General features: G+C 63.6%; 58 protein-coding genes, 6 tRNA genes, 1 other RNA gene and 2 pseudogenes (2 of these 67 running past the window's edge). 43 read left to right on the top strand and 24 right to left on the bottom strand.

The annotated features are described in order from the left end of the window. The 3 genes from MU558_RS08125 to MU558_RS08115 all read left to right on the top strand — a co-directional run. Window positions 1–1,139, top strand: partial view of an Hvo_1808 family surface protein gene (locus MU558_RS08125; RefSeq protein WP_246974041.1) — the 3' portion only. Its footprint begins 499 nt before the window's first position; only the last 1,139 of its 1,638 coding nucleotides appear in the window; its start codon lies beyond the left edge, outside the window; the stop codon is at window positions 1,137–1,139. 42 nt (window positions 1,140–1,181) lie between these two features. After that, window positions 1,182–2,621, top strand: coding sequence for an Hvo_1808 family surface protein (locus tag MU558_RS08120; protein WP_246974038.1), 1,440 nt, complete (start codon window positions 1,182–1,184; stop codon window positions 2,619–2,621). 78 nt (window positions 2,622–2,699) lie between these two features. Further along, window positions 2,700–3,869, top strand: a complete 1,170-nt coding sequence (locus MU558_RS08115) for a nicotinate phosphoribosyltransferase (RefSeq protein ID WP_246974034.1) — start codon at window positions 2,700–2,702, stop codon at window positions 3,867–3,869. A gap of 495 nt (window positions 3,870–4,364) precedes the next feature. Here MU558_RS08115 and MU558_RS08110 read toward each other — a convergent pair whose 3' ends face one another. Beyond that, entirely contained in the window at window positions 4,365–4,967 is a 603-nt protein-coding gene (locus MU558_RS08110) for a TIGR00296 family protein (RefSeq protein ID WP_246974032.1), read from the bottom strand. Window positions 4,968–5,071: 104 nt separating this feature from the next. Between MU558_RS08110 and rnpB the strand changes: the two genes are divergently transcribed. After that, an RNA gene (gene rnpB / locus MU558_RS08105) (RNase P RNA component) lies at window positions 5,072–5,516 on the top strand. Window positions 5,517–5,660: 144 nt separating this feature from the next. On the opposite strand, the gene MU558_RS08100 is transcribed toward rnpB, so the two are convergent. Beyond that, a complete protein-coding gene (locus tag MU558_RS08100; protein WP_246974029.1) occupies window positions 5,661–7,079 on the bottom strand; it encodes a hypothetical protein in 1,419 nt (472 codons plus the stop codon). A gap of 411 nt (window positions 7,080–7,490) precedes the next feature. Between MU558_RS08100 and MU558_RS08095 the strand changes: the two genes are divergently transcribed. The 6 genes from MU558_RS08095 (at window position 7,491) to MU558_RS08070 (ending at window position 12,049) form a co-directional block, all read left to right on the top strand. Beyond that, window positions 7,491–7,679: a multidrug transporter gene (locus MU558_RS08095; protein ID WP_377070557.1), complete on the top strand. Its 189-nt coding sequence runs from the start codon at window positions 7,491–7,493 to the stop codon at window positions 7,677–7,679. 106 nt (window positions 7,680–7,785) lie between these two features. Continuing rightward, window positions 7,786–8,145: an Ig-like domain-containing protein gene (locus tag MU558_RS08090; RefSeq protein WP_246974024.1), complete on the top strand. Its 360-nt coding sequence runs from the start codon at window positions 7,786–7,788 to the stop codon at window positions 8,143–8,145. 145 nt (window positions 8,146–8,290) lie between these two features. Continuing rightward, window positions 8,291–8,629 carry a FaeA/PapI family transcriptional regulator gene (locus tag MU558_RS08085; protein WP_246974022.1) on the top strand — a complete coding sequence of 113 codons (339 nt, stop codon included), beginning with the start codon at window positions 8,291–8,293 and terminating at the stop codon, window positions 8,627–8,629. 4 nt (window positions 8,630–8,633) lie between these two features. Continuing rightward, window positions 8,634–8,915 carry a metal-dependent transcriptional regulator gene (locus tag MU558_RS08080; RefSeq protein ID WP_246974018.1) on the top strand — a complete coding sequence of 94 codons (282 nt, stop codon included), beginning with the start codon at window positions 8,634–8,636 and terminating at the stop codon, window positions 8,913–8,915. 63 nt (window positions 8,916–8,978) lie between these two features. Next, the gene (gene tnpC / locus MU558_RS08075; RefSeq protein WP_246971934.1) at window positions 8,979–10,436 is read left to right on the top strand and encodes an IS66 family transposase; all 1,458 of its coding nucleotides are present in this window, start codon (window positions 8,979–8,981) and stop codon (window positions 10,434–10,436) included. A 464-nt stretch (window positions 10,437–10,900) separates the two neighbouring features. Then, the gene (locus tag MU558_RS08070) at window positions 10,901–12,049 is read left to right on the top strand and encodes a putative manganese transporter (protein ID WP_246973997.1); all 1,149 of its coding nucleotides are present in this window, start codon (window positions 10,901–10,903) and stop codon (window positions 12,047–12,049) included. A 244-nt stretch (window positions 12,050–12,293) separates the two neighbouring features. Here MU558_RS08070 and MU558_RS08065 read toward each other — a convergent pair. Continuing rightward, window positions 12,294–12,366, bottom strand: a tRNA-Arg gene (locus tag MU558_RS08065). 345 nt (window positions 12,367–12,711) lie between these two features. On the opposite strand from MU558_RS08065, the gene MU558_RS08060 reads away from it, so the two are divergent. From MU558_RS08060 to MU558_RS08045, 3 genes are all read left to right on the top strand, one after another. Then, the gene (locus MU558_RS08060) at window positions 12,712–14,148 is read left to right on the top strand and encodes a single-stranded DNA binding protein (protein WP_246973994.1); all 1,437 of its coding nucleotides are present in this window, start codon (window positions 12,712–12,714) and stop codon (window positions 14,146–14,148) included. A 63-nt stretch (window positions 14,149–14,211) separates the two neighbouring features. Then, the gene (locus MU558_RS23245; protein WP_322987042.1) at window positions 14,212–14,643 is read left to right on the top strand and encodes a histone; all 432 of its coding nucleotides are present in this window, start codon (window positions 14,212–14,214) and stop codon (window positions 14,641–14,643) included. 6 nt (window positions 14,644–14,649) lie between these two features. Continuing rightward, window positions 14,650–15,660 carry a histone deacetylase family protein gene (locus tag MU558_RS08045; RefSeq protein ID WP_246973991.1) on the top strand — a complete coding sequence of 337 codons (1,011 nt, stop codon included), beginning with the start codon at window positions 14,650–14,652 and terminating at the stop codon, window positions 15,658–15,660. 18 nt (window positions 15,661–15,678) lie between these two features. Here the strand turns inward: MU558_RS08045 and cca are convergent, their stop codons facing one another. Then, window positions 15,679–17,070 carry a CCA tRNA nucleotidyltransferase gene (gene cca, locus MU558_RS08040; protein WP_246973989.1) on the bottom strand — a complete coding sequence of 464 codons (1,392 nt, stop codon included), beginning with the start codon at window positions 17,068–17,070 and terminating at the stop codon, window positions 15,679–15,681. 95 nt (window positions 17,071–17,165) lie between these two features. Here cca and MU558_RS08035 point away from each other — a divergent pair. Further along, window positions 17,166–17,238, top strand: a tRNA-Asn gene (locus MU558_RS08035). A 174-nt stretch (window positions 17,239–17,412) separates the two neighbouring features. On the opposite strand, the gene MU558_RS08030 is transcribed toward MU558_RS08035, so the two are convergent. Then, on the bottom strand, window positions 17,413–17,835 hold the full coding sequence (locus MU558_RS08030; RefSeq protein WP_246973978.1) for a CopG family ribbon-helix-helix protein: 423 nt from the start codon (window positions 17,833–17,835) through the stop codon (window positions 17,413–17,415). 104 nt (window positions 17,836–17,939) lie between these two features. Here MU558_RS08030 and MU558_RS08025 point away from each other — a divergent pair, with 104 nt between their 5' ends. The 6 genes from MU558_RS08025 (at window position 17,940) to MU558_RS08000 (ending at window position 22,465) form a co-directional block, all read left to right on the top strand. Continuing rightward, entirely contained in the window at window positions 17,940–19,142 is a 1,203-nt protein-coding gene (locus MU558_RS08025) for a CobW family GTP-binding protein (protein ID WP_246973977.1), read from the top strand. Window positions 19,143–19,146: 4 nt separating this feature from the next. Beyond that, the gene (locus MU558_RS08020) at window positions 19,147–20,400 is read left to right on the top strand and encodes a CobW family GTP-binding protein (RefSeq protein ID WP_246973976.1); all 1,254 of its coding nucleotides are present in this window, start codon (window positions 19,147–19,149) and stop codon (window positions 20,398–20,400) included. A 61-nt stretch (window positions 20,401–20,461) separates the two neighbouring features. Further along, complete coding sequence (locus MU558_RS08015) at window positions 20,462–21,052, top strand: MogA/MoaB family molybdenum cofactor biosynthesis protein (RefSeq protein WP_246973974.1); 591 nt, start codon at window positions 20,462–20,464, stop codon at window positions 21,050–21,052. Window positions 21,053–21,220: 168 nt separating this feature from the next. Continuing rightward, window positions 21,221–21,361: a hypothetical protein gene (locus tag MU558_RS08010; RefSeq protein WP_246973966.1), complete on the top strand. Its 141-nt coding sequence runs from the start codon at window positions 21,221–21,223 to the stop codon at window positions 21,359–21,361. Between the two features lie 90 nt (window positions 21,362–21,451). After that, a tRNA-Ile gene (locus MU558_RS08005) sits at window positions 21,452–21,526 on the top strand. Between the two features lie 651 nt (window positions 21,527–22,177). Further along, the gene (locus MU558_RS08000; protein WP_246973963.1) at window positions 22,178–22,465 is read left to right on the top strand and encodes a hypothetical protein; all 288 of its coding nucleotides are present in this window, start codon (window positions 22,178–22,180) and stop codon (window positions 22,463–22,465) included. Window positions 22,466–22,485: 20 nt separating this feature from the next. On the opposite strand, the gene MU558_RS07995 is transcribed toward MU558_RS08000, so the two are convergent. Then, window positions 22,486–22,809 carry a cupin domain-containing protein gene (locus tag MU558_RS07995; RefSeq protein ID WP_246973959.1) on the bottom strand — a complete coding sequence of 108 codons (324 nt, stop codon included), beginning with the start codon at window positions 22,807–22,809 and terminating at the stop codon, window positions 22,486–22,488. Window positions 22,810–22,870: 61 nt separating this feature from the next. Then, complete coding sequence (locus tag MU558_RS07990) at window positions 22,871–23,266, bottom strand: MoaD/ThiS family protein (protein ID WP_246973957.1); 396 nt, start codon at window positions 23,264–23,266, stop codon at window positions 22,871–22,873. 397 nt (window positions 23,267–23,663) lie between these two features. Here MU558_RS07990 and MU558_RS07985 point away from each other — a divergent pair, with 397 nt between their 5' ends. The 3 genes from MU558_RS07985 (at window position 23,664) to MU558_RS07975 (ending at window position 26,471) form a co-directional block, all read left to right on the top strand. Then, on the top strand, window positions 23,664–24,386 hold the full coding sequence (locus MU558_RS07985) for a queuosine precursor transporter (protein WP_246973955.1): 723 nt from the start codon (window positions 23,664–23,666) through the stop codon (window positions 24,384–24,386). Between the two features lie 60 nt (window positions 24,387–24,446). Beyond that, a complete protein-coding gene (locus MU558_RS07980; protein ID WP_246973952.1) occupies window positions 24,447–25,544 on the top strand; it encodes an aminopeptidase in 1,098 nt (365 codons plus the stop codon). Window positions 25,545–25,856: 312 nt separating this feature from the next. Next, window positions 25,857–26,471 (top strand): DUF309 domain-containing protein, encoded by a 615-nt coding sequence (locus MU558_RS07975; RefSeq protein WP_246973950.1) that lies wholly within the window; start codon window positions 25,857–25,859, stop codon window positions 26,469–26,471. On the opposite strand, the gene azf is transcribed toward MU558_RS07975, so the two are convergent. Next, on the bottom strand, window positions 26,472–27,212 hold the full coding sequence (azf, locus tag MU558_RS07970) for an NAD-dependent glucose-6-phosphate dehydrogenase Azf (RefSeq protein WP_246973941.1): 741 nt from the start codon (window positions 27,210–27,212) through the stop codon (window positions 26,472–26,474). A gap of 100 nt (window positions 27,213–27,312) precedes the next feature. On the opposite strand from azf, the gene MU558_RS07965 reads away from it, so the two are divergent. Together MU558_RS07965 and MU558_RS07960 are read left to right on the top strand one after the other, a co-directional pair. After that, window positions 27,313–27,675: a dihydroneopterin aldolase family protein gene (locus MU558_RS07965; RefSeq protein ID WP_246973939.1), complete on the top strand. Its 363-nt coding sequence runs from the start codon at window positions 27,313–27,315 to the stop codon at window positions 27,673–27,675. A gap of 263 nt (window positions 27,676–27,938) precedes the next feature. Continuing rightward, entirely contained in the window at window positions 27,939–28,361 is a 423-nt protein-coding gene (locus MU558_RS07960) for a DUF5790 family protein (RefSeq protein ID WP_246973935.1), read from the top strand. Here MU558_RS07960 and MU558_RS07955 read toward each other — a convergent pair. Then, window positions 28,358–29,119 (bottom strand): creatininase family protein, encoded by a 762-nt coding sequence (locus MU558_RS07955; RefSeq protein WP_246973933.1) that lies wholly within the window; start codon window positions 29,117–29,119, stop codon window positions 28,358–28,360. The genes MU558_RS07960 and MU558_RS07955 overlap by 4 nt on opposite strands. 106 nt (window positions 29,120–29,225) lie before the next feature. Between MU558_RS07955 and MU558_RS07950 the strand changes: the two genes are divergently transcribed. Then, a complete protein-coding gene (locus tag MU558_RS07950) occupies window positions 29,226–29,570 on the top strand; it encodes a DUF5789 family protein (RefSeq protein WP_246973924.1) in 345 nt (114 codons plus the stop codon). Window positions 29,571–29,683: 113 nt separating this feature from the next. Here the strand turns inward: MU558_RS07950 and MU558_RS07945 are convergent, their stop codons facing one another. Beyond that, window positions 29,684–31,624: an ABC transporter ATP-binding protein gene (locus MU558_RS07945; RefSeq protein ID WP_246973922.1), complete on the bottom strand. Its 1,941-nt coding sequence runs from the start codon at window positions 31,622–31,624 to the stop codon at window positions 29,684–29,686. A 113-nt stretch (window positions 31,625–31,737) separates the two neighbouring features. Continuing rightward, a complete protein-coding gene (locus tag MU558_RS07940) occupies window positions 31,738–32,229 on the bottom strand; it encodes a DUF192 domain-containing protein (protein ID WP_246973920.1) in 492 nt (163 codons plus the stop codon). Window positions 32,230–32,292: 63 nt separating this feature from the next. On the opposite strand from MU558_RS07940, the gene MU558_RS07935 reads away from it, so the two are divergent. Next, a tRNA-Val gene (locus MU558_RS07935) sits at window positions 32,293–32,366 on the top strand. A 583-nt stretch (window positions 32,367–32,949) separates the two neighbouring features. Here the strand turns inward: MU558_RS07935 and MU558_RS07930 are convergent. After that, window positions 32,950–33,396 carry a DUF7344 domain-containing protein gene (locus MU558_RS07930; protein ID WP_246973918.1) on the bottom strand — a complete coding sequence of 149 codons (447 nt, stop codon included), beginning with the start codon at window positions 33,394–33,396 and terminating at the stop codon, window positions 32,950–32,952. 225 nt (window positions 33,397–33,621) lie between these two features. Between MU558_RS07930 and MU558_RS07925 the strand changes: the two genes are divergently transcribed. Continuing rightward, window positions 33,622–33,695, top strand: a tRNA-Phe gene (locus MU558_RS07925). A gap of 554 nt (window positions 33,696–34,249) precedes the next feature. Here the strand turns inward: MU558_RS07925 and MU558_RS07920 are convergent. Together MU558_RS07920 and MU558_RS07915 are read right to left on the bottom strand one after the other, a co-directional pair. Continuing rightward, window positions 34,250–34,702, bottom strand: a complete 453-nt coding sequence (locus tag MU558_RS07920; protein WP_246973916.1) for an RDD family protein — start codon at window positions 34,700–34,702, stop codon at window positions 34,250–34,252. 101 nt (window positions 34,703–34,803) lie between these two features. Then, a complete protein-coding gene (locus tag MU558_RS07915) occupies window positions 34,804–36,081 on the bottom strand; it encodes a DUF2238 domain-containing protein (RefSeq protein ID WP_246973914.1) in 1,278 nt (425 codons plus the stop codon). A 141-nt stretch (window positions 36,082–36,222) separates the two neighbouring features. On the opposite strand from MU558_RS07915, the gene MU558_RS07910 reads away from it, so the two are divergent. Next, window positions 36,223–36,516 carry a hypothetical protein gene (locus MU558_RS07910; protein WP_246973910.1) on the top strand — a complete coding sequence of 98 codons (294 nt, stop codon included), beginning with the start codon at window positions 36,223–36,225 and terminating at the stop codon, window positions 36,514–36,516. A 290-nt stretch (window positions 36,517–36,806) separates the two neighbouring features. On the opposite strand, the gene MU558_RS07905 is transcribed toward MU558_RS07910, so the two are convergent. After that, window positions 36,807–37,286 carry a metal-dependent hydrolase gene (locus tag MU558_RS07905; RefSeq protein ID WP_246973908.1) on the bottom strand — a complete coding sequence of 160 codons (480 nt, stop codon included), beginning with the start codon at window positions 37,284–37,286 and terminating at the stop codon, window positions 36,807–36,809. An 85-nt stretch (window positions 37,287–37,371) separates the two neighbouring features. Then, window positions 37,372–37,707: a 2Fe-2S iron-sulfur cluster-binding protein gene (locus MU558_RS07900; protein ID WP_246973906.1), complete on the bottom strand. Its 336-nt coding sequence runs from the start codon at window positions 37,705–37,707 to the stop codon at window positions 37,372–37,374. A gap of 164 nt (window positions 37,708–37,871) precedes the next feature. Between MU558_RS07900 and MU558_RS07895 the strand changes: the two genes are divergently transcribed. The 7 genes and pseudogenes from MU558_RS07895 to MU558_RS07865 all read left to right on the top strand — a co-directional run bounded on the left by MU558_RS07895 (window position 37,872) and on the right by MU558_RS07865 (window position 43,252). Beyond that, complete coding sequence (locus MU558_RS07895; protein ID WP_246973904.1) at window positions 37,872–38,858, top strand: ABC transporter ATP-binding protein; 987 nt, start codon at window positions 37,872–37,874, stop codon at window positions 38,856–38,858. Further along, window positions 38,858–39,652: an ABC transporter permease gene (locus MU558_RS07890; protein ID WP_246973902.1), complete on the top strand. Its 795-nt coding sequence runs from the start codon at window positions 38,858–38,860 to the stop codon at window positions 39,650–39,652. The genes MU558_RS07895 and MU558_RS07890 overlap by 1 nt, the downstream gene beginning before the upstream one ends. 43 nt (window positions 39,653–39,695) lie before the next feature. Further along, on the top strand, window positions 39,696–39,914 hold the full coding sequence (locus MU558_RS07885; RefSeq protein WP_246973900.1) for a hypothetical protein: 219 nt from the start codon (window positions 39,696–39,698) through the stop codon (window positions 39,912–39,914). Between the two features lie 98 nt (window positions 39,915–40,012). Beyond that, window positions 40,013–40,207 carry a cold-shock protein gene (locus tag MU558_RS07880; protein ID WP_246973898.1) on the top strand — a complete coding sequence of 65 codons (195 nt, stop codon included), beginning with the start codon at window positions 40,013–40,015 and terminating at the stop codon, window positions 40,205–40,207. A 106-nt stretch (window positions 40,208–40,313) separates the two neighbouring features. Then, window positions 40,314–40,685, top strand: coding sequence for a cupin domain-containing protein (locus MU558_RS07875; RefSeq protein WP_246973896.1), 372 nt, complete (start codon window positions 40,314–40,316; stop codon window positions 40,683–40,685). A gap of 171 nt (window positions 40,686–40,856) precedes the next feature. Continuing rightward, window positions 40,857–41,129: pseudogene (locus MU558_RS07870) on the top strand (ABC transporter ATP-binding protein); the annotation flags it as partial. A gap of 68 nt (window positions 41,130–41,197) precedes the next feature. Continuing rightward, a complete protein-coding gene (locus MU558_RS07865) occupies window positions 41,198–43,252 on the top strand; it encodes a DEAD/DEAH box helicase (protein WP_246973891.1) in 2,055 nt (684 codons plus the stop codon). 121 nt (window positions 43,253–43,373) lie between these two features. On the opposite strand, the gene MU558_RS07860 is transcribed toward MU558_RS07865, so the two are convergent. Then, on the bottom strand, window positions 43,374–43,631 hold the full coding sequence (locus MU558_RS07860) for a pro-sigmaK processing inhibitor BofA family protein (protein ID WP_246973889.1): 258 nt from the start codon (window positions 43,629–43,631) through the stop codon (window positions 43,374–43,376). Between the two features lie 83 nt (window positions 43,632–43,714). On the opposite strand from MU558_RS07860, the gene MU558_RS07855 reads away from it, so the two are divergent. After that, a tRNA-Pro gene (locus tag MU558_RS07855) sits at window positions 43,715–43,787 on the top strand. Between the two features lie 421 nt (window positions 43,788–44,208). On the opposite strand, the gene MU558_RS23155 is transcribed toward MU558_RS07855, so the two are convergent. Together MU558_RS23155 and MU558_RS07850 are read right to left on the bottom strand one after the other, a co-directional pair. Beyond that, window positions 44,209–44,337 carry a hypothetical protein gene (locus tag MU558_RS23155; RefSeq protein WP_265781578.1) on the bottom strand — a complete coding sequence of 43 codons (129 nt, stop codon included), beginning with the start codon at window positions 44,335–44,337 and terminating at the stop codon, window positions 44,209–44,211. Window positions 44,338–44,710: 373 nt separating this feature from the next. Beyond that, window positions 44,711–44,941 (bottom strand): hypothetical protein, encoded by a 231-nt coding sequence (locus MU558_RS07850; protein WP_246973886.1) that lies wholly within the window; start codon window positions 44,939–44,941, stop codon window positions 44,711–44,713. Between the two features lie 179 nt (window positions 44,942–45,120). Between MU558_RS07850 and MU558_RS23405 the strand changes: the two are divergent. The 5 genes and pseudogenes from MU558_RS23405 to MU558_RS07830 all read left to right on the top strand — a co-directional run. Further along, a pseudogene (locus MU558_RS23405) lies at window positions 45,121–45,327 on the top strand (hypothetical protein); the annotation flags it as partial. Window positions 45,328–45,360: 33 nt separating this feature from the next. Continuing rightward, window positions 45,361–48,792, top strand: coding sequence for an LAGLIDADG family homing endonuclease (locus tag MU558_RS07845; protein WP_425607627.1), 3,432 nt, complete (start codon window positions 45,361–45,363; stop codon window positions 48,790–48,792). 86 nt (window positions 48,793–48,878) lie between these two features. Continuing rightward, complete coding sequence (locus MU558_RS07840; protein WP_246973875.1) at window positions 48,879–49,316, top strand: DUF7855 family protein; 438 nt, start codon at window positions 48,879–48,881, stop codon at window positions 49,314–49,316. Window positions 49,317–49,411: 95 nt separating this feature from the next. After that, window positions 49,412–49,777, top strand: coding sequence for a DUF7857 domain-containing protein (locus tag MU558_RS07835; protein ID WP_246973872.1), 366 nt, complete (start codon window positions 49,412–49,414; stop codon window positions 49,775–49,777). After that, window positions 49,774–50,466, top strand: a complete 693-nt coding sequence (locus MU558_RS07830; RefSeq protein ID WP_246973870.1) for a P-loop NTPase — start codon at window positions 49,774–49,776, stop codon at window positions 50,464–50,466. Before MU558_RS07835 ends, MU558_RS07830 begins: the two co-directional genes overlap by 4 nt. Here MU558_RS07830 and MU558_RS07825 read toward each other — a convergent pair. The 5 genes from MU558_RS07825 to MU558_RS07805 all read right to left on the bottom strand — a co-directional run bounded on the left by MU558_RS07825 (window position 50,441) and on the right by MU558_RS07805 (window position 53,976). Beyond that, the gene (locus MU558_RS07825) at window positions 50,441–51,322 is read right to left on the bottom strand and encodes a transcription initiation factor IIB (protein WP_246973866.1); all 882 of its coding nucleotides are present in this window, start codon (window positions 51,320–51,322) and stop codon (window positions 50,441–50,443) included. The two genes, MU558_RS07830 and MU558_RS07825, sit on opposite strands and share 26 nt — an antisense overlap. A gap of 159 nt (window positions 51,323–51,481) precedes the next feature. Continuing rightward, window positions 51,482–51,826 carry a hypothetical protein gene (locus tag MU558_RS07820; protein WP_246973863.1) on the bottom strand — a complete coding sequence of 115 codons (345 nt, stop codon included), beginning with the start codon at window positions 51,824–51,826 and terminating at the stop codon, window positions 51,482–51,484. Between the two features lie 125 nt (window positions 51,827–51,951). Further along, complete coding sequence (gene thrC / locus MU558_RS07815; RefSeq protein WP_246973860.1) at window positions 51,952–53,226, bottom strand: threonine synthase; 1,275 nt, start codon at window positions 53,224–53,226, stop codon at window positions 51,952–51,954. Between the two features lie 47 nt (window positions 53,227–53,273). Further along, window positions 53,274–53,666 carry a helix-turn-helix domain-containing protein gene (locus tag MU558_RS07810; RefSeq protein WP_246973849.1) on the bottom strand — a complete coding sequence of 131 codons (393 nt, stop codon included), beginning with the start codon at window positions 53,664–53,666 and terminating at the stop codon, window positions 53,274–53,276. Between the two features lie 58 nt (window positions 53,667–53,724). Then, window positions 53,725–53,976 carry a DUF8001 family protein gene (locus tag MU558_RS07805; RefSeq protein ID WP_246973839.1) on the bottom strand — a complete coding sequence of 84 codons (252 nt, stop codon included), beginning with the start codon at window positions 53,974–53,976 and terminating at the stop codon, window positions 53,725–53,727. Window positions 53,977–54,094: 118 nt separating this feature from the next. On the opposite strand from MU558_RS07805, the gene MU558_RS07800 reads away from it, so the two are divergent. Then, window positions 54,095–54,133, top strand: partial view of a DUF1440 domain-containing protein gene (locus tag MU558_RS07800; RefSeq protein WP_246973829.1) — the 5' end (the start) only. Its footprint extends 432 nt past the window's final position; only the first 39 of its 471 coding nucleotides appear in the window; the start codon lies at window positions 54,095–54,097; the stop codon falls past the right edge of the window.

Raw genomic sequence — 54,133 nt, 5'->3', positions numbered from 1 at the left:
ACAGTTCCGTCGCGGGCTACTACGATCCGGCGACCGACGAGATCGTCCTGGTCTCGGATACGCCCGAGACGCCCGCGACGAACGAGGTGACGCTCGGTCACGAACTCGTCCACGCGTTACAGGACCAGTACGTCGGTCTCGAGAGCAACGAAAACGAGACCCGGGACGAGGCAAACGCCAGAAACGGGCTCATCGAGGGCGAGGCCGTCTGGGTCGACACCGAGTACGAAGATCGCTGTCAGAGCGAGTGGGACTGCGTGCTCCCGGACGAGCAGCGAAGCGAGGAGCCACCACAGCTCAACTGGGGCATCTACTTCACCGTCTTCCAGCCTTACGACGACGGCCCCGACTACGTCGACTACCTTCTCGAGCAGGGCGGCTGGGACGCCGTCGACGCCGCCCACGACGACCCGCCGGCGAGCAGTTCCGAGGTCATCCGTCCCGGCGAGGAGCGCGAACCGGCCGACCTCGAGATCGAGGATCGATCGACCGACCGCTGGGAGCGTCTCGAGACCGACGAGGGGCCGGACTACTCGTCGTTCGGCGAGGCGACGATGGCGGCAATGTTCGCCGACGGAGCGATCGCACCCTTCGAGTCCTCCGTCGTCGGAGCCGGGGAGTTCGTCACGTTCGACGACGACGGGTACGTCGCCGACATCGACTACGACCAGCCCTACACGGACGGCTGGGCCGGCGACAGGCTGGTCGTGTACGCGACCGACGAACGGACGATCGAGGAGAGCGGCTACGTCTGGCGAACCGAGTGGACCAGCGACTCCGAGGCCGAACAGTTCCTCGACGGCTACCTCGAGTTGCTCGACATCCACGGCGCAGATCCCGTCGACGGCCGGCAGGACACCGTCGTGATCGACGACGGCTATCCCGGCGCGTACTACGTCGACCACGACGGGACGACGGTGACGATCGTCAGAGCACCCTCGGTCGACGAACTGCCGGAGATCCGCGAAGGCGCGGCACCTGCCGGCGAGGACACCCTTGTGTTCGAAGACGCAAACGAAACCGACGGCACAGACGAACGTTCGGGGGCCGACGACGAGAGCGACGAACTGCCCGGGTTCGGCGTCGGCGCTGCCCTCGGCGCGGTGCTGATCGCCGTGACGGTTGCACGCCGGCGGTAGTCGACAGAAACGCTTTGCCTCCGGCGGCCGTCTACTGTGCTAATGCGACGGGTCTCTCTCGTCGTCGTCGTCGCGCTCGTCGTACTCGCGGGCTGTACGGCCCCGATTTCGGACGCCGAGGACGAACTGGACGGCGACCGCGAACTCGGACGCGTCGGTGACTACAACGCAACCGACACGATCGAGATAGACGGCAGCGGCCCGCTCACCGAGGACGAACGCGAGGCCGTCAAACACCGCGCGATGGCCCGAATCGAGGAAATACGCGGCCTCGAGTTCGAGGAGGACGTCGAACTCGAGGTCGTGAACCGCGAGGAGTATCGAGAACGCTGGCAACAGGATCGAGACCCGGCGTCGCAGTTTACGAACGAACTGTGGCGAGGGGCGTTCGTCGTCGACGGCGAGACGGACGTCAACGAGGCGTTCGACGAGCTCTACGGCGATTCGATACTCGGCTACTACTCGGACGGGCGTATCGTACTCGTCGTCGACGACGACGACCGAATCGACCGGACGACGCTTGTCCACGAACTCGTCCACGCCCTGCAAGACCAGCAGTTCGGCCTCGGGAGTGGCGGCGCAACGATCGACGAACGGCGTGCGACGACCGGGCTGGCCGAGGGCGAGGCCGAGTACGTCCCGTCGCTGTACGACGAGCGCTGTGGCGAGCAGTGGGAGTGTCTCGACGCCGCCACGCCGGACACCGCACCGCCCGACCAGAGATCGTTCAACGCCGGCCTGTTCCTCTCGGTCTACACACCGTACGCCGAGGGGCCCACGTTCGTCGCCCACCGCCACGAGACGACCGGCTGGGAGGGCGTCGACGCCGTACACGAAGATCCGCCCACGAGTACGGCACAGCTCATCCACCCCGAGCGATACCCGGAGGCTCGACCAGCCGACGTGACAGTCGAGGACCGATCGACCAGCGAGTGGGAGCCGCTGACCGACGACGGCGAGCGGCGAACGGAGACAGTCGGTGAGGCGACCCTGTTCGCGACGCTCTGGTCGAACGGCGTGATCGGCCGACCACTCGGCGAGGGATCTGGAGAGTACTCGCGGTACAACTACTCTCACCCAGCCACCGACGGCTGGGCCGGCGACACGTTCGTCGCCTACGGCGACGGCAACGAGACGGGACACGTCTGGAAACTCGCCTGGGAGAGCGAGGGCGACGCCAGGGAGTTTCGCGACGCGTACGTCGAGGTGCTCGAGAGCCAGGGCGCAGACGCCGTCGATTCCGCCGACGGCGTCTACCGGATTCCGGACGACGAGGAGTTCGCCGGCGCGTACCGCGTCGACCTCGAGGGCGACGAGGTCGTGATCGTCGGCGCACCCACGGTGACGGACCTCGAGGCGATCCACAGGCCCTCGCCGACGTCGACCGCGATCGCGCCTGCGGCCCCGCCGACGGCACCGACGCCCGAGGCGACCTCACGGACAGGAGCGCCGGCCGACGCGTCGGTGCCGGTAAATCCGTAAGCGACAGCCCTCATACCGGACAGAACGTCCGTTTCCGAAGACGGGTAGCTTTTTCGCCCTCCGACGGAAAGCGGAGATATGACGAATCCGTTCGGAACCGTTCCGCCGGAGGCGATCCTCGACGGCACCGCGACGGACGCCTACTTCCAGCGCACGCAGACGACGCTCGAGCACGCCGGCAAGAACCCCCACGTGGTCGCCGAAGTGACCGCAGACCAGTTCCCCACGGGCGAGTTCGAGGTCTTCACCGGCGTCGCCGACGTCGCGACACTCCTCGAGGGGCGGGCGATCGACGTCGACGCCTTGCCCGACGGCCAGCTGTTCGACGGCGGCCCCGTCTTGCGGATCGAGGGATCGTATCTCGAGTTCGCCGCCCTCGAGACGTCGCTTCTCGGATTTCTCTCCCAGCCGAGTGGCTTCGCGACGGCCGCACTCGAGGCACGGCGCGCCGCGCCCGACTCGCTCGTGCTCTCCTTTGGCGCACGGCACGTCCACCCCTCGATCGCGTCGGTCGTCGAACGCGCCGCCGTCCTCGCGGGACTCGACGGCTTCTCGCACGTCGCCGCCGGCGAAATTCTGGAACGGGAGGCCAGCGGGACGATGCCCCACGCGCTTTTGTTCTGTTTCGGCGAAGGCAGCCAGGCGGCCGCGTGGGAGGCCTTCGACGAGGCCGTCCCCGAGGACGTCCCGCGGATCGCACTGACGGACACGTTCTGGGACGAGAAAGCCGAGAGCTTACTCGCCGCCGAGACGCTCGGCGACGACCTCGACGGAGTTCGACTCGACACCACGGGGTCGCGCCGCGGCGACTTCCGCCACCTCGTCCGCGAGGTGCGCTGGGAACTCGACGCCCGCGGGTTCGACGACGTCGACATCTTCTGCAGCGGCGGACTCGGGCCCGAACAGCTTCGAAACCTCCGGGACGTCGCCGACGGCTTCGGCGTCGGCAGTGCGATCACGAGCGCAGATCCCGTCGACTTCAGCCTCGACATCGTCGAACTCGAGGGCGAGGCGGTCTCGAAGCGGGGCAAACTCGCCGGGAAGAAGGACGTCTACCGGACGCCAGACGGCGACCACCACGTCGCGCTCGCCGACGCCGACGCGCCGACGGGCGGCGAGTCGCTGCTCGAGCCGCTGATAAGAGACGGCGAGATCGTCCGCGAGTTCGACCTCGACGCCGCGAGCGAGCGCTGTCTGGCCGACGCCGACGCCGTCGGCTTCGGCGTCTCCGGCGAGGAGAACGTGTAGACGCGGCGTCCGCGTCTGCGTTCGAGCGGTAGACGACTTACTCGAGGCGAAACTCGAGCGGTAGGCTCGAGTGATCCGAGGAACGAACCGGCGAGCGAAGAGCTACGACACACGCCGGGATCGAGGTACGCTACGGGGCCACGACCGTCGGTGGCTAACACGGAAGCATATGGGACAGTGACCAGTGGAAACCGACATCGACGACCCGTCAAACCCCGCGGTCTGTTGCACGCATCGGCCAGTAATGACGTCTTTGGCGCGATCATCTAACCGCTCGAGTGTGAGCGTCGTTCGACGCCGTTGACGCCCGCAGATCGCGGGGTGGAGGGTCTCACCGCAAGGGCTACGCGCGCTCGAAAGCACACCCGTTGGTCACAGTTCGGTGGCGACCGTCGACGGGTCACGCGAACGTGTAGGTGAACCTCGAGGATCGAGGAAACACGCAACCAGAATACCCCCTTCGGCGAAACCTCGCCCGTCAGGCCGGGGAGGACGTCAAAGCTGTTCGATACTCCCGTCGGCCTCGCGCTCGCGGAACACCTGTCCCTCGAAGAGCGTGACGACCACGTCGTCGTCCTGCCACGCCGTCGGCGGTAGCCGTGCCTTTCGGCAGACGCGGTCGAGATACTCACGTTCGCTCCAGTCGTTTTCCACGGGAACGGTCGGATAGAGCCAGCCACTCTTTCCGCCGCCGTCGACCGCGACGCCGTGGACGCCAAGCTCGAGGTCGGCGAGCGGATCGTCGGTCAGAACAACGTTCTTGACCGCACAGACCGAGACGGTGAGATTGGGAAGCTCCGATGGCGTGACCTCGGAGCCACAGGAACTGTCGCTTGCGGCTTCGATCGCCGCGTCGACGATGACGTGTCCGAGCTGTTCGTCCGATCGGTAGCCGCCAGCACACCCCCGGAGACTCCCTCGACCACAGGTCGACTCGAGACGGACGAACGCGCCCGTTCGCGCGTAGAACGCGTCGCGCATGCTACCTGGATGTTCTCGTTGTCCGTTTTGTACGTAGGATTCGACGGCTTCACGCGCGAGTTCGACCGCGCGTGCGCCGTCCTCGTAAGAGAGGTCGACGCCCTGTCGCTGGGACATACAGGTGTACGTGGACGTTATCGACCTAAAGCGCTTCCATTCGCGTTCTGCGGCGATTGTTGCCGACCGAGGCACTTATTCGGCCGAAGGCCCTACGGTTAGTTGGGAGAGAGAGCCTGGCTGCCGCGGCGGACGCGTCGGTAACGGCGCGCCCGTCCAACGTGGATCGTCCGTCCGGACGTTTCACGCCCGCGAGGAAAGTCCCCCCACCGTTCGGGCAGGTGACCGGGCGCAAGCCCGGAGCGGGAGACCGCTGGCTCTGGAACAGAAACGACACGTCTCGACCCGACCGATGATGCGTGCGAACCCGACCGCGAGGAAGGGGAGTTGACCCGCAGAGGGAGCGCAGTCGAGTATCGCGGTTCGAAACCGCAGGTCGCGCTCGGCGCGATCGACTGTGCAGAGACGGCCGAGGATCGATGGAACGGCGAATCCTCACCGGTGCAAGTCCGCGCCGCTGGTAGCCCGAAGACACCGCGAATTCCGCGGGTGGCGTGGACGCTCAGCCGAATGCCGGGACGAACAGAAGGGGGCTTACTCCTCTCACCCAGTTTAACCGAAAGAGCCGACGCAAGCGGCTCTGGATCGACTCGCTTCGATCAGCAGTCTCTCACAACGTCTGCCGTACGTCAGTCCCGGGCCAACCGCCAGACAGGTCGCGGATGCGCCGGGACACAGGTACAGCAGGCGTTATCAATCGATACAGTAACAACAACCACAACCACACCCGGCTCCACAGCCACCGATACAGCACCCACAGCCACAGCCAGGTTTGGGAGTCCCGATACAGATGCTACAGCCACAATCACACCCGGTACAGCAACCGAGCGAACAGCAACTACAGCCACAATCCGCCCCAGAAACATCTGACGTCTGATAGACGTCCGACCCATCTGTCGTCGGTGACTCGACGTATTCGGTCCAGTACGGCACGCTCGAGATTGACAGCACGTTTTTGACGGGTTCGAACTCGTCTTCGGCGGCGGCAGGTATCGTCGAGACGTTCCCGTCGAGATCGGCTGCGATTTCGCCGTAAAGGCGGGCCATCTTCGCGTCGCCGCTGTCGGCGTAGTGGCGTTGATACGCACGGATTGCCGCGACGTACCCCTCAAGGTGGGTCTCGATGTCCGCCGACTCTTCGCTTTCGAACTTGACGAAGTCGACCGTCTTCCGCGCCACGTCGTGGTTGATTCGCCCGGAGAGCGTCGAACCGTCTTTCGCTTTGCCGTCGACTTTCATCGGCCCCTTCGCGAAGTTGAGACTGAACCCGTACCGATCGCGGTCGTCAAGCACGCCGTACCGGGTCATCTGGGCGCCACGAGACTGACCTGCACGGTTCATGTCGAATGCCGCCTCGAGCACGTCGTCGTCGGTCTCGAGCGTCAGATCGACATCCTCTCGCTGCACCTGCAACGTTCCCCGGTCGAGGAGCGTTTTCGTTCCCGTAGAGTCCATCGAGACCGGCTTCTGTTTCGTCGTAGACTGCGTACTCTCCACCTGTGAAGACGGTTCCCACCGCTCCTGGCGTACGAGTTCGTCCTCTCGCTCGATGGTGACGTCGTAACTTCCCTGGCCGTCGGGTCTGACGCGAGCGACGCGGACTGCGAGTCCTTTCGGGGGACGGTCACGAGAGGACGCTCCTTGCACGGGGTTAGCGAACAGCGCCGTTCCCACCGTGGCAGCCGCACCGACGAAGTTTCGCCTGGAGAGAACGCCCGTACTACGGGAATCGTCGTGATCGTGATCGTGATCACAGTCGTCTCCCTGGGACTGGCTCTGGTGGTGTCGAAGATAGTCTCCCAGGAGTGCGGCGAAGTCTTTGACACCGACAGTCTTCATCACGCTCGGCAGTGCACGCTTGCCTTTCCGGGCGGTGTCGCCGTTGACGAAGTAGAAGTCCTCGCTCCACGAGTCGGAGTAGTGGGGTGCGAGCAGTTCGTCCGCCTCGGGATCGCTCAGCGAGACGAGTCGGAGTGGTTCGTCTGCGCGGTCGCGGACCTTGTACGCCAGATCGTTGCACATGGTACAACTCGCGTCGTACAGGAGGACCGGTACAGACGCCGAATCGCCAGTTGTAGCCGCTTCGCCTTCAGCATGGGTTGATCGCGACATGCATAATGTAGATAATCGTTAATGTATTTATATCTAACTAATACTTAAATAGTATATTGGTTTTCTAGACTAGGAACTAGTCTGGCTTAGATTATAAAATTAGCCACAGAACCGATGTCGGATTCAAAGAGAAAAGCAACAGGATACCTAATGTCTATCAACAGTAATTGAGGGAGGTTAGCTATCGAGAGTCGAATTACTTATTACCAATAGCCCCGAAACTCGATATCACCAGAACCTCCACCGAAAGGCGCTACGAGAGCGTCGACGACCGAAGCGACAGCAAGAAGCAAGACGGATCTGTCGAGTTCGAGTGACCGGCGCCGTCGGATCATCAGTGCGATTTACGTATGAACGTTCTGTCATTCTAGGAAAGAATTTTATATTGAATTGACGTACATGAAAATGGGCATGTCCCTCGGTTTCAACAGCCAATCGTCGCTAAGTACGGTACTCGGTATCGTCATCGTGATCGTAGCGATCGTCGGAACCCAATTTCTCGGTTGGGAGTGGGGAAGTGGACAGCTCGTACCGACGGTTATCGCCGTCGTCCTCGTGGGGGGCGGTGCCCTGCTGGTCCTTCACGACCGTCTGACCTGATCCCTCTCGACAAGATGGCCAGTTACTGGCGAGTTAAGTAAGTTGTTCTGTGTTGAATTGTTTTCGGTAATTTTAATATACTTGTTTATGCATCTTCACGTGACCAATGGCAACTACCAGAAGAAAGATGCTCGTCGGAACGGCAATCTCGGGAACGACGCTTCTGGCGGGCTGTAGCGGGATGTTCGGCGGCAATCCGGACGTTGTCGTATTCAATCGAACCGATAACGAGCTGACTGCCGACGTAACGCTCGTCGACGCCGACGGCGAGGAACTGGTGTCCGAAAACGTGACCATCGAGCCTGACGGCGCGTTCGAACACGACGATGTTCTGTCGTCGGGCACGCACACGCTCAGCGTCGACGTCGAATCCGGCCCGTCCGGCGAACGAGAGTTCGACGTCGAAGATGACGACTCGTTGCAGGCCCGCGTCGATCAAGACAACATCGAATTCGACAAACTCTGAGACCGGCAGACGTCCGTCGGTGCCGACGCAACCTCGAGTGCGCGCACTCGAAGTCCTGTTTCAGGTTTTCGGGACGCAGAGCAGTTTCGAATACAATATTGGTACTAGCAACAGGGTATAGGTACCGCCACGGATAGTGAGCGTGATGGCATCCGGACACGGACGAGAGCGACGAGCGAGAACGACCGGCCGTCGAAAGCGACGACGGAAACGTCTGCGTGACGAGGACGGCCAGTTCGTCCAGACGATCGGGTTCGACGACGTGCTCGCAGTGTTCGACGACGTCGCCGGACCAGTCGTCACGACGACCGACGTCGCAGACGGCCTCGGGATCACGACGGAAGCCGCACGACGGAAACTCAATCGACTCGTCGCCGAAGGCGAGTTGTGTCGACGAAAGACGGGTCGGACGGTCGTCTACTGGCGAACAGACGGTCGCGGGAAAGTGACGATCGATTCGGCGAGTGACGGAAACACGAACTAGAACGATGGCAACCACGAGCGACGACGAGCGCACACTCAGCCTCAGCGAAGGCCGATATCTCTGTGGGCTGTTGACCCTGACGCTGGCCGACGACCCGCCGATTGGCAACAGCGAACTCGCCGACTTCCTCGAGGTCAGTGCGGCGAGCGTTACCGAAATGTTCGACAGCTTCGAGAAGCGGGGGCTCGTAACCTACCAGCCGTACCACGGTGCCGAGCTAACGGCGTATGGCGAGCGCGTAGCCCGTGAATTCCGCTGGCGGCGCTGTGCCGTCGTAGTTGGATAGCGATTTGCCGTCAGACCGATTTCGTAGCAGTCTCATGAATGGTCTCTCAATGGTGAATCAAGTGTGTCGCTGGGGGTTAGCGGATCGCTGGAATCGATAGATTCCACGATCCGCACCGAGAACAGTACGCATCTCCGCCAGCAACTCGTCGTCAAAGAGCTTGAGAACCGACTTCTTCGTCGTCAGATCACTGCAAAACAACAGCAGATCGAACAACTTGAGGCTCGCCTCAAGCGGTACGAAAACCCAAACACACCTCCCAGTAAGCAGGGTGGCGTGGCTGGATCACCTGGCAACGATGACAGCGACGAGGAAGAGAACGAAGACCAAGGGGACGACGCTGGCGGCGACGCTGACGCCGCCAGCGGCTCCTCTCCAGGACGTGACGAAGGTCACGAAGGAACAACTCGACCGCCTCCGGAACCAGAGGAGACTATTCGAGTCGATCAGGGATATTGCCCAGACTGTGAGCAAATCCTCTCTAACCCGGACAGCTACATCTCACGGACGATTATCGACATACCTCTCCCTATTCCAACCACTGTCGTCGAGTACGAACTCGGCAAACACCGCTGTTCCTGTGGAAACGAAGTCGTTGCTGAACATCCAGACTGCCCGGAAACCGGGCGGTTTGGGCCAAATATCATGGCCCAAACCGCCCTCGGTAGGTTCCATCAGCGACTTCCAAACCGTAAACAGGCGGAGCTGTTTGACTGGGAACTCGATACACCCATCTCTCATCGGACGATCTACAACCTGACCAAGCGGGTCGCAGACCGGCTGCGACCCGCGTATGACGATGTCAAAGCCCGTATTCAGGAAAGTGACGTCGTCTACTGCGATGAAACGGGATTTCCTGTTGACGGAGAGCAACACTGGGCGTGGACGTTCGTTACTGACGAAGAAGTGCTGTTCTGGGTTGATGAGAGTCGTGGAAGTCAGGTGTTAGAGGACGTCCTCGGCGAGGACTTCGCCGAGGACTCAACGCTCAGCTGTGACGGTTGGTCAGCGTATCCGAGCTATCACACGAAGCTCCAGCGGTGCTGGGCACATCTGTTGCGGGAGGCGGAGTACGTTGCTGAACGGTACGAGGAAGCAGAGAGGTTGTCTGAGGAGTTACACGCTCTCCATGACGATTTAACGGCGTTCGACGAGGAGGATCCGTCCGCCTCCGCCCGCGAGCAAAAGCGGGCGGAGGCGTCGTTACATCTGGAAGGCCTGATCAGGGAAGACTACGAGGCACAGGAGGTCAAGAAGCTGATCGAGAAGATCAGGAACGGGTTAGGGCACTGGCTGACGTTCGTTACAGAGCCAGACGTCGATTCGACGAATAATCGCGCAGAGCGCGCTCTGCGCGAGCAAGTTGTGCTGCGGAAGATGTTCCGGACCCTCCGCTCAGCCGAAGGGGTCCAGATTCACGAGACGATTACGACCATGTTAGCCACGTGGAAACGACGAGGACTTGATCCGCCTGAACAGCTCCAGTCCATCCTCGGTGGGCAAGAACTCAGATTAGGATGAGAGGCATCACTGGCCGGTGAATCCTGGTCACGCTATCCAACTACGTGCCGTCCAGCAGTTTTTCGAAGTTACGTCACACGTCCAGTTGCACGGCGAACAGGCCTATCGTATCGGACGACTGCTCTCTCACGAGGACGTTCGCGAACTCAACGACCGAGTCGACCTGCCGTGCGTAGACCACTGCGAGGCGACGGATCTCGACGATTGTGATATTCCAGTAACGTGACCGCCACCGAGCAGTGACGTTCCAGTGGCGATCCCACCGGCCGATTTGCAGCGATAATTTCATAAATCAGGGATAGAGCGCTTCTCAAACCCGAAACAGTGTCGCCGTCTGTAACGACTAAGTTGTTTTAGGGCAACCTAAAACCATACATGCGACGGATAATTCCTGCAGGCAGGCTCGAGTGGTGGTATTCACATCGGAGTCCCGGTTTCGAAGGGCGTCAGTCTGGTGATCTGAGATGATAGCAGAGCTGTTCTCGGGGGTAGCCATCGAAACGTGGGTGATCATCGGGTCGCTCGTCGCGATGTCGGTTCTGGTAGTCGAGCTTGGACGATTCGTCGTCGACGACACGATCGTCTCCTGGTTCGGCGATTCGGAGTACCTCCAGCCAGTTGGTGGAGCGTTACTCGGGTTGATTCCCGGCTGTGGGGGAGCGATCGCCGTGATGCCACTGTACGGTCGTGGCGTCGTCGGGTTTGGAACCGTCGTCGCCACACTGGCGGCGACAGCCGGTGATTCGGCGTTCGTCTTGCTCGCTGTCGCACCCGAAGTGGCCCCGATCGCGTACGGGGTCGCGTTCGTAACGGCAGTTCTCTCCGGTCTGCTGATAGAGAGATACGGGACTGGAACGGCACGAATCGATCAGATCGTCAGACAGCCAGCGACGGCCGCCGACGGCGGCGCAGTCACCCAGTCCGGGCACGCGGCCTGTGGTACGACCCGTCGGCCGACCAGTTCGGTCGACACCGCGACGAACCTGTGGTCGTGGGCCGTGCTGGTCTCGTGGTGGACGATCGCCCTCGTTGGACTGGGCGTCAGTATGCGGGCACTCCTCACCCAGTCCGAACCACAGCTCGTCCTCTGGGAAACCGACGTCATCACGGCCGTCGGCGTGACGGGGGTCGTTCTGTCCGGATACGTGTACGGCCGCGGAATGGCACCGACGACCGATCGGGTCGGTCTGCATCGATACGTGTCCGCACTGTGGCGGAGTGCCGCGTCGACGAGTCGGATCGTACTCTGGGTCGCAGTCGCACTCTTCGTGTTCGAACTCGCGACCGTGGCTGACGTCCAGTTTGCACAGCTGTCGACTGCAGGGATGCTCGCACCCATCGGTGGTGCCCTCGTCGGGGCGATACCAGGCTGTGGCGTCCACGTCGGGATCGCCACGGCGTACGGCGAAGGTGCGATCCCGTTTTCGGCGCTCGTCGCCAACGCGATCAGCCAGGACGGAGATGCGTTCTTCCCGCTGCTGGCGATCGACTACCGAGCAGCGATCCTCGCGACGATCTATACGGTGATCCCCGCCGCCGTCGCCGGTGGTGCAGTCCACGTCCTCTGGCAGCTGTTCGATCTCCCCCAGATCTGGTTCACACTGGCCGGATGAGCTGGTGACGGCCATTCGATCGCGGTCACAGCAACGCTGCACCCGGCTCAAATCGTCGTGTTCGAGTTACATACTGACGCAGACGCCTCGCTTCGCTCGGCGTTTTGTGTCGGTGAAAGCGTCCTGACGGAGATTTGAACACGGTCGCAGCGAAGCAGCTCCCTGCTCAAATCTCCCGAGTCCGTTTTGACGCGACAGATACTCGCAACGCTGCGCGCCGCTCGTGGGTTTGTCGCGTCAGAAACGTCCTGACGGAGATTTGAACTCCGGTCCCTGGCTCCGCAAGCCAAGAGGATAGTCCACTACCCTATCAGGACTCATCTCTTCGTAGCCGCGTGGACATTAAAGCACTTTCGAAAGGGACCCGTCGACGACTCTGCGTCACATTGTCGTACTCCCGGATTTTACCGACGGCGTCTACGACCCGACTCGAGGTGCCAAATCACCTCCGAGAACCTGTTTTCCGGTATACGGCGTCACGAACGAGACCACCACCACCAGTCGCGACGAGCCGAACGTCACGCTGACATTTATATACGGAGGAGCAGCCAGACGGGGTATGCTCCCCCACTCGAGTTCTAGCGTCGTCTGCGACGCACAGTACCAGCCGGAACACCGAATGAATAACGCTTATGCGCGGGCTACTCATGCACGAGCATAGAATGAGCGACATCGAGGGCGTGTACGAAGACCTCGAGGCCGACGTCTCCCTCGAGGAGTTTCGCGAGGCCGTCGAGGCGAAAGTCGAGCAGATGGGGGGACTCGCGGACGAGGAGACGGCGGCGATGCTCGTCGCTCACGAACTCGGCGAGAGCGAGGTCGGCGGCGTCGCGGACGTCGAACCGGGAATGGAGGAAGCCAAGTTCGTCGCGAAAGTGGTGAGCATCGGCGAAGTGCGGACGTTCGAACGCGACGGCGACGCCGAGGACGGCCGCGTGGTCAACGTCGAGGTCGCCGACGAGACGGGGTCGATCCGTGCCGCGTTCTGGGACGAACACGCCGAGGCCGCAGTCGAAGAACTCGAGGAGGGGCAGGTGCTGCGAATCGTGGGGCGACCGAAGGAGGGATTCAGCGGCGTCGAAGTGAGCGTCGACGACGTCGAACCGGACGACGAGACGGAGATCGACGTGCAGGTCTCGGATACGCACACAGTCGACGACCTCTCGCTCGGCCTCTCGAACGTCAACCTCGTCGGACTCGTCCTGGACACCGATTCGATGCGAACGTTCGATCGCGACGACGGCTCGGAAGGGAAGGTCGCGAACCTCACGCTCGGCGATTCGACCGGGCGCGTGCGCGTCACGCTCTGGGACGAGCAGGCAGAACGCGTCGACGACCTCGAGGCTGGCGACACGGTCGAGGTGATCGACGGCTACGTTCGCGAGCGCGACGGCGACCTCGAGCTCCACGTCGGCAACCGCGGCGCACTCGAGGACGTCGACGAGGACGTCGAGTACGTTCCCGAGAGCACATCGATCGAGACTCTCGAGATCGGCCAGACGGTCGACATCGCGGGCGTCGTTCGCTCGGCCGACCCGAAGCGGACGTTCGACCGCGATGACGGCTCCGAGGGACAGGTCCGGAACATCCGCGTTCAGGACGCGACCGGCGACATCCGCGTGGCGCTGTGGGGCGAGAAAGCCGACGTCGACGTCGGACCCGGCGACGAGGTCGCGCTCGCGGACGTCGAGATCAAAGACGGCTGGCAGGACGACCTCGAGGCCTCTGCCGGCTGGCGGTCGACGGTGACGATCCTCGATACGGACGGAAGTGACACGGCCGCAGGCGACGACGACCGAAGCGCGGAGTCGACCGGGCTCTCTGCGTTCGCCGACGACGGAAGCGACGAGTCAGAGAGTCAGACTACGGGGGCTCGCAGCGGCGAGGACGGAGAGGGCGACGAGAGCGAGAGCGACGTCACCGACGGCGAGGAGCGCGAGTTTACGGGCGTCGTCGTGCAGGCCGGCGACCCGGTCGTACTGGACGACGGCGAGGAGACGATGAGCGTCGAGACGGACGCCGACGTCGGGCTAGGGGAAGAAGTGACCGCACGCGGCGTCGTGCGCGACGGACGGCTCGAGGCCAGTGACGTGTTCTGAACCGGCCACGAGTCCGATCGAGGTAGGAAAACCATTAAGAGTGTCAACTGCAGGTGCTAGGGTATGAACGTCGAGCTTCCGTTCGCCCCGGTGGATACGATCATCCGGCGGAACGCGGGGAATCTCCGGGTGAGCGCCGACGCGTCGGAGGAACTCGCGAAACGCATCCAGGAACACGGTGCGACGCTCGCGGCGGACGCAGCCGATCAGGCGACGGAGGACGGTCGGAAGACGCTGATGGCACAGGACTTCGGCGTCGAAGCGATCGTCGACAAGGACGACCTGGAGCTTCCGGTCGCGCCCGTCGACCGGATCGCACGCATCGACATCGACGGCCGGTACCGCGTCTCGATGGACGCCCGCATCGCGCTCGCGGACATCTTGGAGGACTACGCGGACAACGTCGCCCGGGCGGCGGCGAAACTGGCGCGTCACGCCGACCGACGAACGATTAAAGCCGAAGACATCGAGACGTACTTCTCGCTATTCGAGTGAACTCGGATGCGATTCGGCTACAGCGATACCTGTCTCGATCACAACCCCGGCCCGCGCCACCCCGAGTCACCAGACCGGCTGCGAGCGATCCGTGAAGGTCTGAAACGTAAACACGGCGTCGAGTACGTCGAATCCGATCCGGCGACGCTCGAGACGATCGCAGCGGTTCACGACCGGGAGTACCTGGAGGAGGTCCGCGAGTTCTGTGCGAACGGTGGCGGCAACTGGGATCCAGACACGACCGCGGTCGAAGCGACGTGGGACGCCGCCATCCAGAGTGCCGGGCTCGCCTGCTGGGCGGCTGAAACGGCGCTCGACGGGGCGGACGGCCGCGAGACGCCGTTTTCGCTGGGTCGACCGCCGGGCCACCACGCGGTGTTCGACGACGCGATGGGCTTTTGCTTCGTCAACAACGTCGCGGTCGCGACCCAGTACGCCATCGACGAACGAGACGCCGAACGGGTCGCGATCGTCGACTGGGACGTCCACCACGGGAACGGGACGCAGGACATCCTCTACGACCGTGGTGACGTTTTCTTCGTCTCGCTTCATGAGGGCGGGCTGTATCCAGGGACCGGCGAGATCGACGAAATTGGCGAGGGCGACGGCGAGGGAACGACGATGAACGTCCCCATGCCGCCGGCAGCCGACGACGTCGACTACCTGGCGGCGCTCGACGACGTAATCGCACCCGCCCTCGGTGCGTTCGATCCCGATCTCCTGCTGGTCAGCGCAGGGTTCGACGCCCACCGCCACGATCCTATCTCCCGGATCCGCCTGTCGACGGAAGCCTACGCACTCATGACCGACAGGATTCGAACGCTCGCGGACGACGTCGACGCCGCGCTCGCGTTCGTCCTCGAGGGTGGATACGGTCTCGAAGTCCTCGCCGACAGCGTCGCGCTCGTCCACGAGACGTTCGACGGGCGAGAGCCGATCGAGCCAGACGGCGACGTCAGCGTCGACGTCGACGAGACTCTCGGAGAAGTCGCCGAAGCACACGGACTCGAGTACTGAGTAGAGTACCGAGCGTCGTCAGGGTCGCGGGTCGAAGTACGCCGCGAGTTCCGTGTCGAACTCATCGAGCAAGGCGACGACGTCCTCGTCGACGAGCAGGTCGTACCCGTCCTCGAGTACCGACTGGACGTGCGCACCGAGGCCGACGTCGAACAGACGGTCGCTCTCGAGGAGGTCCTGGGCGCGGTCGAACTCGCGGTCGCGTTCGACGACGTAGCGGTCGCCGTCGACGAACGGACCGTAGACGTCCTCGTCTCCGGCATAGGATTCGTAGAACCCCTCCGCGTGCTGGCGGACGTCGACCGGCGGCCCTCCGTGGCGTTCGACCGTCGGCCGTTCGGCGACGGCGAGTTCGACGAACAGGACGGCGGTCTCGTCGGCGAACGTCGCCGCGCGGAAGACGTCGAAGCCGCGGTCGTCGAGTTCGCGCGTGACGCCCGCGAGGGACTTGTCGAGCTGGGGATAGAGCTGATCGTCGACGAGGTCGGGCGCGGGAAAGCGGATCGCGACCGGCGTCGTCCCGCGGCGCTCGATGTGATCGCGCAGCGTGGTCGCAGAGAGCGGTTCGCGGTCTGCGGGTTCGAAGCGGTCGAGACGAGGGGCGTCGAGCAGGTCGCGGGCGTAGTGCTGGAAGCGCGCGACGTTCTCGGTCGAGCAGACGGCAGCAACGTTGCGCTCCGGATCGGTGGGATCGACGACGACGAGCGGGTCGTCGAACGTCGCCCGGCCGTGGTCTTCCGGATCGAGTCGGACCGGCGGGTGCCAGTCGGCCGCGGTCTCGAGTAACGGCCGAAAGCCGCCGGACTCGAGGACGAGCAGTTCGGTAAGGTAGCCGCTGAACCCCCGAGTCCGAAGGTCGCTCCCGTAGACGCCGATTCCCTTGAGAAACGCCTTCGCGAGCCGGACGTCGGCGGCGAGGTCGGCGTCGAGGCGGCGCTGTAAGTACTCGGTGTGGAAGGGCGTGCGGTCGACGGCAGACCGAATGTCGGTCGCCGACTCGAGTCGAAAGCAGGGGACGACGTCGACCTCGAACCCGTCGAACGTGCCTTTCACGTAGGGGTGTTCGGCGTACTCCTCGTGACCGTCAGGGAGGGTGGCGTGGCCGACCTCGAGGCCGTACTCCTCTAAAGTGTCGCGGTCGAGGTCCGGCGGGAATCGAACGAAGACGTCGATGTCGCGGTCGCCGCTGATCCAGGTGTCGCGTGCTGTCGAGCCGACCTGCACCACGTCGGCGTCGGGACACAGCTCGGTCGCGGCCGCTTCGGCGCGAGCGACGAGCGCGTTCGCGACCTGCCGGAGGTTCGATCGCTCCTCCTCGTCGGGGTCGATCCGCTCGCGAACGCGAGCGACGACACGCTCCAGTTCGTCACCTCGAGACTCGTTCGCCGTCTCGCCGTCCTCGTCAGTCATCACGAGCGCGTACTCGAGCAGTGCGTGAAAGCGTGTCGAACTCCGTGCGGGGAAAACGAAAGCCCTATCAAATACACGCGGCAACTTGATGATGAGCCGAAGTAGCTCAGATGGTAGAGCACCTCGCTGTTAACGAGGTTGTCCCAGGTTCGAGTCCTGGCTTCGGCGCTTCTTTCCGGCCGCTTCGCCAAGAGTGGTCGCTGTCGTCGTTTTCTGACGGATGATAGCCGATACCGGCTCACGTTCGATTCCACGAACCGAATTACGATCAGGGTCGGAAACAGCTGGGACCGCAGCCTCTCCTCGAGTTGGCTCTCGAGGAACGTCGTGGCCGCCAGCGGTTCACGACGTCTCGGGTCGATCGACGGCGTCCAACGGTAACAGGGTGTAGTCGACGGTTCGGACGTCCTCGATCGAGCGCACGGTCCCGACGAACGCAGAGATATCCTCGAGTTCACCTTCGATGACGAACAGCTCCATACAGTGGTCGCCGACGTGGCTGTGGGCGGTCGATGCCACGTGATCTTCGTGCTCGTGTCGAAGTCGGGTGAGGCGTCGCTCGACGCTGGTCGTCCCGTAATCGTAGAGGACGCTGACGACGCCCGCGAGGGGTCGACGCTCGAGGCGATCGTTCTCGAACTCTGTTATGAGGATGCGAACACCCTCGCGGACGACCTCGCTGCGACCGGTGTACTCGTGGTTGGTCGCGAACTCGTCGAGTCGGTCGATCAATTCGTCGGGCATCGAGACGCTGACGACGGCCATATATTAAACACTCTACTCGTTATAATATGTGTTGTTATGATTTCGGATCGAGTTATGTAATAACTAGTATTGAAATAGCCAGCTATCATAGTGGCTTGCGGAGTATGAACGACGACCGTATTCCAGTGACCATCCTGAGCGGAAGCCTCGGCGCGGGAAAGACGACCACCCTCAATCACGTGTTGACGGCCGACCACGACCTCGAGACTGCCGTCGTGGTCAACGACATGGGGGAGGTGAACGTCGACGCCGAACACGTCGCCAGGCGGGCAGCACTCGGCGATGGCGAGGAAATCATCGAACTGTCGAACGGCTGTATCTGCTGTCGGCTTCGCGGAGACATGCTCGAGGAGGTCGGCCGCTTAGCCGACCGCCGGGAGTTCGACTACCTGCTGGTCGAGTCATCCGGCATCTCCGAGCCAATCCCGGTCGCACAGACGTTCACGCTCGGGATCGATGACGCGAGTTTCGATCCGACGGACGTCTACGACCTCGACACGATGGTAACGGTGGTAAACGCCCACAGTTTCTGGGAGTCGTTCGACGCCGGGTCGGCACTCGTGAGCGGCGAACTCGAGCCCGACGCCGGGCGTGTCCCCGAAGAGGTGTTGCTCGATCAGATCGAGTTCTGTGACGTACTCGTACTCAACAAGTGCGACCTGGTTCCGGACGACGCGGTAGACGAGATCGAAGCCGTCCTCGAACGCCTCCAGACTCGTGCGACGGTCGTTCGTACCGAGCACGGCAACGTCGATCCCGACGAGATCCTGGGAACAGGGCGGTTCGACTTCGAAGAGGCACAGAACAGTGCAGGCTGGAAACACGAACTGCAACACGACCATCACCACGACCCACGAGAAGAACACGGCGTCACCTCGTTCGTCTACGAGCGCCGACGACCGTTTCACCCCGAGCGGATCGCCGCATTGCTCCCCAGGCTGCCGGACGAACTGATCCGTGCGAAGGGGTTCTTCTGGAGTGCAGGTCGCGAAGACGTCGCGATGGGGCTCGACAAATCAGGGACGTCGGTTCGGGCAGGACCGTCGGGGCAGTGGCTCGCGACGCTGCCCGAAGCCAAGCGCGAACAGTTTTTCGCGGCCCAGCCCGGTATCGAAGACGACTGGGACGACGAGTGGGGCGACCGAATGACCCGGCTCGTCTTCATCGGTCGAGCATTCGACGAAGCCAGGCTGGTCGATCGACTCGACGACTGTCTGCTCACCGGCGCCGAGCTCGACGAGAACTGGGAACAGTATCCCGATCCGTTCGAACCGGAAGAACGACGTGAACGCAGCGCTCGTGGATAGCTAAATGGCAGTTCCGGTCACCGTACTCTGTGGCGGCCTCGGCGCGGGGAAGACGACCCTCATGACGCACGTCCTCGAGACGGACGACCGCGACGTCGCCGTCGTCGTCAACGACGTCGGCGCGGTGAACGTCGACGAGACGCTCGTCGAGGCCCGAACCGACCTCGAGAGCGGCGAGGAGGTCCTCGCGCTCGAGAACGGCTGTATCTGCTGTAGCCTCGGCGGGGAACTCTCGCGATCGGTCGTCTCCCTCTGGAAAGAGTACGACTTCGACGCGCTCGTCGTGGAAGCATCGGGCGTCGGCGAACCCGAGCCGATCGCCCACCAGTTCGCCCGCGGGCCCGCCGCCGGCCCGTACGACCTCGACGCCGTCGTCACCGTCGTCGACGCGCGACAGTTCTACGACGCGTTCGTCGACGGCGACGAAGAACCGGTTCAGCAGGGACCCGACGAAGACGGCACGCGCCCGCTCGCGGACCTGCTGCTCGAGCAAGTCGAGTTCTGCGACCTGCTCGTGGTCAACAAGTGCGACCTCGTCGACGAGACCGAACGCGATCGCGTGGTGGCGCTGCTCGAGACGCTCCAGCCGCGTGCGACGATTCTCACCACCGAGTACGGCCGGCTCGACCCGGCGGAGTTGCTCGAGAGCGGGCGGTTCGACCTCACCGCCGCGCGCGAGTCGGCGGGCTGGAAGCGAGCGATCGAGGACGACGAGACGACGACCGAGCGTCACGGCCACGACCGCGACGCCGGATACGAACACAGCCACGCCGACGATCACGCACATCCGCCGGAACGATACGGCATCACCGTCGACACCTACCAGCGAACCCGACCGTTCCACCCCGAACGGTTCGTGGACCTGCTCGCCACGCTTCCGGACGGCCTCGTACGCGCGAAGGGACTGTGCTGGGTCGCCGGCCGGGAACGGCAGGCCCTGACGATGAGCTACGCTGGCACCGAGACCACCCTCGAAGTGACGGGCAGGTGGATCGCGAGCTTCTCGGAGCAACAACAGGAGACCTACCGGCAAAGCCAGCCCGACCTGTCGTGGGACGACGAGTGGGGCGACCGCGAGGTTCGGCTCGCGCTCATCGGACGCGACCTCGAGGTGGACGCACTCGAGGCGCGGCTGGACGAGTGTCTGCTCACCGACGCGGAGATGGCCGACGACTGGAGTGCGTTCGAGAATCCGACGCCGACGTCGATGGGCGAGACGATGACGGTCTCGTCGCGCGAGACGGAAACGATCGACTGACGCGGAACCGAGCGACGGTGGCGGGGGAGAGTATTTCGCCCTGGGACTACGAGACAGGCACATGGCGACTGAAGATACGAACGACAGGCGTTCGACCGACGACCACGGCCACGACGTCATCGATCCGCTGTACGTGGCGATCGTGACGGTCTCGAGTTCTCGCGCACAGGAGGCAGATCCGGACGATCCGGGCGGAGATACGATCGAGGAGATCTTCGAAGCGCACGGCCACGAGGTGCGCGTCCGCGAACTGGTACGCGACGACTACGCGACGATCCGGACGGCAGTCCGAAGCCTCGTCGCTCGACGGGACGTCGACGTCGTGGTGACGACCGGCGGAACGGGCGTCACCGCAGACGACGTCTCACCCGAGGCGACCTCGGCACTGTTCGAACGCGAGTTGCCGGGGTTCGGCGAGCTCTTCCGCTCGCTCTCGTGGGAGGAAGTCGGCACGCGGGCGATGGCGTCTCGAGCGACCGCGGGAATCGCCGTCGACACGCCCGTCTTCTGTCTGCCGGGGAGCAAGAGCGCGTGTCGAACCGCCTGCGAGAAACTGATCGTTCCCGAGGCGCCACACCTGGCGGGGCTGGCGACGAGTCACCGGGCGGACGTGACCGATCAGTCGCTCTCGCAGTACGAATCCGACGAGTGAGTTGAGAGGGCGTCGACCGATCGGCCACCGTTCGCCGAACTGGTGAACGATCGAGTAGTCATTTCGACTCGAGGTGTTCTCACCAGAACGGATTCGAGTAGAAAAGCCACAATCATCAACGAACCCACAACAGGATTTATGCTGCCTGGGGTAGTGTGTAGTGCTACCATGTGTCACTACTACGAAGACGTTGCCGAACTCGACGCGAAAGAACAGGAACGGGAAGACACCTCCGAGGCCGACATCCGCGAAGAACTCGAGGCTGAACTCGACAAAGAAAAATTCGTCGCACTCGGGCTCGTCATGTAACGGCGCAGACGGCGTCTGAAGCGGCCGTTTTTCTCGAGCGAGTCGGACAGCAAGGGTTAACTATCACGCACGTTTTTCCTTCGCTTGCACGGGCCCTTAGCTCAGTCTGGTTAGAGCGCTCGGCTCATAACCGAGTGGTCGATGGTTCGAATCCGTCAGGGCCCATGGAACCTGCGAGCGACAGCGAGCAGTGTGGAATGGAACGCTGGCGGATTCGAATCAGGGAGCAGCTTCGCTGCGACCGTGGTTCGAATCCGTCATGGCCCATCCAAAAATAAGTCGATTCGTGGCCGAAATAAATTCGGCCGCTAATCGCACCCTGACCCACTCGAGCCGCCGGATTTCTGTTTCGCTCGAGGGGGTGTCTGAACCGGAACCGAACCAGTCACTGGTTTCGGGTCGACGCCTGCGTGCGAAATTCGTATCCGAAACGGGGTGGTCGGCGTGACGGTCTCGCCGTGGCCGTTGGCCGATTACAGCACCGTACCGCAGTATTTGCACCTCGTTCGCTCCGGATCGTTCGGTGCGCCACAGTCCGGACAGTTCTGTATCCTGGCGGCGGCGCTCTCCGTGCGGTTCTGTCTTCGTCGCGCTCGTCGCTTCTGATAGACCTGGCCGATAGTACAGTCACGAACACGAACCGGCGCGGTGGAACCGAGGAGTGCGAACGGTGTGGGGAACACGTCGACACGTTCCGACGGTCGACAGTGCGATCTTCGATAATCGCCATCCCAGCCCGCCCCACGCTGGCACCGATCGAGACCGGGATCGACCTCGAGCCGTGTAACTAAGAAACTCGCCGGAGAGGTGCTACGTATGTCCGACGAACCGGCAGACTCGATCGATCTCGAGCATCCCGACTACGTGAGCATCGGCGTGACGCGCGGCGAGTACGACCTCGAGATCGGCCGACCGCGCGACTATCCCGATCGTGCGGACGTCTCGGTGCAGGCGAGCGAACGCGACCGCGTGCTGTTCACAGTCGACGCGATGGCGGGCGACCACGGGACGGGCCACGCCGACGTCGAGTTGACGCTCGAGGAGGCCCGGCAGGTGCGCGATCGACTCGACGAGGTCGCCGACGGGCTGGGAGACGAGCGGTAGTCCGACTCGAGAGCGGGTCGCTACGCGACGCGAGGAGCCAGCACGATCACCGCCACGCTGTCCTCGAGCGCCTCCGGCGCGACGGACCGTCGTCCGTCGAACTGCAGGAGTTCGCCTCGCTCGACGACGTGCTCGTCGTCGCCCAGCGTCACCGCCAGCCGGCCCTCGAGGACGTGGAGGACGATCCGCCGGTCGGGGTGGCGATGGGAAGCGACGCCCTCGCCCGCCTCGAGTGCGAGCCGGACCGTGCGCGGTTCGCCGTCGAATACCTGTGCGTGGGGTCGATCCTCGAGGTCGGCGAGCGCGACGTGTTCTGTCGGGGTCGCGTGATCGTCGTCGGTCACGCGAATCGGCCTCGGAGACGGCGGTTCGTCAGTCCGGGAGCGAACGAATCGGGACGAGACATCAGCAGCAGAACATGAACGGGTAGATCAACGCGACGCGGTCGCCGTCCTCGAGTTCGGTCGCGAACCCGTCGACGTGTTCGTTGAATCGGCCGTTGATACAGACCCGGGCGTACGTCCGCGTCTGCTCGCCGTCGGGGTTCTTCCGCCAGGTTCCCGGTAACTCGTCGGGGACGGGTGCCCAGCCGTGTGCCGTCGCATCGGCTTCCGTCTCGGCGATGAGCAGGTCCTCGACGTCGTAGTCGTCGAAGAAGGCCTCGAGGAACTCGCCCAGCGTCGAGCCCTCGAACGTGTATTCGAGCGAGGGTGTCCCGACGGCGTCGCGGACGTGGCCCGTACAGCGGACCTCGACCGTCGTCGTCTCGAGCATCTCCCGTGAAGTCGCTTCGGTAGCCATACCCCTTTGTAGGACGCCCACAGGGGAAAGGTTCGCTCCGAACATGTTCGACTCGAGTACGTTGTGTCAGTTCGGTGGCAGAGGTGTGGCCGGTGGCGACGAGTCGTGCATCTGCTGGCGGTCGACGGTCGGCTCGTCGATCGGTCGTAGCTGATCATCGGTATCGAGTGGTCGCCGAGATCGTTCTGGGGCACCTCGATCGGATGACGCCGAACTCCTCAGTGTGAGGCCCGTCGAGCGGTGTATCGTGCCGATCGTCGTCTCGCCGGCCTCCACACCACTGGCGGACGTCTCGAGGTCGAGCGGGGAGCTGAGAATACCAAACGATTATCAAGAGAGGACCGAAGTCACCGTCGAATAGCATCGTTTACGGTCGTCGCCCGAGTACGTCGTGTTCATGACACAGACTCGAGGCGCACATCCGACGGTTCCACAGGTGTCGCTCATCGGCCTGTTCGTCGCGGCACTGGTGACGGCACAGCTCACGGCGTCGAAGGTGCTCGCCTTTTCGGTGCCGTTCTCGATTCCGATCACCGGATCCGACCTCGTCCTCCCCGGGGCGGCGCTGGCGTACGCGCTGACGTTTCTCGCGAGCGACTGTTACGCCGAACTATACGGTCGACGAGCGGCACAGATCGTCGTCAACGTGGCGTTCGTCCTCAACTTCGTCGTGCTCGCGCTCGTCTGGTCGACGATCGCCGCGCCGGCAGCGGAGACGAGCATCGACCCCGGTGCGTTCGCGAACGTGCTCGGTGCGTCGACGAACGTCGTCCTCGGCAGTCTGCTGGCGTACGTCGTCAGCCAGAACTGGGACGTGATCGTCTTCCACCGCATTCGCGAGTACACCGGCCGCGACCATCTCTGGCTGCGAAACGTCGCCTCGACGGCGAGCAGCCAGGCGATCGACACCGTCATCTTCGTCTCGATCGCGTTCGCGGTCGCGCCGTCGCTTCTCGGCGTCGGTGTCGTCCTCCCACTCGAGGTCGTGCTCTCGCTGATCGTCGGCCAGTACCTGCTGAAACTCGCCATCGCCGTCCTCGACACGCCCGTCGTCTACGCGATCGTCTACCTCGTGCGCTCGCGGCGGGGAGTCGGCACCGAGGACGCCGCGACGGCCTGAAAGCCGGCGTCACCGTCCGGAACGAGGATCGTTTATGCGGTCCGGAGCGTCCGTCGAAGTATGGACGAACGCGTTCGCGAACACGCGGAGATACTGATCGACTGGAGTGCTCGAGTCGAGGCGGGCGACGACGTGGTCGTCTCCGTCGGCCCGGACGCTCACGAACTCGCGGTCGCCGTCGCCGAAAAACTCGGTGAACGCGGTGCGAACCTGCTCGCGACCTACGGCTCCGGCGAGGTACAGCGAGCCTACCTGCAGGCCCACGACGGCGACTTCGAGTCGAATCCCGCCCACGAACTCGCGTTGCTCGAGCACGCCGACGTCTACCTCTCGCTAGGCGGCGGGCGGAACACGAGTGCGACGGCCGACGTGCCGGGCGAGACGCGCCAGGCCTACCGCAGGGCTCGCCAGGAGATTCGCGAGGCGCGCTACGACACCCGGTGGGTCTCGACCGCCCACCCGACGCGGGCGCTCGCCCAGCAGGCGAACATGGCCTACGAGGAGTACCGGGAGTTCGCCTACGACGCGATCCTCCGCGACTGGGAGTCGCTGGCGGCCGAGATGGCAAAGTTGAAATCGATCCTCGACGCGGGGAGCGAGGTCCGACTGGTCGGACCGGAGACCGACCTCACGATGTCGATCGACGATCGAACCGCGGTCAACAGTGCCGCGTCGGTCGAGTACGACTCGCACAACCTCCCCAGCGGCGAGGTCTTCACCGCGCCATACGGGACCGACGGCGAGGTGCTGTTCGACGTGCCGATGACCCTGCGAGGACAGCAGGTCCGGGACGTCCACCTCGAGTTCGAAGACGGCGAGGTCGTCGACTACGACGCCGCGACGGGCGCGGACGTGGTCGGCGACGTCCTCGAGACCGATCCCGGTGCGCGCCGACTCGGCGAACTGGGCGTCGGGATGAACCGCGGGATCGACCGCTACACGGACAACATCCTCTTCGACGAGAAGATGGGCGAGACGGTCCACCTCGCGGTCGGTCGCGCCTACGACGCCTGTCTCCCCGACGGCGAGTCGGGCAACGACTCGGCCGTCCACGCCGACCTGATCACCGACGTCAGCGAGGACGCGCGACTCGAGGTCGACGACGAGGTCGTCCAGCGGAACGGACGATTCCGCTGGGAAGACGGCTTCGAGCGCTGAGTAAGACGTATCAAACCACACCAGAGTCACCAGAAACGACATCATACTCATGTACGACCACGCCGTCCGGTCGAGTACCGCCTCGACCGGTGGCGGCCAGTAACCGGTCGGGACGAGCCGACGCCTCGTCCCGGATACCACACTGTCCACTCGCCCTGCCGGAGGCGGCAGTATCCGGCCTACGCCCCCAGATCGGACGTGCCAGCGACGCGGTTCGAGAGACGGGTCCTCGAGCGAACTCACGTCGGCGGGTGAGTTCGCACGGATCGGCACGTCCCACAGTATATCGGTCCGGAGCGCGAACGATCCCACATGCGAGACGCGCTCCGGGCCGGGATCGCCATCTACAACGACGGCTACTACCACGCCGCCCACGACGCCTGGGAAGCACGCTGGCTCGCCCTCGAGTCCGACACCGACGACGAGCGCCTGCTCCACGGGCTGATCCAGTACACGGGGGCCGTCTACCACGCGCGCAATCGCAACTGGACGGGTGCCGTGGGCCTGGCCGAGAGCGCACTCGAGTATCTCGCGGGACTTCCAGACGCGTACCGTGGGGTTCGACTCGCCTCCGTCCAGGCGTACCTCGAGGTCCTCGCCACCGATCCAGCGGTGATCGACCGACGGCGACCGGAACCCGTCGGCTACGAGGACGAGGTTCCACGCCTCGCGGACCTCGAGGTCACAGAGACGGCGATCGCGGCCGGCGTCCTCGCCGAGGAGTTCGGCTACGACGCGACGCCGGTCGAGGCAGCCGGCAAGTACGCCCTGGCCGACCTCGAGGCGGGGCGAGACGACAGCCGATTCATCACGTTGCTGTTCGACTTCGTCCGCGAGGACGACGACCGCGGGATCGTCTACGATCGCCTCTCGGGACACGTCGACCGACGGAGAGCGAAAGAAGAGGACGTAAGCGGGCTGTTCTGATCAGTGTTCGGCGGAGTTGTCCTGCGGGTCGTAGTCGAGGACCTCTCGAGCGCGCTCGAGCGAGTAGTACTTCCGGTCGTTGTCGGAGATGCCGTAGACGATCTCGTAGTCGTAGTCGGCCTTGACGCAGCGATCGAACAGGTGCGCGCAGTCGCGGTAGGAGAGCCACATCGCCTGCCCGCGCTCGTAGTCGATCGGCGGGTGTCCCTTCGTGAGGTTGCCGATGCGAACGCAGACGACCGAGAGTCCGTACTCGTCGTGGTAGTAGCGCCCGAGCGTCTCCCCGGCGGCCTTCGAGACGCCGTAGAGGTTGCCGGGCCGGGGAAGTTCGGTTCCGTCGAGGCGGAACTCGTCGTGTGCGCGGTACATCTCGGGCGTTCGCTCGTCGGTTTCGTACGCACCGACGGCGTGGTTCGAGGAGGCGAAGGCCACTTTCTCGACGCCGGCGTCGACCGCCGCCTCGAAGACCGTCTGCGTGCCGTCGATGTTGTTCGTGAGGACGCTGTCCCACGGCGCTTCCGGCCGGGGGTCGCCGGCGAGGTGGATCACCGCGTCGATACCCTCCATCGCTTCGCGGACCGCCTCGTCGTCGGTGATGTCGGCGACGACGAACTCGCCCGGGTGGTCGCCCGTCGGCGGGTCGCGATCGAGCAACCGCCACTCGTACTCGTCACCGAGGTCGGCGAGGATCGCCTCCCCGACGCGCCCCACAGCCCCGGTGAGCAGGACCGACTGTGCCATTCGTTCGGAGTGAAGAGCCACGAGCGATAAGTAACGTGCGATTCCGTCCGACGCGCGTGGGACCACAACGGCCATCACACTCGCGGTCGATCCGCCGACCATGGACGATACGCCGACCGACGCCGAAGTCGCCTGTTTCGAGGCGGGTATCAAGTTCGGATCGCTCTACCACCAGTTCGCCGGCACGCCCGTCTCGCCGGAGAGCGCCCCGAGCCTCGAGACGGCGATGGAGGAGTCGATCGAGAACCAGCCCCACTGTACCGAGGTCAGCGTCGACGTCAAAACCGACGCGCTGGCGGCGGCACTCGAGGACGCGGCCGCCGACTACACCGAGTTGACGGGTCGATTCCTCGAGGTCGAAATCGTCGTCGAGTATGAGGGACAGGAGGTCCTCACGCGGATGGCGATGGAGGACGGGTACCCGCTGATGCAGGTCGTTTCGGTTCGCGGCCCGGACGAGTAACGATGGCTCGGAGACGATCTCCGCCGCTGAAATCATTCGTCTTCACCGGACCGCGTACTGAATACGCCCGGTCGATCGACGAGCGATCCGTCCGAGAAGCGGCGGCGATTCTGGAGAACGTTCGGAGATCGCTTCGACCCACACGGCCGACGTCATGGCTTTCGAAATCCAGCCGCTATCTTCTTGAGTGACGCCCTCGAGAGCCGTTTTTCACTTTCACTTTCGGGCTACCTTTTAACCGAAGGGGGCGTGAAGGTGCTGACATGAGCCAGACGGCGCTCGACGACGACGAACTGTTCGGCGAAGCGGCAAGCGAGATGCGATCGGACGTCGAATCCTCGCTCGAGGAAGCCTGGAACGCCCTCCCCGAAGCCGACGACGTCTGGGAGACCGACGCAGACAACGTGCTTGGCGTGCTCAACGGACTGAAGACGGCACTCGACGCCGGCGACGCCGAGGCGCACCTCCGCGACGCGAAAAAGTGGTTCACGATGGGCCAGCGCGCAGATGCCTTCGACGATGCCGACGACCTCGAGGAGGAGATCGCGGCGGTCGAGGAGGCCATCGGCGACATCTCCGAGGCGAGCGACCAGGTCGGCGACCTCACCTCGACGATTCCGGCACTCCGGGGAACGCTCGAGAGCGCCGGCCCCGACGACGAGGACGAATCCGACGGCGACGACTAGTCGGCCTCGTCCGGGTCAGTTGGCCGCCGGTCGGGCCGCGAGACGTCTCGCTGGGCGACTGCCTCGAGCAGCCGCGCCAGCGACGCCGCCGCCAGCTCGAGCAGTTCGTCGCCGCGTGCCGCGTCGCCCTCGGCGGGGTCGCCGACGACGCCGTTTTCCGTAAACTCGGCCGAATCGTACGCGAGGTTCGCGTAGCTTACCCACTCGCCCCAGCCGTCGGCAGCGCCCTCGCGTGCGTCCTCGATTCGCTCCTCACGGACGAGGTCGGGGTGGACGGCCCGCACGAGCGCCGTCTCGAGTGGGCCGCCGTGGCCCATGTCGCTCGAGTGGTCGCCGACGGCCTCGAACCAGGTGAACGGGACGGCGTAGGCGTCGTCGTGGCGCGTGATCGTCCCTGCGACCTCGCGAAGGGCGTCGATGTTACCCCCGTGGCCGTTGACGAGGACGACCCGGTCGAGGCCGTGGGCGGCGAGGCTGTCGACGGCCTCGCGGACGTACGCCCGGAAGGTGTCGGGCGAGACCCACATCGTCCCGGGGAACTGACGGTGCTCTTCGGAGATCCCCACGGAGATCCGCGGTGCGACGACGACCTCGCCGTCGAAGGCGTCAGCGCCTGCCTCGGCGACGGCTTCCGCGGCCAGTGCGTCGGTGCCCAGCGGAGCGTGGGGGCCGTGCTGTTCCGTGCTCCCGACCGGGAGCACCGCGAGGTTCGTCTCGAGGTCCGCGACGTCCGTCCAGGTGGCTCGCTCGAGGTGCATGCCGGCTTCGACGGGCGCTTACGTCTTGTAACCGACGCCTCGACGGTGTCGACGGCACGCGAGGGCAGGCCCAAACGGTATCCCGGCGTCCGTACTCGACCCGAGCATGAGCGACGACAGCCGCGAGCTTGGCGTGGAGCTGGGCGACTTGAGCGGGAAGCTGAAAGACCACGAGTACCCGGCGAGCCAGGACGAACTGCTCGAGGCCTACGGCGACGAGGAGCTCGAACTGGCCGGAGAGACGACGACGCTCGAGGAACTCATCGAGCCGCTGAACGAAGACGAGTACAGAACGTACGGCGAGGTCGAACAGGCGATCATGAACATGGTCGGCGACGAGGCGATCGGTCGCAAGAACTACAGCGATCGGACGCCGCCCGCGCCGGGCGAAGACAGACAGGACGAGGGTGCACCTGGCCAGGAGGGACAGCGCAACCAGGAATCGTTCTGATACGGGCCGCTGTACGTCCGTCCCGCAGCGACCGCCCGACGGGACGCGGTCGCTGCGGAAAAGAGGTACAGCAGACCGTATGAAACGCTGCGGCGCGTGCGAACCGAAGCAGCTCAGTCGTCGTTACCGACTTCTGTCCGGGCCTGGCGACGTTGCGCCCGCTCGATGAACTCTTCGGGGAGTTCGTCGATCTCTCCGGCCTGTACCCCCCAGAGGTGGGCGTAGAGCCCGTCGTTCTCGAGCAACGCCTCGTGGGTGCCGCGCTCGACGATTCGCCCGTCCTCGAGGACGAGAATCGTGTCGGCGTCTTTGATCGTCGAGAGCCGGTGGGCGATGGCGAACGTCGTCCGGTCGGCGGCGAGTTCGTCGATCGAACGCTGGATGAGCATCTCCGTCTCCGTGTCGACGTCGCTTGTCGCCTCGTCGAGGATCAGGACGTCCGGGTCCGTGAGTATCGCCCGCGCGATGGAGATGCGCTGGCGCTGCCCACCTGAGAGCTTGACGCCGCGTTCGCCGACCTCGGTGTCGTAGCCGTCGGGCAAGTTCGTGATGAACTCGTGTGCCTCGGCCATCTTCGCGGCCTCGATTACGTCCTCGCGATCCGCGTCGAACGTGCCGTAGGCGACGTTCTCCTCGACGGTGCCGTAAAACAGGAAGGTGTCCTGGCTGACGTACCCCGTCGCCTCGCGCAGGCTCTGGAGGGTGACGTCCCGGACGTCCTGGCCGTCGATTCGAATCGCACCCTCGTCGACGTCGTACATCCGGAGGAGGAGCTTCAGGACTGTCGACTTCCCCGCTCCCGTCGGGCCGACGAGCGCGACCGTCTCGCCGCCCTCGACCGTGAAGTCGACGTCCTCGACGATCGTCTCCTCGTCGTCGTAGCCGAAGGTGACGTCGTCGTACTCGACGCAACCGTCCGTGATCTCGAGGTCGGTCGCCGTCGGGTCCTCGGCGACGCGGCTGGGTTCGTCCATCAGGCCAAAGATACGCGCACTCGAGGCGCGGGCGCGCTGGTACATGTTGATGATCTGTCCGAACTGGGCCATCGGCCAGATAAAGCGCTGGGTGTAGAGGACGAACGCGACGAACGTCCCCTCCCGGAGTTCGCCCGTGAACGGGCCGGGTGGCCCCTGGAACACCCACAGACCGCCGACGACGAACGTGACGACGAACCCGATGCCGGCGATGACCCGCAGTCCCGGGAAGAACTTGATCCGGGTTTCGATCGCGTCCCAGTTGGCGTCGAAGTAGTCCATCGAGACGTCCTCGACGCGGTCTGACTCGTAGTCCTCGGTGGTGCTCGCTTTGATCACCTGGATGCCGCCGAGGTTGTTCTCGAGTCGCGAGTTGACCTTCCCGACGGCAGACCGAACTTGAGCGTACTTCGGCTGGATGATCCTGACGAACAGGTACGTGAACCCGGCGATCAGCGGGACCGGCAACAGCGCGACGAGCGCGAGTTGCCAGTTGTACGCGACGAGGATGAGACCGATGCCGATCACCATGACGACCAGTCGGAACAGCGAGTTCATCCCGTCGTTGAGAAAGCGCTCGAGTCGGTTGACGTCGTTCGAGAGGATAGACATCATCTCGCCGGTCTGCTTGTCGGCGAAGAAGTCCATGTTCAGCCGCTGCATCTTGTCGTACGTGTCGGTCCGGACGTCGTGCTGGATGTTCTGGGCGAAGGAGTTGAACCCCCAGTTGCGAACCCAGTGAAACACCGCGCCGAGGAAGAAGGCACCGGCGATGACGCCAACCGTCAGCCAGAACTGGCCCAGTTGCGTCCCGGGGACATACGAGGCGACGAAGTCGCTCGCGAACGGGAGCGCCTCGGCGTACGTCGCCTCGTCGCGGAAGACGGCGTCGATCGCGACCGCCAGCATGATCGGTGGCAGCAGATCGAGAATCCGGGCGAAGACGCTCGCGAAGATGCCGACGACCGCCTGAAACTTGTATCCCCACCCGTACGCGAGGAACAGCCGTTTCATCGGGTTCTCGATCTCCGCTCGCTGCTCCTCGAACGGATCGTCTTGCTCCCAGTCGACGCTACTCATTACTCTCCGGTGAGTGGAGCGGCACCAATAAGCGTTACCTACGAATCGAAATACTATCTCGAGGCGGACCGTCATCGACATCGGAACGGGAGCCGGATTCGAGCGGCGAACGATCACTCGTAGGAGATCTGCACCTCGTCGCCGACCTCGATACCGGTCTCGTCGACGTAGCCTCGAGGCACCTCGAGCACCCACTTCCCGCGTCCGGTGTACTCGAGGTCCTCGCCGTCCTCGTCGGGCCCCGGCGCGCGGGCGTGGCGAATCGTCGTGATCTCGCCGTCGGCTCCGATAAACAGGATGTCGATGTCGAAGTCCATCTCGCGCATGACATAGCGGCGGTCGCCCTCGCTCGAGTGGACGAACAGCATCCCCTCGCCGTCGGCGAGCGAGTCGTGCTCGCTCAGACCGGTGTGGCGTTCGCCCCAGGTGTCGGCGACGTCGGCGTCGACGACCGCTTTCGTCGTCCCGTCGTCACCGACGACCCGAACCTCCGCACGGTCTTCCCCCCACGGAGCCGGAAGATAACCGAACTGAACGAGAAGAAACGCCACCAGAACGACGACAACCACGACCGAGAGAGCAGACCACGCGCGCTTGACGTCCATTCGCACGACGGTGCGAGGCGAGAAGGTAAAGGTTATTCGGACGGACCGTCTTCGTTCGAATGCGGGCTCGTGGTCTAGCTGGTCATGACGCGGCCTTTACAAGGCCGAGGTCGGTGGTTCGAACCCGCCCGAGCCCATTTCTCTGGCGAACAATTAGTGAGCCAGAGAAATGTATGCGAGCGGCGGTTCGAACTAGAGGAGACGCGCGCAGCGACGCGAGCACGTCTCGGCGTAGTTCGAACCCGCCCGAGCCCACTACTCCTGCTGCGAGCAAGTCCGCGAGCAGCAGGTGTATAATGCGAGTGGCGGTTCGAACAAGAGAAGACGCAGCGCTCGAGCGAACGCGAGAGCGACCGTCTTCGCGTAGTTCGAACCCACCCAAGCCTGCTATTGCTGTCGCGAGCAAGGTACCGTGGCACGGGCACAGCTCGAGGCAGATCGATCCAACTCGAGTCGAGCACGGGCTGTTCACGGGAGAGATCGATTACGGATCTGCCCAATCGCTTCTTTCTGACGGCAGAGCAACGACGAGAGGAAATCGAGTCGACACGGGTCGGTCGCGGCGATCCGAAAGCGACGCCAGCACATCGGCGTCGTTCGGCCCGCCTCGAGTCCGCCACGCTCTGAGCTGTCGACACTCGGAGTCACCACTCGTCCGGGTGGAGGAGTTGAAAAGTAGTCGACACTAAGAAACCACTAGCCAGTGCTCGTCGGCAGTAGTCAGGGCTTGAGGCGGGCGACGTTCTCGCGGATCTGGCGGATGAGACCGTCGCTCGAGCTGTTCTGGAGCGCGGTGTGGAGCGTCGAGTTCTGTGGTTCGTCGAGCATCACGAGCTGAAGGTACGGCTGCAACTGTTCGAAGTTGTCGCTGAGGACGACCGTGTGGTTGCTCTCGTCGTGGTCGACGACGCCCGAGTCGGCGAGTTTCGGGACGTGGCACTGGACGGACGAGACGTAGACGCTCTTGTACTCGTTTTTGGCGACTTCATCCGGGGGAACGTCGTGTTCCCAGCCAGCGACCTGCTCGGCGAGCTTCGAGAGTTCGATAGGCTCGTCGTACTCCCGAAGGGCGTAGAGGAGGTATCGTCGACGACGGTTCGCGAGGAGCTCGAGGATCGTATCCGCCGTCAGTTCTCTGGGCTCCTGACTAGTGGTAAGGGGTTCCATAACGGGGAGTTACCGATCCGAGCGGAAAAGGGTGTCTTGAATATCTGAAGATCAGACACACTGTAACCATACTTTCGAACGATCTGAACGTATCGTGGAGATAATCAATGGGAAATTGATGCGGGAGCCGGTATTCTGTTGTGAGTGCTTACTCGCCGAAGGCCGCTCGGTTCGACGAACTGGATTCGAAATCCTTTTTTGTACCATCGACCGAGGATAAGATGCGCCGCCTTAGCTCAGACTGGGAGAGCACTCGACTGAAGATCGAGCTGTCCCCGGTTCAAATCCGGGAGGCGGCATACTTTTGCGGCGAGCATACTCGCGAGTTGCAAATGTGCAACCCGATCGCGATTTGAGCCCTGGAAGTCGCAGCGCCCGAGCGAAGCAAGGCGACCGTCTTCCTCCGGTTCAAATCCGGGAGGTGGCATGGCTTTTCCGCGCGATTTCCACTCGGGAAGCTGTCGGACTCGACTGAAGATCGAGCTGTCCCCGTTCCCGCGAGCGCAGCGAGCGGGAAGTCGAAAGACGAGCGAAAGCGAGTCTTTCGGAAGTTCAAATCCGGGAGGCGGCATACTTTTGCGGCGAGCATATTCGCGAGCTGTAAATATGCAACCCGACCGCGATTTGAACCAGACGAGTCGCAGTCCGCACAGGGAGCGAAGCGACCGAGCAGAACCGTCTCGGCGAGGTTCAAATCCGGGAGGCGGCATATTCTCCGCGAACAACTTCGTAAGCAGAGGATACGGTATTCGGGACGATACTTCTGCTGCGAGTATTTTTTCGAGCGATAGAACTTCACGAGGGCCGAGCGCGTCACCGGTCGGTGACGGGTCGACGGCGCTCCAGAGAGCGATCACTCGGTGTGGACGACGAGCGTCTTCCCCACGAGGTCGCCGAGTCGCTGGTGATTCGACGAGACGTAGGCCGAAACGATCCCGACGAGGTAGAAAATGGGGAGCACGTCGATCACCCGGAGGAGATTCCGCACGACAGCGGCACCCCACGTACACCTCGAGCCGTCTTCTCTGACGACGACGAGGCCCCGGAGACGTTTGCCGATCGTCTGGCCGTAGTATCCCTCGAGACCGGTCTGATAGAGCAGCAAGCCAAGGGGTGCGCCAAACTGCAGGGCGACGAGCAGCCCCCCCAAACCGCCGAGTGCGCTCTCGGAGAGGACGGTACCCGCTACGTAGCCGAGTGCCCCGACGACGACGCTCACGAGGAGGCCGTCGATGAGCAATGCTTCTGCGCGTCGGTCGAGAACACCTGCGACGTCGTCAACATCTGGTTTCGGGTATCTTTCCATAGCACACTGTGTAGACAATAATAGTTTAAATTTTTCTAATTTTTGTAGAGAGACAGGTACTCGAGAAGAGACGAGGACGGCTCGACTCGAGGTCGACAGGGTTAGCCGTCGAACCGATCCGCGAGACGGTGGGCGACATCGGTGAGGTAAAACGAGCCCAGGCTCGCGGCGACGGCCGCGCCGGCGAGATCGAAGACGAGGTCGGAGATCGTGTCGTCGACGCCGTGCTGGGCGAGGACGGCCTCGAGACCGAGTCGCCGTGCACCGCCGTCGATGGCGAACTCGAGGAGTTCCCAGACGACGCCGAACGCCAGCACGAAAAGCAGGATGAACGCGAACAGCATCTTCGGCGGGAGGTACACGTCGTCGGTGTGGAGGTCGATGGCACGGACGACGGCGTACCCTCCGGCGGCGACGATCGACGCGGAGAGTGCGTGGGTCACGTTGTCCCATACGCCGACGAAGTCGTACAGTCCAGCCGAGCCGAGCGTGTGGAGGAAAGCCGCTGCCGTGAGCCAGAAGACCAGTCCCGGTTCGAGTGGCAGCCGGTAGTCGCGCTCGAGGAAGGCAGGGAAAAACGTGATCGCGAGTGCGATGCTGGCGTTGACGATCGTCGTCAGGTCGCGGACGACGAGTCCGTAGCACAACAGTACGCCGAGGGCGAGTTGCATCGCACGCGTGAGTCGCGTGACAGTCCGGTCGGACACGTCCAGCCGGTCGCGAATCAGCGTCGGTGCCGGATCTGCCTCGTCGTCAGGCGAGGGTTCGATCGGAACGGACGTCTGCTCGGTCACGCCGGTCGATCGTGCACGGAAGTACCGGTCGAAGACGACGCCAGCGAAGAATCCGGCGATCGTCGCGTAGACAAAGTCGATCATCATCGCGCGGTTGGCCGCGTCCTGCGAGCGCCCATCCAGGATGTACGCCGTCCCAAACGCGACGTCGGAGACCCACTGGGCGACGTTCCACACTGCAGCAACAGCGAGCGTCGTGATCACGACCAGCGAGATCGCGAACGAGTGGCTCATCCGAACCCGCGTGAAGTGGTGAATCTCGACGGCGACGACGAGCGCGACTGCGGCGACGGCGACGTAGACGGCGATCGTGGTCAGAAACGACTGGTCGAACGCGGTCGCGTCGACGATGGGAATCGAGACGAGTACCAGCAGTTCCCAGGACGGCATCACGAGCGGATCGCGAAGCGCAACCGCTGGGGCGAGAACGATCGCGACCGCCAGTCCGGTGAAGACGAACCAGCGGTACGATCCCCCGAGAACGTGTGCGGCCGCCAGTGTACAGAGTACGAAGGCGACGACCCATCCGAACGCCGCGTTCAGGTGCGTCTCGTCGAACAGTCCACCGAGCCGGTCGTCCTCCATACGGGGTCTTTTGCTCGAACCGACTAAACGCGTGACCTTGAACGAGGTGTGCGAGGAGAGAATCGCTCTCGGCCTCGGATGTGTGGCGAGGTGGGGCGAGCGGCAGAGTGAAATATGTTTGTGTGTATTGTTACCACACCCATGGAGGCGATAAACGCGAAATGCATCGAGTGCGGGGCGACGTTCCCCCGGAGCGAGGCGACCACCGACGTCCAGAACGTCCTCTCGTGTCCAGTCTGTGGGAGCAGCATCGTCCGGGGGATTCCCGCACGCCCCCAGTGCGAGCGCGTGACCACCCGGTGTGGTGCGTGCGGGGCGACGTTCCCCAGAAGCGAGGCGACCACCGACGTCAAGGGAGAACTCGCCTGTCCCGTGTGTGGCTCTCGAACCGACCTCGAGTCGCTCGACGATCGACGCGATACCTGCAGTCACTGACGGTTGGTACGCGCTCCATCGTGAGACGGCGATCGGAATCGACGCTCGCTCGAACAGAGATCTCACCGCGCCCGGTGCGAGGAGAGCCGAGAGCGTCTCGAGTGTGATCGATGTCCGTACGGACTACTGTACGTCAGTTCCTGTGCAACCGCGACCACCCTGCGGTTGCACCGGGAATCGGTACAGCAGACCGTATCAACCGTTTTGGCCGGCAGTGTCAGCTGCTCTATATCTGACCGTCGACGATGCACCGATTCGGACTGCTCGAGCGGCGGCCAGAAACCGCGCGGTCATCGCGTTTCGAGGGCGACGGCGCGATCCGAGCGAGCGGCACGGCGATAGAAGAGCACGCCAAGACAGCAGAGCCACAGCAGTGCCGTCGCTTCCGGTGAGTGTCCGTGGAGCGTGACGCCGACGAACGTAGACGAGAGCGGGTACGCGAGCGGGATCCCCATCGGCGTCGTGGCGTCGATGAGTAGCTGAGAGGCGTAACCGACACCGACGGCACCGGCAGTCGGTCGGTCTCGACGGGCCGCAACGGCGACGGCGACCGCGACGGCGAGTGCCGAGTGGGTGATCCCCCGGTGAGCCAGCGGCAGTCCCCACGCCGCCGGAATCAGCAGATCCACGTCGGCGACGACGGCAGCGAGCAATCCCGCTCGCCCCCGATCGAACAGATACGAGCCGAGCGTGTACCCGACGAGCGCGTGCGTGCAGGTCGCCACGACGAGAAAGCCGGCGTGGCCGCCGGGATACGTGAACTGAAACACCAGTCATATGTTGTGAGTTGGTAGCATAAAATTCTCGGTGAAGCGAACAGAAACGTCGCGCTTGCTCGAGGGCGTGACCCTGACGTCAGTCGTCACCAGCCTCCCTGTCGACGTGCTGGCCCCAGAATCCGCCGTATTTGGTCACGGTGACGTCGCCTTGCACGCGGGTCTGGCAGGCCAGCCGCAGTCCGTCCTCGAGGTCGTGGGGCGGAACGGAGAGTCGTCGTCGCTCGGTAGCGTTCCGGTTGCTCACCTCGCCGTCGACGGCCACCGCACACGTCCCGCAGGTACCGTGTCCACGGCAATTGAACTGCTGTGCCCAGCCGTTGTGCGGCGATTCGTCGGCCTCGAGCAAGACGTCGCGGAGGATACGGCCGGTCTCGCACTCGATCTCGCGGTCGCGAAACCTGACTGTTGGCATGGGATAGCATAGGGAGAGCACGGAGGTAGTCTTTGGCCTGCGGCACCGGCTGGAATTGGCCAGACCAGCGTGACACCCCGAGTCGCGACTCGAGTCGGTTCCCGGTCGGCGAACAGAAGCACAGTTCAACATGCTTAACCGCCGCCGTGGCCGAGCAGAGGTGAATGCCACCAGCCATCGAGACGGAAGACCTCGTCAAGGAGTACGGCGAGCTTCGTGCGCTTTCGGGGCTGTCGCTGACCGTCGAAGAGGGAGAGTTCTTCGGCTTGCTCGGCCCGAACGGGGCGGGCAAGACGACGTTCATCAACACCCTCGTCGGGCTGGTCCGCAAGACCGGCGGCGAGGCGCGCGTGTTCGGTCACGACGTCGAGTCGGAGTACCAGCAGGCCAGAGACGCGATCGGGCTCGCGCCACAGGAGTTCAACGTCGACCGGTTCTTCCCGATTCGAGAGGTGTTGATGCACAAGGCCGGCTACCACGGCGTGTCGAAGGACGAAGCCGCACGGCGGGCCGACGACGCCCTCAGGCGTGTCGGCATCTACGACAAACGCAACGAGCGCTTCGACTGGCTCTCGGGCGGGATGAAACGCCGGCTGCTACTCGCCCGCGCGCTCGTGACCGAGCCCGATCTGCTGATCTTGGACGAGCCGACGGCGGGCGTCGACGTCCAGCTCCGCCACGACCTCTGGGAGCTCGTCACCGAACTCAACGAGGAGGGGACGACGATCCTGCTGACGACCCACTACATCGAGGAGGCCGAACGGCTGTGTGATCGCGTGGCGATCATGAACGAAGGGCAAAAGGTGACGGTCGCGACGCCCGAGGAGCTGAAAGAACGGGGAACCGACACGATCCACCTCGGTCTCGAGCCGACGCCGACGACCACGCCGGACCTGGGCTCGTACGCACACGAGGCGACCCTCTCGGGCGACCACCTCGAGGTCAGAGTCGACGACGGCGGTCGGGCGACGCCGCGACTGCTCAACGACATCGAGGCGGCGGGCTACGAGGTGGTCGACCTCGAAATCTCGCGCACCTCGCTCGAGGAGATCTTCGTCGACCTGACGAAACGGGAGGATCGGACGGTGACGCGGTCGTCGGCCAGCGAGTCCGACGACGAGGAACGCGAGCGCGTGGAGGGGGTCGCCTGATGTGGTCCGTCGGCTCTCGCGCGCTGTTTCGCCGCGAAGTACTGCGATTCGTCCGCCGGCCGAAGAACACGTTCATGCCGCCGGCGATCACGAACGTGCTCTACTTCGCCGTCTTCGGCGTCGTCCTCGGCGGCCGGATCGACCAGATCGCCGGCTTCGACTACATTCTGTTCATCCTCCCCGGGCTGATCGTCCTCGGGACGATCTCGAACGCCTTCGAGAACGCCTCGTTCTCCATCTTCCACGGACGGTGGAACGAGTACATCCACGAGACGCTCACTTCGCCGCTGTCGTACCTCGAGATGGTCGTCGCCTACGTGGCCGCAAGCGCCGTCCGGGGGTTGATCGTCGGCCTCATCATCGCCATCGTCGGACGCGCGTTCGTCCCCATCAGCGTCGAGCACGCGGTGTTTCTCGTGGCGACGATGGTCGTCATCGCCGCACTCTTCGCCGGGTTCGGGATCATCGGCGGGCTCGTGGCCCGGGACTTCGACGACCTCACCGTCATGAGCCAGTTCATCCTCCGGCCGCTGGTGTTCTTCGGTGCGGTGTTTTACTCCCTCGAGATCCTCGCCCCGATCTGGCGGTACGTCTCCCTGTTGAACCCGATGGTCTACATGGTCGACAGCGTCCGGTACGGCCTCCTGGGGTACTCCGACTTCCTCAAGCTCGCTCCGCCGGCGTACGCCGAGGTGGCTCCGGTCCTCTCACTCGGCATCCTCACGGCGCTCACCGCCGCCGTCCTCGCGGTCGACGTCTACCTGTTCAAGATCGGGTACGGCTTAACCGACTAAGACGGGCGGTAGGGTTTTGCGACTTGCACTCGAAGGCAGTCGCATGCGCGAGTTCCTCGAGTCCGACGTCGGGTTCTACTACGCCATCGGCGTTTTCACGTTCGGGGTGTTCGTCGCCGGGCTCGCGGTGCTCGTGGTGACGAACCCGGACGGCGTCGGCACGCGCGAACTGGCGGGGCTCGTCGTGGGCTTTCTCCTGTTCATGTTCGTGTACTTCATCTCGATGTCGGTACACCGGTTGCAGGACGGTGACGGTGCGTAAACGGCACCAAGACGGGATAGAAGGATTGAGGCCGCCGAGTTCGAAATCTGTGGCGAGTCGGAAGGGTTATCAGTGGTCGGCTATTCCCTTTAGAAGCAATGGCGAAAGGAACCGTTGATTTCTTCAACGACACTGGCGGCTACGGATTCATCTCGACTGAGGACGCGGACGACGACGTGTTCTTCCACATGGAAGACATCGGCGGCCCGGATCTCGAAGAAGGACAGGAGCTCGAGTTCGACATCGAGCAGGCCCCCAAGGGCCCGCGCGCGACGAACGTCGAGCGCCTGTAAGGCGAATTCGCGGTAGTATCGACACTTCAGAACAGTATTTTACACTCGTGAGCGACGCGTCCGTCGACACCGAGAGGTTTTGTGACCACGGCGCCCACTCGAGGGTATGTCCGATCCCGAACCGCTGATTCGCGACAGCGACGAAATCGAGTACGAGTCCGTCGACGCTGCCGACGGACTGACCAAGGGAGTCCTGATCGCCGACGAACACGGCGCACCGAACTTCGCGATTCGACGGTTCACGCTCGAGGCCGGCGCGGAGGTGCCAAAGCACACGAACGAGGTCGAACACGAACAGTACGTCCTCGCCGGCAAGTACGTCGTCGGGCTCGAAGACGAGGAGTACGAGGTGAGCGCGGGCGACTCGCTTCTGATCCCCGCCGGCACCGTCCACTGGTACCGCAACGAGGGCGACGAGGACGGCGCGTTCATCTGTGCCGTCCCCCACGGCGACGACGAGATCGAACTGCTCGAGTGACCGTCTGCCGGTAGTTAGGTCAGCCTAAATCAGTGTACTTTTCAACTATTAGGCTAGCCTAAACCGCATGCACACCGACGAACCGACGCGACGTGCCGTTCTCGCTGGAACGACCACTGTACTCGGCGCTGTAGCCGGCTGTGTCAGCGGCAGGGAGCGCGAAGACGAACCGACGAGCACCATCAGCTCCGGGTGCTCGAGGTCGTCGAGACGCTTACGACTGAACGCGACGTCACCGTCGGCATCGTCCTCCACGACGTCGCACAGGCGGCTCGCTACGCCGACAATCTCGTGGCGCTCAAAGACGGCTCCGTCTACGACTGGGGCCCGCCGGACGAAGTCGTGACCGCCGACCTCCTCGAGGAGGTCTTCGGCGTCGTCGCCACCGTCGGGTACGGCGAGGACGGCCCGACCGTCGTGCCACACTACCCCGTCGAGGAGTGAGCGCAGAGCGGGGCCGCACACGGCCGAGTCCGAACCGCTCAAGTAGGCCAACCCACTACGAGATACCAGTGTCACAGCAGGTCCAGGACGTCGAGACGCTGTTCTGTCACGAGATCGGTGACGACTACCTCGTGGTCGTCGAGCGGGACGGCGAGCGGCTGTTCCGGGCGAAACTCGGTATCTCGGAGACCTCGGCGGGGCCCCGTCCGACGAAGTTTCGCATCAAGCGCGGCTCGAGCGAGGAACCCCGCCAGCCCGACGAGTTCGTCGAACTCGCCCGTCGTGCGGAGCGCATCCGCATCTCCGAACAGACGTCTCCAGAGGGCCGGGCGGAACTCACGGCGATGCTCGACGGCTACCAGCTCGAGGCCAAGACCGTCAGGACCTGCCGGTACTGTGCCTCCGCCGGTCGGTACTCGCCGATCACCACCGAGACGGCCGTCAAAGACGGCAACGACTGGATCTGCCGGGACTGCGCCCGCCAGGAACTCGAGCGACAGCTCTCCTACACAGGTGAGGTGACCGGCGCAGCCAAAGAGCGACTCGAGGAGCTGATGCTCGAGGTCCAGGACCTCGAGCGGATCGTCAACCTGCTCAAAGGCCAGCTCGACCCTGATCTGACGAAGTTCGACACGATCAGCGCGACGACCGACGAGGTCGACCCCGTGCCGGTCGACTCGCTGAACCTCCATCCGGGGGTCCAGAACCTGCTCGAGGATCGCTTCGAGACGCTGCTTCCCGTCCAGAGCCTCTCCGTCGAGAACGGCCTCTTCGATGGCGACGACCAGCTCGTCGTGTCGGCAACCGCGACCGGGAAGACGCTCGTAGGGGAGATGGCCGGCATCAACCGCGTATTAAACGGGAAGGGGAAGATGCTCTTTCTCGTCCCGCTCGTCGCGCTCGCCAACCAGAAGTACGGCGACTTCCAGGAGGAGTACGGCCACCTCGTCGACGTCACCCTCCGGGTGGGCGCGAGTCGGATCAACGACGACGGCGAGCGATTCGACCCCGGCGCGGACGTGATCGTCGGCACCTACGAGGGGATCGACCACGCCCTCCGGACGGGCAAGGACATGGGCGACATCGGCACCGTCGTCATCGACGAGGTCCACACCTTAAAAGAGGACGACCGCGGCCACCGACTCGACGGGCTCATCTCTCGGCTCAAGTACACCTGCGAGCGACGCGCCGAGAAACGCGACGACTACGGCGGTTCCCAGTGGATCTACCTCTCGGCGACCGTCGGCAACCCCGAGCAGCTCGCGGGCGCACTCGAGTCGAAGCTCATCGAGTTCGAGGAACGACCGGTGCCGATCGAACGCCACGTCACCTTCGCCGACGGCCAGGAGAAGGTTCGCGTCGAGAACAAACTCGTCAAACGCGAGTTCGACACGAAGTCTTCGAAGGGGTATCGGGGCCAGACGATCATCTTCACCAACTCCCGGCGGCGGTGTCACGAGATCAGCCGGAAACTCGAGTACTCCGCCGCTCCGTATCACGCCGGACTCGATCACAGACGACGCAAGACCGTCGAACGAAAGTTCGCCGACCAGGACCTCGCGGCCGTCGTCACCACGGCGGCGCTCGCTGCGGGCGTGGACTTCCCGGCCTCCCAGGTCGTCTTCGACTCGCTCGCGATGGGTATCGAGTGGCTCTCAGTCCAGGAGTTCCACCAGATGCTCGGTCGAGCGGGCCGGCCGGACTACCACGACGAGGGGAAGGTGTACGTGCTGGTCGAACCCGACTGCACGTACCACAACTCGATGGAGATGACCGAAGACGAGGTCGCGTTCAAACTCCTCAAAGGCGAGATGGAGCCGGTGATGACCCGCTACGACGAGGACGCCGCCGTCGAGGAGACGCTCGCGAACGTCACGGTCGGCAGCAAGGCCGCGAAGCGACTCAACGACCGCATGCTCGGCGAGGTGCCGACCAAACACGCCGTCGGAAAGCTCCTCCAGTACGAGTTCATCGACGGATTCGAACCGACGCCGCTGGGACGCGTCGTCACGGAACACTTCCTCTCGCCAGGCGAGGCGTTCACGCTGGTCGACGGCATCCGCAAGGACGCCCACCCCTACGACCTCGTCGCGGACATCGAACTCCGGGACGCGGACCTCTAATCCGGACGACTGCATCGGCGGGAATCGGGTTCTCGTGCGTTATAACGACTGTTGTGAGTTAGTACCGACGCGACCGCAAACCATCGTGTGGGTGCATCGGAAACAGTCACCACAGCCATTATCAGGGAACGAACGCGACGCCGAACACCGACAGCAGGATGACCAGCACCGCGCCCGGAACGCCGCCGAGCGCGACGATGAGCAAGGCGACCGCGGTGAGCGCGACCTCGAGTCCGAAAAGCGCCTCGGCGAGAAAGAGGACGAGCAGTCCGACGGCCGCGTTGACGATGAAGGGCTTTACGGTGCGGATGATCCTCGTCGCACCGACGAAGAGGGCGAGGACGAACAGGAGGAGGGCGACCTCGAGGCCAGTAACCATAGGTGAATGTACGATCGGAAGAGGCAAAATCGTTCCGCGACGGAACGAAACCCTTTATGGGGACCACCCGAAAGTACGAGTGCGGGACCGTGGGTTAGCCTGGTATACTTCGGGCCTTGGGTGCCCGTGACCCCGGTTCAAATCCGGGCGGTCCCACTCATTCTGTCGCGAGCGATCGGACGGCTTGGCCAGGAGAGTCTGGCAGCGATCGCTTGACAGCGGCGTCGCGACTCGAAACCGATCGAATACAGCCACGCGATTGTCAACTCAGAAACACACCGGATTTATCACCAGCGTAGTAGAACCGGGTGAACGTCCGGGTCGAAGAAGCCACACTTCCACCACCTACCGTCTTCAACCCGGACGTTTCCATTTCGACAGTTATGGACATAAGTATTGGTGATAGGCATCTGCACCGACGTCGACCGACCTCGACAACTGTAGCTGGGTTTCAGTCGAGAGACGGTACACCCGTCCAGAAGGGACAATTCACCCACTGAGGAAGCCAGAAAGTGCGACCGCGGCCCGTGAGCGGACAGTCTCTCACCTGGGCCGCTCGTATCGTTCTGTACCGCGGTCAGTCGGCGAGAACGAACTCCACCGTCTGACACCGGGGGCACTCGTCTTTGCCGACTGGCCTCGGATCGCCGCTCTCGAAGCCGAGAAGAACGAGCCCACAGGACGTGCACTCGACGTTGACAGGCACACGCATACAACTCCGTCGATGACCATATACCTTGTTGTATTTGCCAAACTCGACGTGAGAACCGATTTACAGATCCAGCACGTAGCGAGAAGTCGAATCCTGTTCAACTGCTCTGTCGCTCCGTCTGACGGGGTCGCATCGACGCTGTCGAACAAGGGCCCACCTCGATCACACTCGAGCAGTGAGTACGCGGGCGGTCACGATCCGCCGTCCGAGCAGCGCAAGAAAATCGATCGGCGCCGCCACTCCCAGTTCCTGTCAGCCAGTGAGTGCTGGCCAGGTACATCTGCGACGACCCGAGTGTTGACTGTTTCCCCAAATTGCAGCGGTTGAAAGAGACGAACAACCACGTCGGACGTGGCGTACCGGCGATCTACAGCGGGCGACGGTATCCGCAGGCTGGACACTCGAGGACCCCATCGCGCATCAACAGCAGACTCCGCTGGCATTTCGTACAGGGTCCCGCGACCGAGACGTTGGCGGCGTCGGTGGCGATCGCGGACAGCGTTCGCTCGAGTTGTTCGAGGCGAAGCTGGAGCGTTTCGACCTGTTCGGTGAGGTCAGTGCGTGACCGGTATCGGGGCGTAAGACGGCGCGAGATCATCGCCCCACGTAGACCGCGCACGGGCAAAACGATCGCTGTTAAGGGTCGGTCGTGGCGACAGTCGACCGATCGAACTCGTCGGCGACTCGTCGCGACCGGGGGCATCGAAAGCGACGCCACGATCACTTTCGGGACGGTATACGACCTTTTATAGCCGGTGGCGACCCTAGGCCAGTGCAATGGCGCAAGCGGGAAACTCCGAACTCGTCGACGCGTTCGAGCAGTTCTTCCGGAACTACTACGACAGCGAGGTCAAACAGCTTGCGCAGCGGTATCCGAACGAACAGCGTTCGCTCTACGTCGACTGGCAGGACCTCTATCGGTTCGATCCCGATCTGGCAGACGACTACATCAACCAGCCCGAACAGCTCCAGCGCTACGCCGAGGAGGCGCTGCGGCTGTACGACCTGCCGATCGACGTGAGTCTCGGTCAGGCACACGTTCGCGTGCGGAACCTGGCGGACACGGAGTCGCCCGAGATCCGCGACATCCGCGCCCGACACATGAACAAGCTCGTCCAGGTGCGTGGCATCGTCCGCAAGGCGACCGACGTCCGCCCGAAGATCGAAGAGGCGGCCTTCGAGTGTCAGCTCTGTGGTACGCTCAACCGCGTCCCGCAGTCGACGGGCGACTTCCAGGAACCCCACGAGTGTCAGGGCTGTGAACGGCAGGGACCGTTCCGGGTGAACTTCGACCAGTCGGAGTTCGTCGACGCCCAGAAACTCCGCATCCAGGAGAGCCCCGAAGGCCTCCGGGGCGGCGAAACCCCCCAGGCGATCGACGTCCACGTCGAAGACGACATCACCGGCGAGGTGACGCCGGGCGACCACGTCTCCGCGACCGGCGTGTTGCGACTCGAGCAGCAGGGCAACCAGCAAGAGAAGTCGCCGATCTTCGATTTCTACATGGAGGGCGTCTCGGTCGACGTCGACGAAGAGCAGTTCGAGGACATGGACATCACCGACGCCGACAAAGAGCAGATCGTCCGCCTCTCGAGTTCCGAGGACATCTACGAGAAGATGGTCGCCTCCATCGCTCCCTCGATCTACGGCTACGACCAGGAGAAACTCGCGATGATGCTGCAACTGTTCTCGGGCGTGACCAAGCAGTTGCCCGACGGCTCGAGGATTCGCGGAGACCTGCACATGCTCCTGATCGGGGATCCTGGTACCGGGAAATCACAGATGCTAGGATACATCCAGAATATCGCTCCCCGCTCCGTCTATACTTCTGGGAAGGGGTCTTCTTCGGCAGGCCTCTGTGTCACCGGCGATACGCTAGTTCATACAGAGAACGGACTCGAGCGGATTCGAGACGTTGTGACCGACTCCCTCCCCGACCCGGTTGAGGAAGAGACCGCCGTCAGCGACGAGATCGGACTGTACACGTTCGACCGCGATGCCGGTAACCTCGAGACGCGTGAAACGTCACACGTCTGGCGAATGCCCCGAAAACAGTGTCGGCGCATCGAAACGGCACGTGGAAAGGAACTCGAGACGTCACTGAATACGCCGGTTCTGACCTGTGACGAATCCGGGCTCGAGTGGAAGCGTGTTTCCGAGATCGAACCGGGCGATTACGTCGCCGTTCCGAACTACGGTGACGTCGAGCGATCGACACCGCCGGTTATGGACTACCTCGAATTCACGAACGAAAAGCTCCGGCTAGCCGACGAATCGATCGTCCGCGTCCGTCGAGCACTCTGCGAGAAATACGGGACGTTACGGGCGGCTGCACGTGAACTGGGCTTCCCCGAGGACTTCGTCTACGACACTCTCCAAAATCGATACGTCCCGCTCGAACGCCTCGAAACCGTTCTCGACGCGGTGACCCTCGAACTGTCCGACCTGACGGTCGAGCGAGCGATGCTTCGTCACGGCGATAGTGTTCGGATTCCCGAGGAGTTCGACGAAGACCTCTGTTACCTGCTCGGTCTCGTCTTCGGTGATGGAGATATCATGGTATCACGCCGGGGTGGAAATCGTGGACACATCCGAATTTCGAACAGTGACGAGACGGTGCTCGAGCGGGCAGTCGAGATCATCGATTCGACGTTCGATAAACGACCCGAGATCGAGTATCAGGACGACAAAGTTCCCTGTATTCGTCTTCATAGCGCCACTGTCGCCCGATTCTTCGCCAACCTCGGAATGCAAACGCCGAAAGACGATCTCGAACTCGATCCGCGCCTGGCGACGGCGGAACACGCAGACGCCTTCCTCAGAGGCCTCATGGACGCCGATGGTTCGGTTTCGGCGCGAACGAACGGTGGCTCAAGTATCCACCTCTCGGCGATCAGCGAGACGTTCGCTCGGCAGGTGCAGTTGATGCTCGAGACCTACGGTGTTCGTGCGCGCCTTCGCGAACGTGATCGGCGCGGAGTCACCGTCCTCGAGAACGGCCAAGAGATCGAATCGAAACACGTCCAGTATCACCTCGAGTGCTACGGAAAGGACATCGACCGATTCGCCGAAGCGATCGGCTTCGAATGTCCGCGGAAGCAGGCGGCACTCGAGACGATCGTTGGTGACGCCGTCCGTCGCGGTGAGAAAATACCAGTAGGCAAAGCGCTCGCAACGGTCGATGGGTCTGCCGGGGAATACTACATGAATATCCATCGCGGAGACGACCCCGGTCGCGCCCGAGCCCGACGAATGCTCTCGGAACTTGACCTTGGACCCGTCGAACCGATCGTCCGGGAAGTCGTCGAGGCGGACCTGTGCTGGGACGAGGTCGTCGCCGCCGTCGACACCGGAAAAAAAGAGGTGTTCGACCTCACCGTTCCCGAGACGCACAACTTCCTCGCGAACGGGATCGTTACCCACAACACGGCTGCGGCGGTACGCGACGACTTCGGCGACGGCCAGCAGTGGACGCTGGAGGCCGGCGCACTCGTACTCGCCGACCAGGGAATCGCCGCAGTCGACGAACTCGATAAGATGAGGTCGGAAGATCGCAGTGCCATGCACGAGGCCCTCGAGCAACAGAAGATCTCGGTCTCGAAGGCCGGCATCAACGCGACGCTCAAGTCCCGGTGTTCGCTGCTGGGTGCGGCAAACCCCAAGTACGGCCGGTTCGACCACTACGAGCCGATCAGCGAGCAGATCGACCTCGAGCCGGCGCTGATCTCCCGGTTCGACCTGATCTTCACCGTCACGGACCAGCCGGACGAGGAGAAAGACCGGAACCTCGCAGAGCACATCATCACGACCAACTACGCCGGCGAGTTGACGACCCAGCGCGAGGAGATGACCTCCCTCGAGGTGAGCGCCGACGAGATCGAGGAGATGACCGCGACGGTCGATCCGGAGATCGACGCCGAACTTCTGCGCAAGTACATCGCCTACGCGAAACAGAACTGTCACCCGCGGATGACCGAGGAGGCCCGGAACGCGATCAGGGACTTCTACGTCGATCTGCGCTCGAAAGGCACCGACGAGGATTCGGCGGTGCCGGTGACGGCCCGGAAACTCGAGGCGCTGGTTCGGCTCTCGGAGGCCAGTGCCCGCGTCCGGCTGTCGGATACGGTCGAGCTCGAGGACGCAGAACGGGTGATCGAGATCGTCCGCTCGTGTCTCCAGGACATCGGCGTCGACCCAGAAACGGGCGAGTTCGACGCCGACATCGTCGAGGCGGGGACCTCGAAGTCCCAGCGCGACCGAATCAAGAACATCAAACAGCTGATCAGCGACGTCGAGGAGGAGTACGACGACGGTGCGCCGGTCGACGTCGTCCTGGATCGTGCCGACGAGATCGGCATGGATCGCCAGAAGGCCGAACACGAAATCGAGAAGCTCAAACAGAAAGGGGAGGTCTACGAGCCGAGCACGGACAACCTCCGAACGACGTGACTCGAGCGACAGATCACAGTATGGAACAGTAATATCAGCCAATATGGTAAAGAATTTCACATATTGGCCGATAGTAATAACTATAGATGTCGAACGGTCTCAAGGGGACGTTCCTCGTCGTCGCCGATACACCGGAGGCACGGCAGACGCTCCGAAATATCTGTAACGCTTACGAGAGAGCGGTCGCCCGTCGGTTCGGTCGCGCCGTGCTGTTCGAGGGGACCGAACTCGGCGCGTTTCTCGCGTTTCGACTCCAGATCAAACACGGGACGGCGGTCTCGATCCAGCGGACGGTTGCGGTCGACGAGTCACGAGAACGATATCGGCGTGCGTACGAGGCAGCTACTGCCTTCGAAGCCCGCGACCACGAGAGCACGCCGTATCCGAAGTTCGCGACGGGGACGGATCATCCGATGCCGGCCGAGATGGACGAACGGGAGGTGACGATCGACGGCGACGGGGAGTCCGACGGCACGACCGACGATGGCGAAACGGACGATCATCGACTGACCTCGACCGACTAGCCTGTCGACGGCCGAACGCGGACCTCCTGCAGCTGGTTTTCTGTGCAGTGGCGGCGGTGCCGAGGTTTAAGTTCCGAAACGCGGCGAAGACGGCTATGGTCGAACTCGAGACGACGGTCGACCGGCGCCACGGAGTGACCTTCGTCACCGTGGTCGTCCGGAACGAACGAACGACGCCCCAGCGGATTCGACTCGAGAGCACGCTCTCCGGGCCGGTCTGGCCACCGCGACGAAACGGAATCGTCAATCGCGAGTGGACGGGACGAACGTGGGACGGAACGGTCGAGGCGGGGAGACGCCGCGGCATCGGCTTTGCGAGTCCTGCAGCGGCCGTCGATCCGCCCGTCGAACTCGTTGAACTCGAGCGTGCGACCGACGGCAATCGCCGGATCTGCGCGCGGACGATCCTCTCGACGCTCGAGCAGTGGACGCCACGACGGAGGGTTACAGAGCGCGCATGATCGTCGCCGTAACCGGTGGAAAGGGTGGCGTCGGCAAGTCGACGATCGCGTTGAATCTCGGCCACCAGCTCGAGGCGGTCGTCGTCGACGGCGACCTCGCGATGGCCGATCTTCCACGCGGGCGCGGACCGGACCTCCACGACGTGCTGGCGGGCCGCGCAGCACCGCTCGAGGCGGTCCAGCAGGTCGGTCCTGTCGAGATGCTGCCGTGTGGCCGGTCGCTCGCCGGTGCTCGGGCAGCGGACCTGACCACGTTCGGCCAGGTGGTCGAGACGGTGGCTCGCGAGTTCGAACACGTCGTCGTCGACGGTCCAGCCGGTCTGGCCAGCGACGTCGGCGTCCAGTTGCACAGTGCGGACGTCGCGATACTGGTGACGACATCCGACGACGCAGCACTAGCCGACGCCGTCAAGACGAGGCATCTCGCACGCAAACTCGAGACGCCGGTCGGTGGTGCCGTCCTCAACCGGATCTCTGATCCGGATCGACAGGTTGAGATTGTCGAGCGCGCACTCGGCGTGCCAGTGACGGAGATCCCCAAAGAGCCCGCGGTGCAAGCTGCACAGTCGATCGGTCGTCCGATCGACGAAATCTCGTCAGAGAGCGTTGCCGTCGATCGAATCAGTTCGCTCGCCCGAACGCTCGAGCGGGAAGAACGGCGAGTCAGGCGATCTTGCGGAGATCGGTAACGGTCGATCGGATCGTGACGGCGGCGACACCGGCGACGTTCGCCACGTCCGTCTGCGTAACGAGTTCACCGTCGCGTTCGCAGGCGGCGGCGTAAAGACAGGCCGCCGCGACGCCGCTTGGATTCCGGCCACTGATCAATCCTGCCTCGAGGAGCCTCGAGACGTATTCGCGAGCGCGCCGCTCGACTGCCGTGTCGAGGTCGAGCTTCGACGCGTATCGGGCGAGGTATTCGGTCGGATCGATCGGGCCGGTTGGCAATCCGAGGTCACGGTTGAGCGCGTCGTACGCCGCTTTGAGTTCGCCTTCGTCGGCACGAGCGACGTCGACGATTTCGTCGATCGTCCGGGCGATCGAGAGCGTCCGACACGTCGCGTAGATCGAAGCCGCGGCAAATCCCTCGAGTGATCGCCCCTGTAGCAGTCCCTCCGATTGAGCGGATTTGAACAGCGTACAGGCCTGATCTTTGGTGTCCATCGGCAACGAGAGCCTGGTGACGATTCGACCGATCTCGGTGAACCCGTACACCTGGTTCGAGTCGGCTTTCGACGAGATTCGAGCCCGGTTGTGTTCCCGGCGCATCCTCGCGATTTGCCGGCGTTTTCGACCGGTCAGTCGGGTCTGCGATCCGTAGCCAATCTCGGTCGAGAGCCCGCGGTCGTGGCGCGAGCGAGTCAGCGGCGCACCGGTTCGTCGTCGGTCGGTGTCGTCATCGTCGAACGACCGCCACTCCGGTCCGTGATCGATCGCGTCTTCCGCGAGGACGAGGCCACACTCCTCACAGATCGTCTCTGTCGACGTCTCCCGCAGTCGACCACCGCACTCCGGACAGACAACGTCTTCGTTGGTGTCCACCATTGGTGATTGCTGCCTTCCTCATCTGTCTTAAAATCTGTAATTCTATTAAAATATTACTGTTGAGTGTAGAAAATAACATACCGGAGAGCGATACCTTCCGGGACGACAGTGAGCAGAGAGATGAGCGGAAAATACTCTGAGACGGGCCCGTGTGGGCCGTTAGCGGCCAAGCGTCGAACAGAGTCGTCTGACTCGAGCGGTCAGTCCGTCGCCGCTCGCGTCGGTCTCCGCCGAGGGATCGTCATACGCCTCGAGCGCAAGTTCGTACTGATCGACGACGGCCTGTCGGCGGCGTTCACTCTCGACCAGTGAGCGTTCGAGGGCGTCGATTCGTGCCCGGAGGTGCGCACGTTCGATGCGATCGGCGAGCGAGGATCTGGCGGACGATCGACAGGGGCGACGATCGGGTGTCGAATCGAGGGGACGACCATCGTCGTCTGTGGGTTGGGTGCGTACTCGCGGTTCATCTGCGGGGTGGTCGGGAGGTCGATGCTCGACGGACATCGCACACACGGGTACCACACGAACGGGGAAAAGAGTCAGTCAGTCGGGCGTCAGACGCGTCTGACGCCGGTCTTACAGCCGATGTAGCTCACTCGCTTGCTAGACTCTCGAGGACGCCGTCGAAGCTACTCCGACGAGCCCTCGCTCGCTAAGCTCTCGAGGACGCCGTCCGTGTCAGCCGGGACCGGTTCGGGATCGTTGCCGGCGGCGGCGGCCGCGTCGGGGTCTTTGAGCAGGTGGCCAGTGGTGAGACAGACGACGCGCTCGTCGTCGTCGACGACGCCCTCGGCGCGGAGTTTCCGGAGACCGGCGAGCGAGGCAGCGGAAGCCGGTTCGACGCCGATCCCCTCGCCCGCGAGGGCACGCTGGGCGTCGGTGATCTCCTCGTCGGAGACGGCGATCGCCGTCCCGCCGGTCTCGCGAATGCCGGGGAGGGCCTTCGGCGCGTTCACCGGGTTGCCGATCCGGATCGCCGTCGCGCGAGTCTCGACGTCCTCCCAGCGGCGCACCTCGTCGGCGTCGTTCTCGATCGCCTCGACCATCGGCGCTGCGCCCTCGGCCTGGACGCCCGTGAGTTTGGGTACCTCGTCGACCGCGAGTTCGCCCGCCTGGACGAGTTCCCGGAACGCCTTGTACAGCGCTGACGTGTTGCCCGCATTGCCGACGGGGAGGACGATCCTGTCGGGCCACGTCCCGTGGTCGGCCTGGAACGCCTCGACGATCTCGAGACCGATCGTCTTCTGGCCCTCGAGTCGGAACGGGTTCAGCGAGTTCAGCAGATAGGCCTCCCCACGACTGGCGAGATCCTGGACGACGTCGAGACAGGCGTCGAAGTTGCCGTCGACCTCGAGGATGCGCGCGCCGTGGAGACTGGCCTGGGCGACCTTGCCCGCGGCGACCTTCCCCGCTGGCAGGAGGACGAGCGTCTCCATGTCCGCTCGCGTGCCGTAGGCGGCGAGGGCGGCGCTCGTGTTCCCCGTCGACGCGCAGGCGAGGCGGTCGACGCCGAGTTCGCGTGCGACGGCGACGCCGACGGTCATCCCGCGGTCTTTGAACGAGCCGGTGGGGTTCATCCCCTCGTGTTTGATTCGCAGCGTCTCGACGCCGACGGACTCCTCGAGGCGTGGCACCTCGTACAGCGGCGTCGATCCCTCCTGGATCGAGACGCCCGACTCGAAGGGAAGCGCGTCGGCGTACCGCCAGACGCCCTCGCCGTCGAAGTCGTCGAACGTCGGCAGTTCGTCGTAGCGGACCTCGAGGAGGCCGTCACACTCGTCGCAGGTGTAGCGGACGTCCTCGAACGGTGCGAACGTCTCGCCACACTCGATACACTCGAGCCAGACGCCGTCGGTCGCCTCGGCAGGCGTCTCCGGCTGTTCGACAGACAGGCTGAGACTCATTATCCGGGCGGAGGCAGTCGAAGGGGAAAAGTGGGTGGGTTTGCGCGTTACCGGTCGATTCGGCGCTCGCCGTCGAAGTCGTCGATGACGCCGTGGACCGTCTCGGACCAGTCGTCGAGGCCGTCGTGGAGCAACGCCTTCGCCTCGGAGAGCGGGACGGCCGTGTACTGGTAGACATAGCCGCCACCGTCGAGGAGCCGTCGGTCGCGCCGTGCCAGTCCCCGGTCACACAGCGTCGAGAGCGTCCGGTTGATCGTGCTCCGATCGCGTTCGAGAACGTCCGCCAGTTCCTCGATCGTGCTGCCGGGATACTCAAGCAGGGTGAGGTAGGTCCGCGTCTCGTGGTCTTCGATCCCGAAGACACAACTCAGGACGTTCTCGAACGGAGGGTCGGGCTGTTCCAGTAACTCGCCGAGTCGATGTCTGGGACCGTCTGTCATATCTCACTGTAGGGAGTCATCGATCAAAACGTCACGGGCTCGGCAGCTCGGGCCTCGATCACGCGCCGTCGGTCGGCTCGCTGTCGTAGCCCATGTTTCGGATGCACGTTCGCATCTCGCTCTCGCTTTCGTGGCGGTGGAGACGGGTCGGCGTGTCACAGTAGTACGTCGAGCCGTCGTGACGGAGCGTCACCTCGTGTTCCGCACCCAGTGTCGTCGTCGTGATGACGACCCGCCGTCCTTCGTGGATCGCCTCGAGAATCGCGTCTGCATCGAGTTCTCCCGCCTCGATCCGAAGTGGTTCCGGCATCGGCTGATACTGGACCTGCCGGCGGCAAGAAGCTTTGCTCGCTCGAGTGCGATCGGTCGTGGATCGACCGGACACAACCGAGACAGTGCTACCCACACCCACGTCGTACCGATCTCGTATGGCTTCAGAAACCGCCACACGAACTGGTGTACAGACT

Source organism: Natribaculum luteum (assembly GCF_023008545.1).
GTDB classification, from domain to species: domain Archaea; phylum Halobacteriota; class Halobacteria; order Halobacteriales; family Natrialbaceae; genus Natribaculum; species Natribaculum luteum.
Note: the sequence above shows the minus strand (reverse complement) of the source record. Positions and strands in the feature narration are given on the sequence as shown.

What these genes read in the sequence shown, in the direction of transcription:
- MU558_RS23245 (WP_322987042.1), top strand. Translation starts at nt 14,212, where the DNA reads ATGAACGTCGAGCTTCCGTTCGCCCCGGTGGATACGATCATCCGGCGG.
- MU558_RS07875 (WP_246973896.1), top strand. Translation starts at nt 40,314, where the DNA reads ATGTCCGATCCCGAACCGCTGATTCGCGACAGCGACGAAATCGAGTAC.
- MU558_RS07805 (WP_246973839.1), bottom strand. Translation starts at nt 53,976, where the DNA reads ATGCCGGAACCACTTCGGATCGAGGCGGGAGAACTCGATGCAGACGCG.
- MU558_RS08110 (WP_246974032.1), bottom strand. Translation starts at nt 4,967, where the DNA reads ATGTCCCAGCGACAGGGCGTCGACCTCTCTTACGAGGACGGCGCACGC.
- MU558_RS07880 (WP_246973898.1), top strand. Translation starts at nt 40,013, where the DNA reads ATGGCGAAAGGAACCGTTGATTTCTTCAACGACACTGGCGGCTACGGA.
- MU558_RS07820 (WP_246973863.1), bottom strand. Translation starts at nt 51,826, where the DNA reads ATGTCCGTCGAGCATCGACCTCCCGACCACCCCGCAGATGAACCGCGA.
- MU558_RS07915 (WP_246973914.1), bottom strand. Translation starts at nt 36,081, where the DNA reads ATGGAGGACGACCGGCTCGGTGGACTGTTCGACGAGACGCACCTGAAC.
- MU558_RS07940 (WP_246973920.1), bottom strand. Translation starts at nt 32,229, where the DNA reads ATGGACGTCAAGCGCGCGTGGTCTGCTCTCTCGGTCGTGGTTGTCGTC.
- MU558_RS07965 (WP_246973939.1), top strand. Translation starts at nt 27,313, where the DNA reads ATGGACGATACGCCGACCGACGCCGAAGTCGCCTGTTTCGAGGCGGGT.
- MU558_RS08095 (WP_377070557.1), top strand. Translation starts at nt 7,491, where the DNA reads ATGTCCCTCGGTTTCAACAGCCAATCGTCGCTAAGTACGGTACTCGGT.
- MU558_RS08060 (WP_246973994.1), top strand. Translation starts at nt 12,712, where the DNA reads ATGAGCGACATCGAGGGCGTGTACGAAGACCTCGAGGCCGACGTCTCC.
- MU558_RS08020 (WP_246973976.1), top strand. Translation starts at nt 19,147, where the DNA reads ATGGCAGTTCCGGTCACCGTACTCTGTGGCGGCCTCGGCGCGGGGAAG.
- MU558_RS07810 (WP_246973849.1), bottom strand. Translation starts at nt 53,666, where the DNA reads ATGACAGACGGTCCCAGACATCGACTCGGCGAGTTACTGGAACAGCCC.
- MU558_RS07830 (WP_246973870.1), top strand. Translation starts at nt 49,774, where the DNA reads ATGATCGTCGCCGTAACCGGTGGAAAGGGTGGCGTCGGCAAGTCGACG.
- MU558_RS07840 (WP_246973875.1), top strand. Translation starts at nt 48,879, where the DNA reads ATGTCGAACGGTCTCAAGGGGACGTTCCTCGTCGTCGCCGATACACCG.
- MU558_RS07825 (WP_246973866.1), bottom strand. Translation starts at nt 51,322, where the DNA reads ATGGTGGACACCAACGAAGACGTTGTCTGTCCGGAGTGCGGTGGTCGA.
- MU558_RS07835 (WP_246973872.1), top strand. Translation starts at nt 49,412, where the DNA reads ATGGTCGAACTCGAGACGACGGTCGACCGGCGCCACGGAGTGACCTTC.
- MU558_RS08070 (WP_246973997.1), top strand. Translation starts at nt 10,901, where the DNA reads ATGATAGCAGAGCTGTTCTCGGGGGTAGCCATCGAAACGTGGGTGATC.
- MU558_RS07885 (WP_246973900.1), top strand. Translation starts at nt 39,696, where the DNA reads ATGCGCGAGTTCCTCGAGTCCGACGTCGGGTTCTACTACGCCATCGGC.
- MU558_RS07945 (WP_246973922.1), bottom strand. Translation starts at nt 31,624, where the DNA reads ATGAGTAGCGTCGACTGGGAGCAAGACGATCCGTTCGAGGAGCAGCGA.
- MU558_RS08085 (WP_246974022.1), top strand. Translation starts at nt 8,291, where the DNA reads ATGGCATCCGGACACGGACGAGAGCGACGAGCGAGAACGACCGGCCGT.
- MU558_RS07950 (WP_246973924.1), top strand. Translation starts at nt 29,226, where the DNA reads ATGAGCGACGACAGCCGCGAGCTTGGCGTGGAGCTGGGCGACTTGAGC.
- MU558_RS08115 (WP_246974034.1), top strand. Translation starts at nt 2,700, where the DNA reads ATGACGAATCCGTTCGGAACCGTTCCGCCGGAGGCGATCCTCGACGGC.
- MU558_RS08120 (WP_246974038.1), top strand. Translation starts at nt 1,182, where the DNA reads ATGCGACGGGTCTCTCTCGTCGTCGTCGTCGCGCTCGTCGTACTCGCG.
- MU558_RS08030 (WP_246973978.1), bottom strand. Translation starts at nt 17,835, where the DNA reads ATGGCCGTCGTCAGCGTCTCGATGCCCGACGAATTGATCGACCGACTC.
- MU558_RS08100 (WP_246974029.1), bottom strand. Translation starts at nt 7,079, where the DNA reads ATGTCGCGATCAACCCATGCTGAAGGCGAAGCGGCTACAACTGGCGAT.
- MU558_RS07960 (WP_246973935.1), top strand. Translation starts at nt 27,939, where the DNA reads ATGAGCCAGACGGCGCTCGACGACGACGAACTGTTCGGCGAAGCGGCA.
- MU558_RS08025 (WP_246973977.1), top strand. Translation starts at nt 17,940, where the DNA reads ATGAACGACGACCGTATTCCAGTGACCATCCTGAGCGGAAGCCTCGGC.
- MU558_RS07900 (WP_246973906.1), bottom strand. Translation starts at nt 37,707, where the DNA reads ATGCCAACAGTCAGGTTTCGCGACCGCGAGATCGAGTGCGAGACCGGC.
- MU558_RS07930 (WP_246973918.1), bottom strand. Translation starts at nt 33,396, where the DNA reads ATGGAACCCCTTACCACTAGTCAGGAGCCCAGAGAACTGACGGCGGAT.
- MU558_RS08090 (WP_246974024.1), top strand. Translation starts at nt 7,786, where the DNA reads ATGGCAACTACCAGAAGAAAGATGCTCGTCGGAACGGCAATCTCGGGA.
- MU558_RS08000 (WP_246973963.1), top strand. Translation starts at nt 22,178, where the DNA reads ATGTCCGACGAACCGGCAGACTCGATCGATCTCGAGCATCCCGACTAC.
- MU558_RS07860 (WP_246973889.1), bottom strand. Translation starts at nt 43,631, where the DNA reads ATGGTTACTGGCCTCGAGGTCGCCCTCCTCCTGTTCGTCCTCGCCCTC.
- MU558_RS07990 (WP_246973957.1), bottom strand. Translation starts at nt 23,266, where the DNA reads ATGGCTACCGAAGCGACTTCACGGGAGATGCTCGAGACGACGACGGTC.
- MU558_RS07890 (WP_246973902.1), top strand. Translation starts at nt 38,858, where the DNA reads ATGTGGTCCGTCGGCTCTCGCGCGCTGTTTCGCCGCGAAGTACTGCGA.
- MU558_RS07895 (WP_246973904.1), top strand. Translation starts at nt 37,872, where the DNA reads ATGCCACCAGCCATCGAGACGGAAGACCTCGTCAAGGAGTACGGCGAG.
- MU558_RS07850 (WP_246973886.1), bottom strand. Translation starts at nt 44,941, where the DNA reads ATGATCTCGCGCCGTCTTACGCCCCGATACCGGTCACGCACTGACCTC.
- MU558_RS07975 (WP_246973950.1), top strand. Translation starts at nt 25,857, where the DNA reads ATGCGAGACGCGCTCCGGGCCGGGATCGCCATCTACAACGACGGCTAC.
- MU558_RS07955 (WP_246973933.1), bottom strand. Translation starts at nt 29,119, where the DNA reads ATGCACCTCGAGCGAGCCACCTGGACGGACGTCGCGGACCTCGAGACG.
- MU558_RS07910 (WP_246973910.1), top strand. Translation starts at nt 36,223, where the DNA reads ATGGAGGCGATAAACGCGAAATGCATCGAGTGCGGGGCGACGTTCCCC.
- MU558_RS08080 (WP_246974018.1), top strand. Translation starts at nt 8,634, where the DNA reads ATGGCAACCACGAGCGACGACGAGCGCACACTCAGCCTCAGCGAAGGC.
- MU558_RS07980 (WP_246973952.1), top strand. Translation starts at nt 24,447, where the DNA reads ATGGACGAACGCGTTCGCGAACACGCGGAGATACTGATCGACTGGAGT.
- MU558_RS08010 (WP_246973966.1), top strand. Translation starts at nt 21,221, where the DNA reads ATGTGTCACTACTACGAAGACGTTGCCGAACTCGACGCGAAAGAACAG.
- cca (WP_246973989.1), bottom strand. Translation starts at nt 17,070, where the DNA reads ATGACTGACGAGGACGGCGAGACGGCGAACGAGTCTCGAGGTGACGAA.
- MU558_RS08015 (WP_246973974.1), top strand. Translation starts at nt 20,462, where the DNA reads ATGGCGACTGAAGATACGAACGACAGGCGTTCGACCGACGACCACGGC.
- azf (WP_246973941.1), bottom strand. Translation starts at nt 27,212, where the DNA reads ATGGCACAGTCGGTCCTGCTCACCGGGGCTGTGGGGCGCGTCGGGGAG.
- MU558_RS08045 (WP_246973991.1), top strand. Translation starts at nt 14,650, where the DNA reads ATGCGATTCGGCTACAGCGATACCTGTCTCGATCACAACCCCGGCCCG.
- MU558_RS07920 (WP_246973916.1), bottom strand. Translation starts at nt 34,702, where the DNA reads ATGGAAAGATACCCGAAACCAGATGTTGACGACGTCGCAGGTGTTCTC.
- thrC (WP_246973860.1), bottom strand. Translation starts at nt 53,226, where the DNA reads ATGAGTCTCAGCCTGTCTGTCGAACAGCCGGAGACGCCTGCCGAGGCG.
- MU558_RS07985 (WP_246973955.1), top strand. Translation starts at nt 23,664, where the DNA reads ATGACACAGACTCGAGGCGCACATCCGACGGTTCCACAGGTGTCGCTC.